This is a genomic window from Micromonospora sp. DT53, assembly GCF_049841535.1.
Classification (GTDB): domain Bacteria; phylum Actinomycetota; class Actinomycetes; order Mycobacteriales; family Micromonosporaceae; genus Micromonospora.
Genome location: NZ_JBNCKM010000006.1, coordinates 432,112 through 488,064 on the forward strand (window position 1 = coordinate 432,112; position 55,953 = coordinate 488,064).

The window sequence follows — 55,953 nt, forward strand, 5'->3', positions numbered from 1 at the left end:
CTCCGCCCCGAGGTATATCGTCAAGAGGGCATAATGGAGTCGTGCTCGAACTCGCCATCCTCGGTTTCCTGGCCGACCAGCCCCTGCACGGCTACGACCTGAAGCGGCGGATCGCCCACCTCACCGGGCACGTCCGACCGATCGCCGACGGGACCCTCTATCCCGCGATCAAGCGGTTGGAACGTGCTGGCCTGCTCAGCCGGCGGGTGGAACCCGGTGCCGGCGCGGCCCCCCGCCAGATGCTGGCGCTGACCGAGCCGGGTCGAGCCGAACTGGACCGCCGACTCCGCGAACCCGACGAGCTGGAGATCAGTGACGAGAACCGCTGGTTCGTCCTGCTGGCCTTTCTCCGGCACCTCGACGACCCGGCCGCCCGGGACCAGGTGCTCGGCCGGCGGTTGGCCTTCCTCCGTACACCGAGCAGCTTCTTCTACGAGGGCGATCGGCCGATACGCGCCGAGGAACTCGCCGACCCGTACCGCCAGGGGTTGCTGACCATCGCCCGAGCCACCAGCCAGGCCGAGCTGCGCTGGCTCGGGGAGATGCTGGGCGAGCCGGAGTGAGCTCGGATCGCGGTCGGCCGCCGACCGACGAGGAGAGCTTCGGCGCGCTCATCGGGGTGGTCGAGGCGTACGCCGAATTGGCTCGTCGGGTGCTCGCGGGCCCGGCGCGGTTGGGGCGGACCCGGCTGGTCGCGGTCGACGGCCCGAGCGGCGCGGGCAAGAGCCGGTTCGCCGCGCGGCTCGCGGATGCCCTGGCGGGGTCGCTCGGCGGCCGGCCACCGGTGGTGCACACCGACGACCTGCTCGACGGGTGGGACGACCAGCTCACCTTCTGGCCCCGGCTCGACGAGGGGGTGCTCGCCCCGCTGCGCGTCGGGGAGCCGGGCGCCTATCGGCGGTACAGCTGGGTCCGGCAGTGTTTTCTGCCCCGGCCGGTTCCGGTGCCGGTGGCTCCGGTGCTGGTGGTCGAGGGGGTCAGCGCCGCCCGTGCGGTCGTCCGGCCGGAGCTGACGCTTGCCGTGTTCGTCACCGCGCCCGCGTCGCTGCGGCTGGCTCGCGCGGTCGACCGGGACGGGCCGGAGATCCTGCCCGAGCTGCGCCGCTGGCATGAGGGGGAGCGGGCGCACTTCGCCGTCGACGAAACCGCGACCCGCGTCGACCTGTTGGTGGATGGCGCGCCGACGCTGCCACACGACGCGGACCGGTACTACGTGCGGCTGGGCTGAGCGGGGGCATGGACGTCGGCCAGCGACTGCGGCACGATGCGGGGAGCTACGGCGAACGGGGAGCCACCATGACGGCAGCGGACGCGCCAGCGCGGCGTCGGATCACTCTCACCGGCATCAGCTCGCGGGCCTGGGAGCATCCGGCCGACCGGGGGGCCCTTGTCGCGTTGCGGGAGCTGCGTGGTTTCGACGACGTGGTCCGCGCGTTCTTCGGCATGTGGAACGAGCGGGGTTTCCGGCTGTCCGTGCTGGCTTCCGGCATCCGGGTCGACCACCGGCAGTACCCGGCGGTGTGGCAGCGCTACACCGAGGCCGCGGCGGCGCTCGACGTGGCCGAGCTGCCCGAGTTGTTCGTGACCCAGTCGCCCTGGTTGGGCGCCGAGGCGGTCGGGTTGGAGCGGCCGTTCATCGTGCTGAACTCCGCGTGCGTGCAGCAACTCGACGAGGACGAGCTGCGCTGTCTGCTCGGCCACGAGTTGGGGCACGTGGGCAGCGGTCACGCGGTCTACAAGACGATGCTCATGATCCTCACCCGGTGGGCGGCCAACCTGAGCTGGTTGCCGGTGGGCGCGATCGCGCTGCGCGCCATCATCGCGGCGATGCTGGAGTGGTGGCGTAAGGCGGAGCTGTCCGCCGACCGGGCCGGCCTGCTCGCCGGGCAGGATCCGGCCGCCGCGCTGCGGCTGCTGATGAAGCTGGCCGGCGGCGGTGACCTGTCCCAGGTCGACACGACGGCCTTCCTGGAGCAGGCCGCCGAGTACGCCGGTGGGGGCGACCTGCGCGACAGCCTGCACAAGATCCGGATGACGGCGTGGAGCACCCACCCGGTGCCGGTGGCGCGGGCGGCGTCGCTGCGCCAGTGGATCGACTCCGGGGCGTACGGGCGGGTGCTGGCCGGGGACTATCCGCGCCGCGAGGACGACAGCTCGACAAGTGTCTCGGAGGAGATCAAGGCGGCTGCCGAGTCGTACCGGGAGGAGTTCGGCCGGTCCACCGACCCACTCGTCGGGTTGCTGCGCCGGCTCGGCGACGGCGCGAGCGACGTCGGCGAGTGGGTGGGCGGCACCGCCGGCCGGGCCCGTTCCTGGATGGACGCCGCCACCGAGGCGGCGGGCCGCGCACAGCGCGCCGGCCGGGCCGCCCCGGGCGCGCGGGCCGGTGCCGGCCCCACGGAAAGCGGTGACGGTACGGGCTCCGCCGACACGCCCCGGTAAGGCCAGCATACGATGCCGGTCATGACCTCACCGATCATGTCCGAGTCCGAGGTGCGGGCCGCCGTCGAGCGGGAGATGCCCGGCGTACGGGCCGACCTGGAGCGGCTCGTCCGCATCCCCGGCATCGCCTTCGAGGGTTTCGACCACTCACACGTGGAACGCTCCGCGGAGGCGGTCGCCGAACTGCTGCGCGGCTGTGGCCTGGACGTCGACATCGTGCGATCCGGTGGCCAGCCGGCGGTGATCGGCCGTCGGGCCGCCCCGCCCGGCGCGCCCACCGTGCTGCTCTACGCCCACCATGACGTCCAGCCGGTCGGCGACCTGTCGCTGTGGGAGTCCGACCCGTTCGAGCCGGTGGAACGGGACGGCCGGCTGTACGGCCGGGGCGCGGCCGACGACAAGGCCGGCATCATGGCGCACGTCGCGGCGCTGCGCGCGTACGGTGACGCGCTGCCGGTAGGCGTGGTCCTCTTCATCGAGGGCGAGGAGGAGTACGGCTCCGACTCGTTGGAGCGACTGCTGGCCGAGCACCGCGACGAGATCGCCTCGGATGTCATCGTGATCGCCGACTCCGGCAACTGGGACATTGGCGTACCGGCGTTGACCACCTCGCTGCGGGGCATCGTCAACTGCTTCGTCGAGGTGCGCACACTGGACCACGCGGTGCACAGCGGCATGTTCGGCGGCGCCGTGCCGGACGCGCTCACCGCGCTGGTCCGGTTGTTGGCGACGTTGCACGACGACGCCGGGAACGTGGCCGTGGACGGGCTGGTCGGCCGGGAGGGCGCCGCCGTCGACTACCCGGAGGACCGGGTCCGGGCCGAGGCGGGGCTCGCCGACGGCGTGCAGTTCATCGGCACCGGCCGGATCACCGACCGACTCTGGACCAAGCCGGCGCTGGCCATCCTCGGTGTCGACGCGCCGTCCACCGGCGAGGCGCCGAACGCCCTGGTCCCGGCCGCGAAGGCGAAGCTCAGCATCCGGCTGGCCCCGGGCGACGACCCCAAGCGGGCGTACGCGGCGGTGCGCGCGCACCTGGAGCGGCACGCGCCGTGGGGCGCGCGGGTGACTGTCAGCTTCGAGCACGACGGCGACCCGTGTGTGATCGACGCGTCCGGGCCGATGTTCGACGCCGCCCGTTCGGCCTTCCGGGCCGCCTGGGACGGCACCGACCCGGTGGACATCGGCGTGGGTGGCTCGATTCCGTTCATCGCCACCTTCCAGGAGATGTTCCCGAAGGCGGCGATCCTGGTGACCGGCGTGGAGGACCCGCACGCCCGGGCGCACGGCCCGAACGAGAGTTTGCACCTGGGGGAGTTCGCCCGGGTCTGCGTCGCCGAGGCGCTTCTCCTGCGTAACGTGGCGGCGGTGGGCGGTTAGGTTCCAGTCCGGCAAATTTGGGCCTGATCTGCTGGTTTACGGCGTGTCGGACGGTCGCCTGTTATAGCCTTTCGTACATGAGTACGAACGAGGTGATGGCCCGGTTGGGGGCCGCTGTCAGCGCGCTGGGAGATGTCGATGTCTCCGCGTGGTCCGAGGACACGCTCAACGAACAGCTCGGTGAGCTCTCCGCCGCACTGGTCGCCCTCGACTCGGTGCTCTCCCGGGTCGCCGGCGAGGTCCGCGCCCGAGGGTTGCGCATCGAGGAGCCCGTCTCCGCTTAAGGGCCTGAACCTGTCGTCCGCGTGAGCGGGCGGCACCCTGCCGACACCGCCCGGGCACGGCAATGCCCGGGCGGTGTCGGAGGTGACTGGCAGGATGAGCTGCGTGCGGTTCCTTGATCTGGCAGCCACCTCCGCCGCCGTCGGCGCCACAAGTAGCCGTCGGGCCAAGGTGCAGCTGCTCGCTGACGCGCTGCGCCGGCTCGACCCCGACGAGGTCGAGCCCGGCGCCGGTTATCTGGCCGGTGAGTTGCGCCAACGGCAGACCGGGGTCGGCTACGCGAGCCTGCGTGACCTGCCGCCACCGGCCGCCGAGGCGACGTTGACGGTGACCGCCGTGGATGCGGCCGTCGCGCAGATAGCCGCAGTGCACGGTTCGGGTTCGCAGGCTCGGCGTCGGGCGTTGCTCGGCGCCCTCTACGCGGCGGCGACGGCCGACGAGCAGCGCCTGCTCACCGGTCTGTTCAGTGGCGAGCTGCGCCAGGGCGCCCAGGCCGGGCTCCTCGCGGACGCGGTGGCCCGGGCCGCCGAGGTGCCGGTGGCGGCGGTCCGCCGGGCGCTGCTGCTCGCCGGTGATCTCCGGGCGGTGGCGGTGGCCGCGCTGGCCGGCGGGGCCGCCGAGTTGGCCGGGTTCGGTCTGCGGGTCGGCCGGCCGCTGGCGCCGATGCTCGCGCAGAGCGCCCCCTCGGTCGACGAGGCGCTCGCCGCGACCGGCACGCCGGCGGTGGTCGACGTGAAGCTCGACGGCATTCGCATCCAGGTGCACCGCTCCGGCGCCGACATCGCGGTGTTCACCCGCAGCCTCGACGAGATCACCAGCAGGGTGCCCGAGGTGGTCGCCGCGGTCCGGGCCCTGCCCGGCCGGGAGGTGGTCCTCGACGGCGAGGCGATCGGCCTGGACCAGACCGGCCGCCCGCTGCCGTTCCAGCAGACGTCGAGTCGGGCCGCCCGACGCACCACCCCCAGCACCACCGGCCGCACCCCTGTCGCCCCGGCGGTGCTCGCGGCGGCGGCCAGCACGGGCGCGACTGTCCTCACTCCGTACTTCTTCGACCTGCTGCACCTCGACGGCCAGGATCTGATCGACAGTCCCGGTCGGGAGCGGTGGGCCGCCCTCGCCGGTGCGGTGGATCCGTCGCTGCTGGTCGGGCGGATGGAGGTCGACGATCCGGAGCAGGCGGCCGCCGCGTTCGCCGCCGCGCTCGACGCCGGTCAGGAGGGCGTGGTGGTCAAGGCACCCGACGCCCCCTACGACGCCGGCCGGCGCGGTGCCGCCTGGGTCAAGGTGAAACCGCGGCACACCCTCGACCTGGTGGTGCTCGCCGTCGAGTGGGGCAGTGGCCGACGCAAGGGCTGGCTGTCCAACCTGCATCTGGGTGCCCGTGACGCGCGCACCGGCGACTTCGTGATGCTCGGCAAGACCTTCAAGGGGCTCACCGACGAGCTGCTGCGGTGGCAGACCGAGCGGTTCCTCGACCTCGCCGTGGAACGCGGCGACTGGGTGGTCCGGGTCCGGCCCGAGCAGGTGGTGGAGATCGCCTTCGACGGGGTGCAGACCAGCTCCCGCTATCCCGGTGGAATGGCGCTGCGGTTCGCCCGGGTGGTGCGCTACCGCGATGACAAGTCCGCCGCCGAGGCGGACACCATCGACGCGGTTCGCGCCATCCACGCCGGCCGCGTGAGTGGCTGACGGGTCGAGGTCAGGCGGACGCGGTGGGCGTCGGTTCGGCGGCCCGGTCCAGCGGCGCCGGGGTGGTGCCGATGCCTGCGGCCCGGCGGGCCTCTCGACGGGCCACCCAGCCGTAGCCGAAGAGGGCCATCACCGCGAAGAGCCACCACTGCACGACGTAGCCGAAGTTCTGCCAGTTGTTGGTGTGCCCGACCGGCACCGCCTTGAACACCGGATCGGCCGCCGGGGTCTGCTCGTCGAGCAGCAGGTACGCGCCGTAGACCGGGTAGGGAAGCTCCCGGGCCAGCCGCGACACCCCGATCCGCCTGATCTCCAGCAACCCGTCGCGTCGGGCCACCGCGCCGGCGCCGCTCTCGGTCTCGTGCACCCGACCGACCACCGTCACGTCGCCGGTCGGCGCGGTCGGCACCGACGGTTGGGCGGTCGCCCCACCGGGCGCCGGCGGGATCCAGCCCCGGTCCACCAGCAGCGCCGTGCCGTCGGCGAGCACCAGCGGGGTGAGCACCTCGAAGCCGACCCGGCTGTCCACCGTCCGGCCACGCGCCAGCACGGTGTTCGTGGGGTCGTACCGGCCGGTGACGGTGACCCGGGTCCAGACCTTGTCCTCGGCGGGGGCCGGACCCGTGGTGCCCGCGCCGCCGTTGGGAGCGCGCAGCGCGTCGGCGAGCGGCACGGGAGCCATCCGCAGGCCCGCGTCGATCCGCTCGTTGACCTCGGTGCGCCCACGGTAGCGGTCCAGCTGCCAGTTGCCGAGGAACACCATGACGGCGGCCGCGACCAGGGTCAGCGCGAGAGCGCCCAGCCAGCGTGGGCTCAGCAGGAACCGGTACACGGCACCGAGGCTACTCGTATGACCGGCGCCACTGACCTGGACCGGGCCGGACCGGGCCGGGACAGGTCGCCAGGGGTCCTGCCAGGGCCGGGTCGCCTGCCCCGGTTGGCGGTGCTCGCGCCTCCAGCCGGGCGGGTATCGTCACGCCGACGGATCGGCCTCGGTCGTCCCGTCGCGTACCCGCCGCCGCTCGCGAGGAGTCGATGATGACCGTCGTGCCGCGCCTGGTGCTCAGCGCGCCGTCCTCCGGGCACGGTAAGAACGCGCTGGCGATCGGGCTGCTCGCCGCCCTGGCCGAGCGAGGGGTCGACGTCGCCGGGTTCAAGCTCGGGCCGGACCACGTCGACGCCGCCTACCTCGGTCTCGCCTCCGGTCGGCCGGGTCGGGTGATCGACCCTCGGCTGGTCGGCGTCGACCGGCTCGCCCCGCTGGTGGCGCACGGCGCCGCCGGCGCCGGGCTCGCCGTGGTGCAGGGCAGCATGGGCCTGTACGACTCGGTCGGTGGCCGTCCCGAGCAGGAGTCCACGGCCGCGGCGGCCGCCGCGCTGCGCAGCCCGGTCGTGCTCGTCGTCGACGTGGCCGCGATGGGTCAGTCGGTGGCGGCCCTCGTGCACGGTTTCCGCTCGTACGACGAGCAGTTGTGGCTCGGTGGGGTGATCCTCAACCGGGTGGCGTCGTCGCGGCACGAGGGGATGCTGCGCGAGGCGTTGGACGACGTGGGAGTGCCGGTCTACGGCGCGTTGCGTCGCCAGGACCTGCCGGCGGTGCTGCCGTCGCGGCGGCACGGTGTGGCGCCGGTGGTCGACGACTCGGCCGACGCCGTCCGTGCGGTCCGCCGGTTGGGCGAGGCCGTCGCCGCCACTGTCGACCTGGAACGGCTGCTCGGGTTGGCCCGCTCCGCCCCGCCGCTGCCGACGCCGGCGTGGTCTCCGGAGGAGGCCCTCGGCGCGTTCACGGCCCCGGCGAACCGCCCGTTGGTGGCGGTGGCCGGTGGTCCCGGTGGCAGCTTCAGCCACCCGGAGACCGCCGAGTTGCTCCGGGCCGCCGGGGCCGAGGTCGTCGTCGTCGACCCGCTGCGCGACGAGGCGCTGCCGGTCGGCACCCGCGCGTTGGTCGTCGGCGGTGCAATGCCCGAGGCGTACGCCGAGCAGTTGTCGGCCAACCGGCGGCTCTGCATCGCGGTGGCCGAGTTGGCGCGGACCGGGCGTCCGGTGATCGCCGAGGGCGCCGGGTTGCTCTGGCTGGCCCGGGAGCTGGACGGGCTGCCGATGTGCGGTGTCCTGGACGCGGTGGGCGTCAGCCGGGACGGCGTGGTGGCCGGCTACCGGGAGGCGACCGCCCAGACCGACAGCGTGGTCGCCGCCACCGGCACGGTGCTGGTCGGGCACAAGGCGCACCGCGCGGTGCTCACCCCCCGCGCCGGTCAGCGGCCGGCCTGGAGTTGGGACGGCGGCGCGCCGGAGGGCTTCGTCTGGCGCAACGTGCACGCCTCGCAGCTCACCCTGCACTGGGCCAGCCATCCGGCGACGGCGTCTCGGTTGGTCGCCGCGGCGGCGGCCGACCCGACGAGCGAGGTGGTGGCGGCGGAGCCCGGCGGGGTGTCGGTGTGATCGGTCAGGTGGCGGTGCGCCGGTTCCCGCTGTTGACCGTCTCCACCCCGCGTACCGAGGTGCGTCAGCTCACGGCGGCCGACGCGGCGGCGGCCGGGGAGATCTTCGCCGACAAGCTGACCCGGCGGTGGCTGCCGCTGCCCGGCGACTCCGGCCCGATCGACGGGCTGGCCTGGTGCACCGACCTGGCCCGGCAGCGGCGCGACAGTGGGGAGGGCGACCACTACGCGGTGCTCCGGCGGGAGGACGACCAGGTGGTGGGTTCCCTGTGGACGAGGCGCACCGACTGGGGCGCCCGCCTCACCGAGATCTCCTACGCGATGGCGGCACCCGCACGGGGCTTCGGCCTCGCCGCCGAGGCGGTCGACGCGGTGGCCATCGCGCTGATCCTGGAGCACGGCTTCCAACGGGTCGAGTTGCGGGTGGCACCCGGCAACCTGGCCTCGCGCCGGGTCGCCGAGAAGGCCGGCTTCAGCTACGAGGGTCTGCTGCGTAACGCCGGGTTCGTCAGCGGCGGCCGGGTGGACCTGGAGCTGTGGTCGTTCGTCGCCGCCGACCTGCGCTGAGCCCCGCGCACCGACCGGCGGACCGTCAGCCGACGATGGCGTCCGACGGTGGGGTGAACTGGCGGGTCGGTGTGCCCTTCAGGCCGTCGCGCAGGGTCTCCGAGACCGCTTTGATCGGGATCTGGGACTGCCCGTCGCCGACGGCGTTGAACGGATTGTCCGGGTCGGAGATGAAGCTCGCCGCGGCCAATTCGGGGGTGTAGCCCACGAACCAGGCCGATCGGGTGCTGTCGGTGGTACCGGTCTTGCCGGCCACCGGGCGTCCGACGGTGCCCCGCACGCTGTCGGCGGTGGACCAGCCGCCGCAGCCGCCGCGCGCAGGCGTGTCTCCGGTCGGGCAGCGGGCCGCGTCGGTGGCCGCCCGCGCGGCGTCCGCGCTCACGACCTGCCGGCACCGCGGCTTGGCCACTTCGCGGTGCAGGCCGCCCGGGGTGGCGTACGTGGCGGGCGTGCCGTCCCGGTTCATGATCGCCTGCACGGGGATGGCCTCGCAGTAGCGGCCGTCGGCCGCGACGGCGGCGTACGCGTTCGCCATCTCCAGCGGGGTGGCGTCGGAGACGCCCAGGGTGAACGCGCCCCACTTCTTCACCTTGGCCGGGGACGCCTGTTCCCGGTCGACGTCGGTGCGCCACCGCAGCCCGAGTTGCTCGGCCAACCGGACGGCCCGGTCCGCGCCGACCTTCTCCTCCAGCCACACGAAGTACGTGTTGACGGACTTGCCGAAGCCGGACCACATGGTCTGTTGGCCGGTCATGGCCCCGCTGGCGTTGGAGGGCGCCCAGCCGTCGTACACGGCCGACTTGTAGCGGTAGGGCGCGTTGAACGAGGTGGACAGGGTCATCCCCGAGTCGAGGGCGGCCAGCATCGGGAACATCTTGAACGTCGATCCGGCCTGGTAGCCGGCCAGGTCACCGCCGCCGAGCAGCGGCGCCACCGTGTTCGGGTAGTTGGCCTTCACCTTCGGCCCGGCCTCCGGGTTGGAGCTCTGCGGGTTGTCGGCCAGGTCCAGCGAGTACGTCCGGTTCACCGCCATGGCCTTCACCCGCCCGGTGCCCGGCTCGGAGACCACGATGCCGTTGGCGAACGGGCTGCCGGTGGCTTCCTTGGCGCCGACGCTCTTCTCCGCCGCCGCCTGGACCTTCGGGTCGAGGCTGAGCACGATCCGGTAGCCGCCCCGGCGCAGGTTGTCCATCCGTTCCAGCCGGTTCGCCCCGAACGCGGGCTGCGCGCTCCACCAGTTCTTCAGGTAGTCGCAGGCGAAGCCCCAACTGTTGTACTTCTCCGCCACCGCGGCGCAGTCGTGCGGTGGGGTGGTCAGCCTGAGCCGGATCGGCTCGGACTTGGCGGCGGTGGCCGAGTCGGGGGAGAGGTAGCCGAGTTGGCTCATCCGGTCCAGTACGTAGTTGCGCCGCCCGGTGGCCTCCTTCTGGTCGGAGTCGGCCGGGTCGTACTCGGAGGGGGACTTGACCAGGCCGGCGAGGGTGGCGGCCTCGACCGGGGTGAGGTCCTTCGGGGTCTTGGAGAAGAAGATCTCGCTGGCCGCGTAGATGCCGTACGCCCGGTGCCCGAAGTACGCCGAGTTCAGGTAGCGCTCCATGATCTGTTCCTTGCTCATCTCCTTCTCCAGGTCCAGCGCCATCCGCATTTCCTTGACCTTGCGCAGGCTGGTCTGCTGGGTGGCTTCCTGGACCTCCTTGGGCGTGGTCGCGCTGTCCCGCAGGGCCATCCGGACGTACTGCATGGTCAGCGTCGAGGCGCCCTGGGAGCCGCCGGAGCGGGCGTTGGAGACGAAGGCCCGGGCCACGCCCTTCGGGTCGACGCCGTGGTGTTGGTAGAAGCGGGAATCCTCGGCGGCGACGATCGCCTGCTGGATGTTCGGCGACATGTCCGACAGCTTGGTGTACTGGCGGTACTCCTCGTAGAACATGGTCAGGACGGTCTTGCCGTCCGGGCCGTAGACGTACGAGGTCTCGGCGGGCAGGGCTGTCTTCAGCACCCGGGTCTTCTGGTCCACGGCGTGCGCGGTGGCCTTCGCGCCGAGCCCGGTGAGGGCGACAATTGGGTACGCGGCGGCGGCGATCACGATTCCGGCGATCAGTCCGGCGCGGAGGAGAGGGACGAGTCGACCAGCGGCAGCAAGGGGTCGGTTGCTCACCTGGCAAAGTTATGACATTTCCGATTCGTACATGAGAAGAACTCTTAAACCGGCGAGTGGTGACGCGGCTTACGCCGAGATCGACTGTCCCACCGGCCGCCTTCCCGGCAGGATCGCGGACATGTCTGATCAGCCGAGTACGGCCGTCCCACCCACCGGGGTCGAGCCGGACCTCGCGCACCACGGCGACGCGGAGGCCACCGCCGGCCTGGTCGACCTCGCCGTCAACGTCCGTCGGGCGCGGCCTCCCGCCTGGCTGGCCGACCCGATCGCCGCGACCCTGACCGATCTGGCCCGCTATCCCGACCCGGCCCCGGCCCGCGCGGCGGTCGCCGCCCGACACCGCCGTCACCCGAACGAGGTGCTGCTCACCGCCGGCGCCGCCGAGGGCTTCGTGCTGATCGCCCAGGCGTTGCGCGGCATTCGCCGCCCGGTGGTGGTGCACCCCCAGTTCACCGAGCCGGAGGCGGCGCTGCGGGCGGCCGGACACCCGGTCGAGCGGGTGCTGCTCGACGCCGCCGACGACTTCCGGCTCGACCCGTCCCGGGTGCCCGCCGACGCCGACCTCGTGATGATCGGCAACCCGACGAACCCGACCTCGGTGCTGCACCCCGCCCAGACGGTGGCCGCGCTGGCCCGCCCCGGCCGGGTGCTGGTGGTCGACGAGGCGTTCGCCGACACCACGATCGCCCCCGGGCACCCCGGCGAGCCGGAGTCGCTTGCCGAACGCCGGGACCTGCCCGGGCTGCTCGTGGTGCGCAGCCTCACCAAGACGTGGGGCCTGGCCGGCCTGCGGATCGGCTACCTGCTCGGCGCCGCGGAGCTGCTGTCCCGGCTGGCCGCCGTCCAACCGCTCTGGGCCGTCTCCACGCCCGCGTTGGCGGCCGCGTCGGCCTGCGCCGGCGCCGTCGCGGTCCAGGCCGAACGCGCGATCGCCGCCGACCTGGCCGCCGACCGCGACCACCTGGTCGCGCGCCTCGCCGACCTGCCCGGTGTACGCGTCGTCGGCCGTCCCACCAGCGCGTTCGTCCTGCTGCACCTGCCGGGCGCGACAGCGGTCCGGGCCGCCCTGCGCGAGCGCGGCTGGGCCGTGCGCCGAGGCGACACGTTCCCCGGCCTCGGCCCGGACTGGCTGCGGGTGGCGGTACGCGACCGAAACACCACCGACGCGTTCATCGACGTGCTGCGCGAGATCATGGAGGCATGATGCTGGAGACCACCATCGCGGCGATCCGCCCGGCGGACGAGACGGCCATGGCCGCCGCCCGGGAGCTGCACGGCCGGCTGACCAAGCCGGCGGGCTCGCTGGGCGCGCTGGAGGAGCTTTCGGTACGCCTCGCCGGCCTGGCCGGCGCCTGCCCGCCACCGCTGCCCGAGCCGGCCGCGGTGGCGATCTTCGCCGGCGACCACGGGGTGCACGCCCAGGGGGTGAGCCCCTGGCCGCAGGAGGTCACCGCGCAGATGATCGGCAATTTCCTGGCCGGCGGAGCGGTGGTCAACGCGTTCGCCCGGCAGGCCGGCGCCTCGGTCACCGTGGTCGACGTCGGCGTGGCCACCCCGCTGCCCACCGACCCGGCCGCCGCGCCAGCCGTCCCCGACCCGGCCCTGCTCGACCCGGCCGTGCCCCGGCTGGTCGTCGCGTCCGTCCGCCGAGGCACCCGCGACCTCATGGTGACCGCCGCGCTGACCCGGGACGAGGCACTGGCGGCGGTGCAGACCGGCATCCGGATCGCCGACGAGCTGATCGACGCCGGCGCCGGCATCCTGCTCACCGGTGACATGGGCATCGCCAACACCACCCCGGCCGCCGCGCTGATCGCCGCGTTCACCGGCGCCGACCCGCTCGACGCCACAGGTCGGGGCACCGGGATCGACGACCCGACGTACGCGCACAAGGTGGCCGTGGTGCGGGCCGCGCTGGCCCGGCACACCCCCGACCCGGCCGACCCGCTGGGCGTGCTGGCCGCCGTCGGCGGCCTGGAGCACGCCGCCCTGGCCGGGCTGATCCTGGGGGCCGCGGCCCGCCGCACGCCGGTGCTGCTGGACGGCGTGATCGCGGTCTCGGCCGCGCTCGCCGCCGCCGCGTTCGCCCCGGCGGCGGTCTGCGCCATGGTCGCCGGCCACCGCTCGGCCGAGCCCGGCGCCACAGTGGCGTTGCGCCACCTCGGCCTCGACCCGCTGATCGACCTGGGTCTGCGCCTCGGCGAGGGCACCGGCGCGCTGCTGGCATTGCCCGTGGTCACCGGCGCGGTCCGGGTGCTGCACGAGGTGGCCACCTTCGACTCCGCCGGGGTGGCCGAGAAGTGACCACGCGCAGCGAACGAGCCGTCCGCCTCGGTGGTGCGGCGTGATCTCCAATCCGTACCCCCTCGGTTTGCGGCTGCACGGGCGGCGGGTGGTCGTCGTGGGTGGTGGCGCGGTCGCCACCCGACGCGTACCCGCGCTGCTTGACGCCGGTGCGGACGTCCTGCTGGTGGCCCCGGAGCTGACCCCGGCGCTGCGCGCCCGGGCCGACGCGGGTCGGCTGCACTGGGTGCCGCGCCGGTTCGTGCCCGAGGATCTGGACGGCGCGTGGCTGGTCCACGTGGCGATCGACGACCCGCTGGCCGCGGCCTCGGTGAGCGCCGTCGCCGCCGAGCGGCGGATCTTCTGCGTCCGCGCCGACGACCGGACGGCCGCCACCGCCTGGACCCCGGCGGTGACCCGGCACGGCCCGGTCACCGTGGCGGTGCTCGGCGGCGGCGACCCCCGACGGGCGATGACCGTCCGCGACGCGATCCGCGACCTGCTCGCGGTCCGCCTGGCACCGGAGCGGATCGCCCCGACGCCGGGCCGGCCTGAGGCCGCGACGGCAGGGGGGCGGCAGTCCGGGCGGGTGGCGCTGGTCGGGGCGGGGCCGGGGGACCCGGAGCTGATCACCGTGAAGGGTTGGCGGCTGCTCACCGAGGCCGACGTGGTGGTCGCCGACCGCCTGGTGCCCGGGCTGCTCCTCGACGAGCTGCGCCCGGACGTCGAGCTGGTGGACGCCTCGAAGATCCCCTACGGCCCGTCCCGGGCCCAGGAGGAGATCAACCAGATCCTTGTCGACCGGGCGCTGGCCGGCGCCTTCGTGGTGCGGCTCAAGGGCGGCGACCCGTACGTCTTCGGGCGGGGTGGCGAGGAGCTGCTGGCCTGCGCGGCGGCCGGTGTGCCGGTGACCGTGGTGCCCGGGGTGACCAGCTCGATCGCCGCGCCGGCCGCGGCCGGCATCCCGGTCACGCATCGGGGGGTGGCGCACGAGTTCACAGTGGTCTCCGGCCACCTGGCACCCGACTCGCCAGCCTCGTTGGTGCGCTGGGACGCCCTCGCCGGTCTGCACGGCACCCTGGTGATCCTGATGGGGCTCAAGAACCTCGCCGCCATCACGGCCACCCTGATCGCCCACGGCCGGTCGCCGCAGACGCCGGCCGCCGTCGTCCAGGAGGCCACCACGGGCACCCAGCGGGTCCTGCGGTCCACGCTTGGCGAGGTGGCCGCCGACCTGCTCGCCGTCGACATCCGTCCGCCCGCAGTGGTCGTGGTGGGCGATGTGGTGAGTGCGCTGGACGGATGAGCAGGCGGGCGTGCGGGTTCCGGTGCCGACACGAGGATCGGATTATTGCCCGCACGCTTTGCTCTGCTTCACCCGACGCAACACCGTGAAGAAAGTTGTGTTGCGTGGAGTGTGGCGGGGGCAAGCACTGACAGCGGCCGTGTACGCTCCGCACCGGGAACATCGAGCCGTAATCGCCGATGCCCCCTCGGGTCAGCCTGCCTTTATAAAGCAGATTTGAAGCAGACGGCGTAAAGGTCGGCCACGAGAATATTTTGTGGCGCTCTGTGCTCCGGCGGCAGGGTTGCCCAGTTATAGCCGTACCTAGTTCGCAGTTGGCACCATCAGCAAGACCTGCGACGGGATTGCCGTCTCGGGACTGAGATCCACGATCGCCGGAACGCGGACTCAGCCAGACCAGTGTTGACGCACTGGCCGGGCTGGGTTGACGCACCCTGCCCGACGAGGGAGGGGGTATGACGTGGGGCTCGCGAATCTTGAGCTGGTTCTGTCTGCTGGACCCTGGGTGCTGATTGTGCTCGCCGTGGTCTACGCCGTGCCGCGACTGATTGTCGCTGTAATGGCGATCCGCAAGAGCCCGCCGGATCTCCTGCCTGACGTGCTCAGAGAACTTGGTGACCTGTTCCGGCCAGGGGCGTGGTTTCGCCGTAAGCCTTGATCAGCTACCGGACGTTTGGCCACCATCGTGGTCAGGGACAGCGGGTCTTCAGTAGCAGTGCCTACGATGGCCGGCATGACGGAATTGATCGATTACGCCATGGCAGGCCCGCTGACGACAATCGGCACGGTCCACAAGTCGGCGGTCGACGATCTTCCGACTGACCCCGTCGACATCTGCCACCTTGTTCACGACCTCGTCATTCAGCCCACAGATGCAAAAGCGCTCGGGATTTCCGAGCAGCGGTTCGCCGAGAACCAGCTGCGTCCTGTGGACGGCATCATTGGTGCCTTGCTCGCCCTCGACCCAGCCCCGCTGACTGCCGTACGCGCCTCTGACCGGCGGGTGATCGGCACCTGCCGCCATTTCGCCGTGCTCAGCTGTGCCCTGCTGCGCTATCGCGGGATCGCGGCCCGCGCACGCTGTGGCTTCGCCACATACTTTCAACCAGGGCAGGGCGTGGACCACTGGATCACCGAGTACCGGCAGGGCGGCCGCTGGGTGCGGATCGATTCCGAGATTTTGGGTCACTCCCTCGTGGCCAAGCCGGAAGACCTCGCCACCGGCGAGTTCCTCACCGGCGGCGAGGCGTGGACTGCCTTCCGCGACGGCCGTATCGACGCCGCGCAGTTCGGCGTGTACGGCACTGAGAACTGGGGACCTGCGGAGATTCGAGGGAACGCCGTCAAGGACCTCGCCGCGCTGAACAAGGTCGAGATGCTGCCATGGGATGAGTGGGGGCGCATGAACAGCTCCTACCAGGGCAAAACCGGTCCCGACTACGACGCGCTCATCGATACGATCGCCGCCGTAAGTGCCGATGGAGATCACGGTGCTATCGCCGAACTCTACGCCCGTGAGGACCTGGCAGTGCCGGCTGAGCTCCTGCCCTGAGCGCGCGTGCGCAGTCAGTCTCCCACCACGTGAGCAGCTACCCATGCCTGTGTCTGCCGCAGATGGTCAACGAGTGGAGGATGGATCTACGCCCAGCTCGCGGACTGCGCTGCTCCGAACGGGCCTATAGGACGTCGAACTCGTTGCCCTCTGGGTCGACCATCGTCACGTGGTCAGGCGTACCGTCCGGTTCGTCCACCCGGTGCACGGTCCCGCCCGCCGCCACCAGCTTGTCGACCACCACCTGGACTCGCGGCCAGCGCACTTCGAGCGGCTCTTGCCGGCCGCCGCCGACGTGGATGTCGAAGTGCATGCGGTTCTTGATTACCTTCGGCTCCGGCACTTTCAGGAACGAGACACCGGGCCGGACGCCGTCCGGGTCCTCGATGAAGGCACCGTCGTCCCACTCGTCCTCGGGGACCTTGCAGTGGATCTGCCAGGCCTCCCAGGTGGCGAACCCTTCCGGAGGAGCGGCCGGGACGTACCCCAGCGCGAGGCACCAGAACGCAGCCAGTTCGCGCGGGCGCGCACAGTCGACGGTCAACGACCACTGCTCGGACATCGGCCCACCGTAGCCCGCCAAACGTTACACCGAGGGCCGGGCGAGTTCGGTCCGGCTACGCACATTCGCCCGTACGCAGCTCCGCACTCCATGCCGTACTCGGACCCTCGCTCGCCGACATCGGCGGATGTGGTCGTGGATCCGGTGGCGCAACGTCCGTAGGTGCGGGAACGAGTTGCCGTGCAGTTCCAGACACCGGATCCCGATAGATCGGGCCCACTGGCCGGGTGGGTACTGATGACCACTCACGGACCGATCCTGGCACTGTGGTTGTGCGAGACATGCGACTGTCCTTGGCCCTGTGCCGTCCGCCGGGCCGAGCTGCTGGGGGAGTGCAACCGGACGGCGCTGGCCTGTTACATGGGCCTGTGCCTGATCTCTGCCCGACGGGACGTGAGCTGGGCACCCGCCGATGTGCTGCGCCACAGGTTCCTTGGGTGGCTGCCGTGGCGAGCTCTACGTCATCGAGGCCGGGCTTCACATCGCCCCGACACCCGTGGTGGTGGTCGGGACGCTGGGGCGTCAGAAGCGCCTCAGTCCGCGCGTACGTATCTGACGAAGTCCACCGGCCGGCTGACCGACAGGCGGCGGGGCCGGAGCGTAAACGCTCCGGCCCCGCCTCACGTACGGCGAACTACTGCTTGAGCATGTTGTCCAGCAGCAGGGCACAGCGGATCAACCCGAGGTGGCTGTACGCCTGCGGGTGGTTGCCCAGGCCGCGCTCGGCGAGCGGGTCGTACTGCTCGGGGAGCAGCCCGGTCGGGCCGGCGGTCAGCACCATCTGCGCGAACAGTTCCTCGGCGTCGGTGCGGCGGCCGGTGCGCAGGTACGCCTCGATCAGCCACGCCGTGCAGATGTGGAAGCCGCCCTCACGGCCGGGCAGGCCGTCGTCCCAGTGGTAGCGGTAGACGACCGGGCCGCTGCGCAGGTCCGCCTCGATCCGCAGGACTGTGGAGAGGAAGCGCGGGTCGTCGCCCGGGAGCAGGCCGGAGAGCCCGATCCAGAGTGACGACGCGTCCATGTCCTCGTCCCCGTACGCGACGCTGTACGCCTCGACGTCGGAGTGCCAGCCGTGCTCCAGCACGTTGGCGCCGATCCGGTCGCGCAGGTCCTTCCACTCGGGCCGGTCCTCGCCGCCGTGCTCGCGCATGACGTGCAGTGCCCGGTCGACGGTCATCCAGCACATCACCTTGGAGAACACGTGGTGCCGGGGTGGCAGCCGGGCTTCCCAGATGCCGTGGTCGGGCTCGTGCCAGCGGCGGCGGACCGCCTCGACCATGTTCTCCAGGACCCGCCACTCGTCGTCGCGGACCGAACCGCGGGCGTCGGCGACGGCCGCGATCAGGTCGGCGATCGGGCCGAAGACGTCCAGCTGCAACTGGTGGTTGGCCAGGTTGCCGACCCGGACCGGCCGGGAGCCGGCGTACCCGGGCAGCGTGTCGATGACCGCTTCGGCGCCCAGCTCGTAACCGTCGATGGTGTAGAGCGGGTGCAGGCGTTCCGGGTGCCCGCCGGTGCGCTCGATGCAGCCGTCCACCCAGCGCAGCAGCGCCTCGGCCTCCTCGACGGAGCCCAGGTCGACGAGCGCGCGGGCGGTCAGTGCCGCGTCGCGCAGCCAGCAGTAGCGGTAGTCCCAGTTGCGGACGCCGCCCAGCTCCTCGGGGAGCGAGGTGGTCGCCGCGGCCAGGATCGAGCCGGTGGCCTCGTGGCAGAGCCCACGGAGGGTGAGCGCGCTGCGGGCGACCAGCTCGCGACTGGTGGACGGCAGCCGCAGCGAGGCCACCCAGTCCTTCCACGGCTGCTCGGCGGCGGCCTGCCGCTCGTGGATCGGCACCCGGTGGTGCTCCAGGCTGTGCGTGCCGAAGCGCAACTCCAGCACGACCTGCCCGCCGGCGGCGGAGAGGTCGACGATCGCCTTGGCGGTCTCGTACCCTCCGTCGTTGCCGACCTCCCACTGCACGCCGGGGGCGTAGAGCGCGACCGGCTCGTTGGAGCCGAGCACCAGCAGGCCGTCGCCGATTGGCTGCAACTGGACGGCCACCTGGCCGAACTCCGGCCTCGGCGCGAACTCCACAGTGGCTTTGCCGCTGCCGGTGAGCACCCGGACCAGTGTCGAGTCGCCGGTGATGACCGCCGGGCTGTCGTCCGGAGTGGTCTCCCGGGCCGGCTTGTCCAGCCAGTCGGTGACGGTGAGCCCGGACCAGCGGGTTTCCACTGTCATCGTGCCGGAACGGTAGCGCTGACCCAGCGGGATGCCGCCGCGTTCCGGGGCGACGCTGAAGTGACCGGCCGGGCTGCCACCGACCAGGTCGGCGAAGATCGCCGCCGAATCCGGCTTGGGGTGGCAGAGCCAGCTGACCTTGGCCTCGGGGGTGAGCAGAGCGACGGTACGACCGTTGGCCAGCATCGAGTGTCGCTCGATCGGCACCGCCCGCTCACCGAAGAGCCAGTGCCGCCGGGTCTCCAGCAGCAGCGCCAGCGCGCGGGCGGCCTCCAGCGGGTCGCCGACCCGGTAGCCGGCCTGGGTGTCGCCGGGGCCGATCTTGATGCCGAGGTCGGGACCGTGCAGGTGGCCGAACGCGTTCTCGTCGGTGACGTCGTCGCCGATGAACAGCACCGCGCTGGAGGCGAGCTGGGTCCGCAACTGGTCGAGCGCGGTGCCCTTGTGGGTGGCCACCACGGAGAGTTCGATGACCTCCTTGCCCTGGGTCACCGTGACGCCGTCGAAGGCGGCCGGACCGGTGCGGACCGCCTCGATGGCGGCGGCGGCGATCTGCGGGTCGACGCCGCGGGTGTGCATCGCGACGCTCGCCGGCTTGCGTTCCAGCCGGATGCCCGGGTGCTGGGCGGCGATTTCGCGCAGGGCGTTTCGCACCTGCTGGCGCACCGCGACCAGCTCGGGGGAGAGCCGCTCGACGAAGCCGATGTCGAACTCGGAGCCGTGGCTGCCGACGAGGTGCACCTCGCTGGGCAGCCGCGAGAGTGCGGCCAGGTCGCGCAGCGCCCGACCGGAGACCACCGCCACGGTGGTCTGCGGCAGCGCGGCGAGCGCGCGGACCGCGGCCACCGACTCGGGCAGCGGGACGGCCGTGCTCGGGTCCTCCACGATCGGCGCCAGCGTGCCGTCATAGTCGCAGGCGACCAGGAGCTGGGGGACCCGGGCGATCCGGCCGATGGCGGAGCGCAACTCAGGGTCCATGACCCCGGTGGCGGCTGCCGCCCCATCGTTGACGGACGTGTTCACTCGGCCTCCGCCTCGGGAACTCCGAGCTCCGAGAGGAAAGACTTGGCCCAGTGGCCCACGTCGTGGGTACGCAGGTGACGTTGCATTGTCCGCATCCGGCGGCGTGCCTCGGTTTTCTCCACGTGCACTGCCCGGAGGAGGGCGTCCTTGACCGCGTCCGGGTCGTGCGGGTTACACAAAAATGCCTGGCGAAGCTCCGTGGCGGCGCCGGCGAACTCACTGAGTACGAGCGCGCCACCCTGGTCGGCACGTGATGCTACGTATTCCTTTGCCACGAGGTTCATTCCGTCTCGCAGCGGGGTCACCATCATCACGTCGGCAGCAACGTACATCGCCGCCAGCTCACTGCGACTGTACGACTGATGGAGATAATGGACCGCCGGCACGCCGACCCTGCCGAACTCGCCGTTGATCCGACCGACCTCGCGCTCCACCTTGACCCGTAGTGCCTGGTAGTGCTCCACGCGCTCGCGGCTGGGCGTGGCGACCTGAACCATGACCGCGTCGGGAACTGTCAACTTTCCGTCAGCCAGCAGCTCCCGGAAAGCCTTGAGTCGCAACTCGATGCCCTTGGTGTAATCCAGCCGGTCCACGCCCAGGATTATCGTCTTCGGGTCGCCCAGCTCGGCGCGAATCTGCTTGGCCCGGGCCTGGATCGCCGGGTCGGCGGCCATCCGTTCCATCTCCTGGGTGTCGATCGAGATGGGGAAGGCCCCCGCCTTCACCTGCCGACCGTCGACCTGGATCATCTGCCCCTCGTAGCGCAACCCGAGCAGGTGCCGGGCCAACCGGACGAAGTTCTGCGCGGCCAGCCGCTGCTGGAAACCGACCAGGTCGGCGCCGAGCAGACCGCGCAGGATCTCGGTGCGGAACGGCATCTGCATGAACAGCTCGATCGGCGGGAACGGGATGTGCAGGAAGAACCCGATCCGCAGGTCCGGGCGGAGCTCACGGAGCATCGCCGGCACCAACTGGAGCTGGTAGTCCTGCACCCAGACCGTCGCGCCCTCGGCCGCCACGTCGGCTGCGGCCTCCGCGAACCGGGCGTTGACCAGGCGGTACGCCTCCCGCCACCGGCGCTTGTACGCGGGTGTCTCCACCGCGTCGTGATAGAGCGGCCAGATCGTCGCGTTGGACTGGCCCTCGTAGTAGCGCTCCAGCTCCTCGGCGCTGAGCGGGACCGGGTGCAGCCGGATCCCCTCCAGGTCGAACGGCTCGGGGGCCGCGCCGGTGCCACCGGCCCAGCCGACCCAGGTGCCCTTGTGTTCGGCGAGTACGGGATGCAGGGCGGTGACCAGCCCGCCAGGGCTGCGCCGCCACTGCCGGCCCTCGGGTGTGCTCACCTCGTCGACCGGCAGACGGTTCGCCACTACGACAAAGGAGCTACGGACGGTCACGATCGGCCACCTCCGGGTACTGACGGGTCCACCGCGAATGAGCGTACTGAGCGTAGCTGCGGCGTCTTGTGCCCCGTGCCGGAGTCTCCTACCCGCCCCGGACGTGCCGAAATCCTGTCGGTGATCTTGTCAACAGGCCGGGTCTCAGAGGTCGATGATCGGCCACTCCTTGGGCAGCACCTCGCCGAGCAACTCCCGCCGATCCGTCATGATCGGCGTGATCGCCCGAGCCGCCTCCATCGCGGCCTGGGCCAGGTCCATGCCGCCGAGGGTCCGTGACCAGCCGCCGAGAATGGCGCACATGTCGTGCTCGACGGGCGTGACCGTGACCTGCTCCAGATCGCCGACGATGTCGAGCAGTGGCCAGCCGTCGCTGGTCACCTGGCGGTACGCAGCTGCCAGGCAGAGCGCCGGGACGATCACGCCCTGTCCCTTGTCCGCGACTTTCGCGATCTGCTCACCGACCGCTTCCATGCCTTCGGAGTAGGCGAGGAGGCAGCCTGTGTCGAGGACGAGGCCGGCATCAGTCACGAATGGCCATCCGTCCGCGAGAGGCCTCGCCCAGCAGGGCGGCTGCCTTGGACCGCAGTTCCGGGGTGATCTTCGCGTGAGCCTCGTCGAGCTTCCTGCCGGCCTCGGCGAGGCCCTCGTCGGTGAGTTGGAAGCCCACCTGTCGAAGTGCCCGCCGCGTGCGCTCGCCAGCCATCCGCTGACGGACGGAGTCGGTGATGAAGGCGGAGACGTTGGCTTCCTCGGCCAGCCGCTCCGCCACGTCGTCCGGCACGCTGATGGCGATCTTTTTGGTCATACCGAGGACGCTAGCGGGTGATACCAGGCTCGGCAACGCGGCGCGCCCGCGTACTCCTGGGGCGGGGTGATGTGGGCGAAGCGCGCCGTACCTGTCAGGATTGACGATGGCGTGCGCGTGGCCGGCTCCCGGCCGGCGGCGGCGGGCGGTCCTCGCAGCCCGCGCCGCGCAGCCGATCAGCGACAGCAACCGACGGAGGTAGCCCGCACCGTGGCCCAGTACATCTACGTCCTGGAAAAGGCGCGCAAGGCGCACGGCGACAAGGTCGTGCTCGACAACGTCACGTTGAGCTTCCTGCCGGGGGCCAAGATCGGTGTGCTCGGTCCGAACGGCGCCGGTAAGTCCAGCCTCCTCAAGATCATGGCAGGGCTGGACAAGCCGAGCAACGGCGAGGCCCGACTCATGCCCGGCTACACCGTCGGCATGCTCGCCCAGGAGCCCCCGCTCAACGAGGCCAAGACCGTGCTCGGCAACGTCGAGGAGGCGGTCGCCGAGACCAAGGCCAAGCTGGAGCGGTTCAACAAGATCGCCGAGCAGATGGCGACCGACTACTCCGACGAGCTGATGGAGGAGATGGGCAAGCTCCAGGAGGAGCTCGACCACCTCGACGCCTGGGACGTCGACTCCAAGCTCGAACTGGCCATGGACGCGCTGCGCTGCCCGCCGCCGGACGCCGACGTGACCCAGCTCTCCGGCGGTGAGCGTCGCCGGGTCGCGCTCTGCAAGCTGCTGCTGGAGGCGCCCGACCTGCTGCTGCTCGACGAGCCCACCAACCACCTGGACGCGGAGAGCGTCTCCTGGCTGGAGCAGCACCTGGCGAAGTACGCCGGCACCGTCATGGCGATCACCCACGATCGCTACTTCCTCGACAAGGTGGCCGGCTGGATCCTGGAGCTGGACCGCGGCCGGGCGATCGGGTACGAAGGCAACTACTCCACCTACCTGGAGAAGAAGGCCTCCCGGCTGGCCGTCGAGGGCCGCCGCGACGCCAAGATGAAGAAGCGCCTCACCGAGGAGCTGGAGTGGGTCCGCTCCAACGCCAAGGCCCGCCAGACCAAGTCCAAGGCCCGCCTGGACCGGTACGACGAGATGGCCAACGAGGCGGAGAAGACCCGCAAGCTCGACTTCGAGGAGATCCAGATTCCGCCGGGCCCGCGACTGGGCAGCACGGTCATCGAGGCGGCCCACCTCACCAAGGGCTTCGGCGACCGGATCCTCATCGACGACCTGTCGTTCTCGCTGCCGCGTAACGGCATCGTCGGCATCATCGGCCCCAACGGCGTCGGCAAGACCACCCTCTTCAAGACCATCGTCGGGCTGGAGCAGCCGACGGACGGCAAGGTGCGGGTCGGCGAGACGGTCTCGCTGTCGTACGTCGACCAGAACCGTGAGGGCCTCAACGGCGACAAGACCGTCTGGGAGGTCGTCTCCGACGGGCTTGACTACCTGATGGTGGGCAAGGTCGAGATGCCGTCCCGGGCGTACATCGCCGCGTTCGGCTTCAAGGGCCCGGACCAGCAGAAGCCGACGAAGGTGCTCTCCGGCGGTGAGCGCAACCGGCTCAACCTGGCGCTGACCCTGAAGATCGGCGGCAACGTCATCCTGCTCGACGAGCCGACGAACGACCTGGACGTGGAGACGCTGTCCAGCCTGGAGAACGCCCTGCTGGAGTTCCCCGGCTGCGCCGTGGTCATCTCGCACGACCGGATGTTCCTGGACCGCGTCGCCACGCACATCCTGGCCTGGGAGGGCGACGACCAGGACCCGGCCAAGTGGTTCTGGTTCGAGGGCAACTTCGAGGCGTACGAGAAGAACAAGATCGACCGCCTCGGCGCGGAGGCAGCCCGGCCGCACCGGGTGACGTACCGCAAGCTGACCCGCGACTGACCGGCCGACACGGTGTCTGACCGCTTCGTCTACCACTGCACCCTGCGCTGGTCCGACCTGGACGCGTACGGCCACGTCAACAACTCGCGCTTCCTCACCCTGTACGAGGAGGCGCGGGTCGCGTTGATGTTCGCCGGCGGCCGGGCCTGGGGGGTCGGCTCGTTCGCCGACGGGGTGGTGATCCGCCGTCACGAGGTCGACTACCTGCGCCCGGTCGACTACGCGCTCGGTCGGGCCACCGCGGAGGCGGCGCCGACCGTGCGGATCGAGCTGTGGGTGGAGGAGATCCGGGCCTCTCGGTTCACCGTCGCCTACGAGCTCTACGACGGCGAGGTGCTGGCCAGTCGGGCCCGCTCGGTGCTCGTGCCGTTCGACCTGACCCGCCAGGTGCCCCGGCGGATCACCACCGAGGAACGGGACTTCCTGCTCACGTACGCGCCGCAGGGCGGTGTGGCGTGACCCGGCCGGGCGCCGCTGGGCCTGGCGGGGTGGCGGCGTCCACGCATGGTGTCGCCGGGGTGGCGGACGCGGGGGTCTTCCTGGCCCGGCTGGTCCGGCTGGATCCGGTCGCCCCGGTCCGGCTGCGCCCGGCCGGCGCACCCGGCCGGGTCGCGCTGTGGGCCCGGCTGCCGTGGCAGGTTCTGGTGGTCCGCACGGTTGCCGGTGGGCCGGCCGACGGTGCCGCCGAGGACGTCACGGTGGCAGCCGCGGAGCTGCTCGCCGAGCTGGAGCGCGGCGGCGTGGCCCTGCCGACCCGCCGGGACGCCGAGTGGCGGTGGCCGCTGCCACCGACGCGGAGCCGCCAGGTGGAGGCGCTGCCCGCTGTCGAGTTACGACGGATCGCGGACGCGGCGGCGGGCACCCTGCGGACGGCGAGCGAGCAGGGTGTGGCCGGCCGTGCCGTGGGCCAGCGGGCCCTGCGTGACGCGTTGCTCGACCACGTGGCGGTGCTGATCACCCCGGACGGGCCGCCCGCCGCGCCGGTCGAGGTGTCGCAGCGGCTGGTGCAGGGGGTGGTCCGGATGGGCTTCCTCGGCGCCGCCGACGGCTCGGCGGCTGGCGAGGGCGGGAACGCGGTTCAGGTACGGGTGGCCGGTCGTTGGGTCGGCCTGGTGGGACCGCACGGAGCGGCTTGGTTGCAGAAGGCCACGGATCTTGCCGTGACACCCCTCAGTGCTCATCCGAACGGATGACCCCGATTCATTCTTCTGGTCAGGGGCGGTCGTTGGGGGGGTGCTTCAACCCGGCTGTCCGGGTACCGTCCATCCTCGGATCCAACGCACCGTAGGCGACTGGATCCGCTGGGGAGTGAGGTGCGCGAGCGATGCCGTGGTGGTCATGGCGCCCCGGTCCCGCCGACGGCGGCGATCCGGAAACCCGAAGCGGGATCACAGTCGATAGCGCGGTCCGGATCGGGCCGCCCAGCCCTCGCCAGCCGGGGGACGACTGCCCGTCCAACGAGCGGCCAGTGCTGACCGAGATGCCCGCCACCGTCGAGCCGGTGAGTCTGCGCCGGGTCTGTGACGCACTCGACCTGCTCGACGTGCGCTACCTGGCCGATGGCGACGGCAACCTGCTGGCGATGTGGGAGCGGCACGCGGTGCTGGTCACCCTCGAAGGTCCGGAGGACGAGATCCTGGTCATGCGGGCACGCCCGCACGCCACGGTCCCGCCGGACTGGGCCGACCGGGCATACCGGGTGGTCAACGAGTGGAACCACACCCGTCGGTTCTGCAAGGCGTACATCGGTGACCCGACCGAGCGCGGTCAGCTACCGATCTACGCCGAGCTTCAGGTGCCACTCGGCGCTGGCACCCACGACGCGCTCCTGGTCGAGATGCTCGACTGCGGGGCGGCGGTCGCCACCAGCTTCGTGGACTGGCTGCACGACGAGGGCGCGCTGCTCTGACGCCGCGTCGGGCCGGCCGGGTCAGCCGCCCTTGGTCGGGTCGTCCTCGACGTTGACCATGAAGTACGCGGCCCGCTCCAGGTAGTCCCAGAGGGTGCCGGCGATCTCCGGCTCAAGATCGAGCCGGTCCACGGCGCGGCGCATGTTCCGCAGCCAGGCGTCCCGTTCGGCCGCGCCGATCCGGAACGGCGCGTGCCGCATCCGCAGCCGCGGGTGCCCGCGCTGGGCGGAGTACGTGTTCGGCCCGCCCCAGTACTGCATCAGGAACAGGGTCATCCGGTCCGCGGCCGGGCCCAGGTCCTCCTCCGGGTACATGGGCCGCAGCAGGGGGTCGGTGGCGATGCCGGCGTAGAACTCGTCGACCAGCTTGCGGAAGGTGGGTTCCCCGCCGACCGCTTCGAAGAGGGTCATCGAGGCACCGGGACGCTCGGATTCACCTGCGGAAGTCACAGTTCCATCCTGCCAGGTGCGTCTGGCGCCGACCCGACCCGCACGGCGTGCGTCGGATCACGCCGGGTCGACGACCCCGAATGTCGTGCGCCCGCCCCGGCCGAGGTCGGCGCGACGGGTCAGGTGACCGCGTGCCGGCGGTGGCCGTCGCCGGCATGCGGGTCGGACGTGCCTCCCGCCGTGCCGTCGTCGGCCGGCCCGTCGGCCCCGGAGAGCGGCGGATCGGCGTTGGTCAGCGAGGCGGCGGTGATCGCGTCGTCCACCGTCTGCCGGTCCGGCCAGCGCAGCGTGGCCACCGTCATCAGCACCACCCCGGCCGCACTCCACACCCCCACCACGATCGGGATGGGGAACCGCTCGGCGAGCACCCCGGTGGCCAGCACCGCGAGACCCTGGATGACCTGGATGCCGGTAGCCATCACCCCGAAGGCGCGGGCCCGGAAGCCGTTGGGCAGCGCCTGGACGAACAACCCGTTGGCCATCGGGATCATGCCGGCGACCGCGAACCCGCAGAGCGCGGCGAGCAGCGCGACCACCAGCGGCGGAGGGTCGAGCAGCACCGGTACGAGCATCAACGGGGCGGCCACCGCGAGCGGGCGCATCAGCTTCAGTCGCTGAGCCGGCCCGAACAGGCGACTCACCAGCAACCCACCGAGGATGAAACCGACAGGGTTCGCCACCATGATCGCTGCTTGTGCGGTGCCCGCGCTCACCGCGCCGCGGCTCTCCTCGTTGGCCCAGGCGGCGGCCAGACCCTCGGGAACGATCGAGAAGAGCATCGCGCTGAACACCAACACCGCGATGGCCCGCAACACAGGTGTACGGAAGACGATGCCGAACCCCTGTCGGGTCTCCTGTAGCAGGTGACTGCGGTGCGCCGGGTTCACCACCGCCGGACGGCCGCGCACCCCGAAGCGGACCAGCAGCGCCGAGAGACCGAACGTGATCGCGTTGAACAGCAGCGCCATCTCCGGGTCGATCGCGGCGACAGCGGCGCCGAAGACGTACCCCACGACCTGGGCGGCCTGCCCGACGCTGCTGTTCAGCGACAGGCCCAGCACCAGTCGGTCCCCGGTGAGCAACTGCGGGATCAGCGCGGACTTCGCCGCCTGGCTCGGCGGGTTGGCCAACGTGGCGGCGAAGATGAGCACCAGCACCGCCTGGTACGGCAGGCCTGGAATGGCGATGAGCAGCATCAGCGCCATCCGGATGAGGTCGCACGCCACCATCACCCGTCGGTACGGGTGCCGCTCCGCGAGTGCGGCGAGCACGGGCCCGCCGAGCAGCCAGGGCAGGAAGCTGACCGCGAAGGCGGTCGCGGAGAGCGCGACGGACCGGGTCTGCTGATAGACGAGCAGGGTGACGGCGGCCTTCGCGACATAGTCGCCGACCCAGGAGAGAGCGCCGGCCACGAACACGGCCCGGAACTCGTGCTGGGCGAACACTTCGCGAAACGTGGCGGGGCCTTCCGCGGAAGGTCGCTCGTTAGGCACCGTCGCCTCCATCGGCCCCGGCTCGGCCGCTCGTGGCGGCATGGCTGGAAGCTCTCGTCAGATCTACGGATCAGCGAGGATGTGATCACGCTTGGGTGGGAACGCGTGCTCCGGATTCTGCCCGATCGTCTGACAACTAGCTAGGTCGAACGGGTCGTTCGTCGCCTCCCCGACTGAACGAACGGACGATACCCGAGGGGCCGGGCGGCTCGCGACCCCTGAATCACAGGACAGTGTCGCGGAATCAGGTGGCGCCGCCCTGCCCAGTCTCACCTTCGGGCAACGGTCGGGTCGACAGACCGGGATAGATGCGGTTGGCCGCGATCTGCGCGGTGATCCCCGAATTCTCCAGAGCCTCCGCGAGACGCCGGCGCAACTCCCGGCCCACCGCGAACTGCCCGTCCGCGCTCGTCTTCACCACGGTGCGGATGACCGCGCCGTCCACCGTCACCTGCTCGACGCCCAGCACCTCCGGCGCCTCCACGATCTCCGGCGACAGCTCCGGGTCCATGGCGACCGAGGCGGCCGCGGTCCGGAGCACCGCCGTGGCCTCCTCGGTGCTGTTGAAACCGATCGGCAGGTCCACCACCACGAGGGCCCAGCCCTGGCTCTTGTTGCCCACCCGGATGATCTCGCCGTTGCGGATGTACCAGAGCACGCCGCGGCCGTCGCGCACGGTGGTGACCCGGAGACCTACCGACTCGACCACGCCCATCGCCTCGCCCAGGTCGACGTTGTCACCCACGCCGTACTGGTCCTCGATCAGCATGAACAGGCCGGCAATCAGGTCCTTCACCAGGCTCTGCGCACCGAAGCCCAGCGCGACGCCGGCGATCCCCGCGCTGGCCAGCAGCGGCGCCAGGTCGAAGCTGAACTCGCGCAGGATCATCAGCAGCGCGATGCCGAAGACGAACGCGGTGGTCAGGCTCCGCAGCACCGACCCGATCGCCTCGGCCCGCTGCCGTCGCCGCTCGGGGACGAACTCGGCCGGGTCGACCGCGGCGGTGGGCACCCGCTCGCGCAGCGGCCGCAGCATCGTCGGCACGGCACCGTCGGTGGTCGTCCGCACCAGCCGGTTGATCGTCCGGTGCAGCGCCCAGCGGGCCACCATCGCCAGCGCCAGGATCAGCAGCACCCGAAGCGGTTTGAGCAGGATCCAGTAGCTTCCCTCGGCGAACCAGGAGGACCCGGTGATGCGGTAGATCCACTCGCAGGAGGTGCTGCCCTGACAGCTCACCGAAACGGCGTCGGACAGGGCAAGGGGCGTCACGCTGGCGGCACTCACCATGTCTTCGTACCGCAAGGGGCCCGAGCATCCGCCGCCGACCCACCGGCCGGCTGGCCCGCCGGCTCTGTATGTTCAGCCATTCCCGGCCAACGCGGCGCGAAGCCGTTCGTACTCGGCCTGCGTGCTTAGCGGTTTGTTGGGATGCTGGCGAGCAGTTCGGTGATCCTCGTTCTGATGTCGTCGCGGATCTGGCGGACGACGTCGAGGGGTTGGCCGGCTGGGTCGGTGAGCTTCCAGTCTTCGTAGCGCTTGCCGGGAAAGATGGGGCAAGCGTCGCCGCAGCCCATGGTGATGATGACGTCGCTGGCGTGGGCGGTGTCCCAGGTGAGCCGGGCCGGGGTCTGTTCGGTGATGTCGATGCCGACTTCGCGCATGGCTTCGACCGCGACGGAGTTGATCTGGTCGGCGGGTTCACTGCCGGCCGAGCGGACCTCGATCGTGTCGCTGGCGAGGTGGCGCAGCCAGCCGGCGGCCATCTGGGAGCGGCCGGCGTTGTGGACGCAGACGAAGAGAACGCTGGGCTTGTCGGTCATCGTGCTTCTGCCTCCTGGCTGGGGTGGGCTACGACCACGTCGTCGGCGGCGTTCCCCGCATTGGGGTACCAGACGACGATGGCGGCGATGGCGACCAGTCCGCCGACGAGTTGAGCGCAGACGAAGCCGGGCAGGGAGGTGGGGGTGATTCCGGCGAAGGTGTCGGTGAAGGCGCGGCCGATGCTGACGGCGGGGTTCGCGAATGATGTGGACGAGGTGAACCAGTAGGCGGCACCGATGTAGGCACCCACAGCGGCCGGAGCCGCATTGCTGCGGCCGGTGCGAGCGAGAGCGAAGACCAGGACGACCAAGCCGGCGGTGGCGACGACCTCGGCCAGCCACAGGTTCGCGCCGATGCGATCGGTGCGGGACCACGTAGCGGCTGGTAGATCGAACATCAGGTTGGCCAGAACAGTCCCGGAAATCGCGCCGCAGACCTGGGCAGCGACGTAGGCGGCGAGGTCACTGGCGCTCAGGCCGGTGCCAGCGCGACGGCCGAGCCACCAATCGACCGCGGAGACGATCGGGTTGAAGTGCGCGCCCGATACCGGCCCGAAGGTCAGGATCAGCGCGCCCAGCGCCAAGGCGGTGGCGATCGCATTCTCCAGGAGTTGGAGCCCAACGTCGGTTGGTGAGAGGCGGGCGGCGGCGATACCGGAACCGACGACAGCGGCGACGAGCAATGCCGTACCGGCGAACTCCGCCGACGCGCGACGGGCCAGCAGGCTCACGCGGTGGCTTCTGTAGAGTTGGCGGAGAGGTCCAGAAGCGCACGGAGTTGCCGGAACGCATCCGGGCGGGCTCGGTACCAGACCCAGGTGCCGCGCCGCTCGGAGTCGACCATGCCCGCTTCGCGTAAGACCTTCAGGTGGTGGGAGATGGTCGGCCCGGACAGGTCGAACGCCGGGGTCAGATCACAGACGCACATCTCCGGCACCGAAGCGATCATCGACATCAGCCGCAGCCGGACCGGGTCGCCCAGGGCCTTGAACATCGGTGCGACCGCTGCTGCCTGGTTGGTGTCCATCGGGCGGACCGCGATCGGAGCGCAGCAGGTAACCGCGTCCAGGTTCACCACCGGCAGAGCTTGTTTCGACATACTTCTAGGTTGACAGATTTCAAAACAGGGTGCAACGTGGGCCCTGCTTCGAAAAGCATCTAGACAAGGGGGCTATGAGGATCAAGCCGTTCCGTCGTCGCCGGGCCTGCCGCGCCGAAGTCCGCTACGAGCGCGACTCTGACCAACCACCACATCCGCTAGATCCCTAAGGAGAGTCATGTCCCGCGTTCAGCTCGCCCTGCGTGTGTCCGACCTCGAAGGCTCCGTCGCCTTCTACTCCAAGCTGTTCGGCGTCGAGCCCGCCAAGCGCCGCCCCGGCTACGCCAACTTCGCCGTTGAGAACCCGCAGCTGAAGCTCGTCCTGCTCGAAGGCGAGCCCGACCAGCCCACAGTGATGGACCACCTGGGCGTCGAGGTGTTCAGCACCGACGACGTCAACGCGGCCACCAAGCGCCTCACCGACTCCGGTCTGATCACCCTGGAGGAGAACAGCACCGAATGCTGCTACGCCCTCCAGGACAAGGTGTGGGTACGCGGTCCCGGTAACGAGCCCTGGGAGGTCTACACCGTCAAGGCAGACTCCGACCAGTTGGAGAAGGCCACCGAAAGCGCCTGTTGCACACCCGCCGCCGAGAATGAACCGGCCACCGCCGGGGCCACCGGTAGCTGCGCTGGGACGGCGATCCGCCCGGATGCGGATGATCCTCATACCCCATGAGGGATTAGTACGTGCAATCCGGGGTCCGATCAGGGACTATTGGCGCAACGGACGTCGGTGATCGGCCCGGCGTCGACCGTGTGGGCCGTTGTGCCCGGCCCCGGTCGGCGGCGGTCCCCAGCAGCCGCTGAACCGGGAGGGTGAGCGCGATGCCTGACATACGACCCATGGTGGGCTCCGGCGCGTTGGTCCTCAACGCCACCTACGAGCCGCTGTGTGTCGTGTCGGTGCGTCGCGCCGCGATCCTCGTCCTCTCCGCCAAGGCGGTCTGCGTCGCCGATGGCGACGGCATCCTGCACAGCGCCCGGGACGCGCTACCGGTGCCCTCCGTGGTCCGGCTGACGCGCTTCGTCCGGGTGCCGTACCGAACCCACGTCGGGCTGTCCCGGCGGGCGATCTTCGCCCGGGACGGGTGGCGGTGCGCCTACTGCCGGGGCCCGGCCGAGACCATCGACCACGTCTTTCCGCGCAGCCGGGGCGGCCGGCACGCCTGGGAGAACGTGGTCGCCGCGTGCGCCCGGTGCAACCACACCAAGGGCGACAAGACCCCGGCCGAGATGGGGTGGCGGTTACACGCGTTGCCGGCCGCCCCGAAGGGCACCGCCTGGCGGGTGCTCGGGCACCGCGCTCCCGACCCCCGCTGGGCCGACTGGCTTGACCTGCGGGAGCCCGAGGCGGCCGCCTGAGTCCGCAGGACGCGGTCAGGCTTTGGGTTCAGATTGGGTCGCCCGGCGCGTGGCGCGCTCCTGGCGGTCGACCGCTCGGCCGTGCGCGATCGCGAGTAGCCTGTCGATCTCGGGCAGCAGTTGCGGGCCGGGCATGACGACGCTGGCGAAGCCGTACAACGCGTAGCCCGGGTGCGGCACGAGGGTGTCCAGCCGGGCGAAGTCGAATTCGTGCCGGTGCTCCTCGAATGCCTTGGGCGGGAAGCCGAACAGCCGCTCGAACTCGGCCCGACCGAGGTCCAGGTTGAGGCGGAACACCCCGGGCCGGTCAAGCTGCGCGGCCTCGTCGAAGCCGGGCACATCGTGCTCGACGACCGTGGCGAACGGCTGGCGGCGGTCCGGGCCGACGAAGAAGAACCGGTCGCCCCAGGCCGCCTCGGGTGATCCGTCCTCCTCGCTCGCCACGACCTGCTCGACGCCGGGCAACGCGGTGATCCGATCGGCGAGCACTGCCGTGTCGACACCGGTCGGGACGTGCAGGACCGCGTCGGCGTGTTCGATGGTGGCGCGGTCCAGCGGGAAGTAGCGGTAGTCGTGCGTCCGCTGCTCGGCCGCTGCGATGTCGGACGCCGGCAGGTACCGGGGAAGGGTGCTCTCCTGTTGGAGTCTGCCCTCGTAGGTGTCGGGGGCGGGTGGCCCGATGCCGAGCGCCGGGCTCGCGCCGAGGCTGCCGGCGATCACCGCGTACCGGTCGCCCAGCAGCGACGCGACGATCGCGCCGGCGCCGGCCCAGGACACCTCCGTGTCGGCCAGCGTCATCGTGCTCAGGTGGCGCTGGAGGTGCGTGTTGTGCGCGAAGACGAGTGTGGGCCCGCGGTGCGCCTCGGCCGCTCGGATCGCGAGCAGGTTCTCCGCCATCAGCGCGTCCCGGACCGCGGCCAGGCGGGCGAAGCGTTCCTGCTGGGCCAGTGGTGCGGCGGCCGCGGCGTGGTAACGCAGCAACGCGACCGCCGCCGTGGCGTGCACGAACGCCGCCTGCCAGCCCGCTGACCTCCACGGCGCCCGCAGGTGCAACTCGGTCACCAGGTCGTCGGCGAGCACCCGCAGCCGCTGGGCGTCGGTCGAGCGCCCGACCGACCGGCCCGGTTCCCAGATCGCGGCCGTGTCACTCCATCGCGCCTCGTCCCCGATCAGCTCGTCGATCTCGGCCGACCGGTCCAGGTCGAGGAAGTGGCAGACCTGGTTGAGGTGGCGGCGCGGGCTCGGGGCGCTCTCCAACTCCATCGGGGCGTCGAAGCCGTGGAACGTCAGGCGCTGGGCGACAGGCCGTTCGGCGTTCCACTCCCGCATTAGAAGCAGGAGGTCGCGGTTCGCCGGGACCGCCCCGAATCCGTGGCTGAACCCTTCGGCGAGCGCACGGTCGAGCGTCACGGCGGCGGCGCCCCGCACGAACTCGTCGGCGATCAGTCCGGCCGCCCGGTCGCTCTCCACGGCGATCGAGCGGTAGCCATGCTCCGCCAGCGACAGGAAGGCCTCGTTGCGAAGCTGCAGGAAGGCGGACTCACCGTGCGTCGGTTCGCCGAGCGCGAGCAGGTCCGGGGATACCGCCAGCAGGTCGAGAAAAGATGCCATTCCGTGAACCGTATCGTTGAACCTGCGATTGAGACTTACGAGCAATGGAGCGCGGTGACGACCCAAAAACCTTCAAACCCAGGGGTACGCCGGCCGGTCGATCTCGCGCGCGCCCACGGTCTCTCCGCACAGGCCGTGCGTAACTACGAGCGAGACGGCGTCCTGCCTCCGGCCCAGCGCACGCCGAACGGCTACCGTCGCTTCACCGAGCTGCACGTCAAGGCGCTGAGCGCCTACCTGGCCCTGATCACGGGCCACGGCTATGCGGCCGGCGGCGAGATCATGCGGGCCGTCAACCGGGGCGACATCGACACGGCCCTGCGCGCCATCGACCAGAGCCATGCCCTGCTCCAGCGCGATCGGGAGACCCTGGACGCGGTCGAGGCGGCGGTGGCGACGCTCGCCGGAACGCAACCACAACCGCAGGGCCGGAAAGCCGTTTCGGTCAGCGTGCTGGCTCACCGGCTCGGTGTGCAGCCGGCCACGTTGCGCAAATGGGAGCGGGCCGGGGTGCTGCGGCCGACACGTGATCCGGTGACCCACTACCGGATCTACCTTCCCGACGACGTCCGGGACGCCGAACTCGCCCACCTGTTGCGCCGTGGCGGATATCGGCTCGACCACATCGCCGGCGTGCTGCGTCGAGTGCGCGACGCCGGCGGCGCCGAACCGCTCGCCGCGTCGCTGCGCCAGTGGCGACAACGGCTCACCGAGCGCGGCCTCGCCATGCTCACCGGGGCCGCCCAGCTCGCCGAGTACGTCGACGCTGCAAAGAGGCTCGCCGCGTAGAACATCCGGTTCTACACTATGGCCATGGAACGTATCGGGGTTCGGGAGCTGAACCAGAACACGAGTCAGGTCCTGGCTCGGGTGAGTGGCGGCGAGACGGTGGAGATCACCGATCGTGGGCATCCGGTCGCCCGACTGGTTCCGGTCAGTGACGACAGGTCGACGCTGGCCAAACTTGTAGCGGCGGGGCGGGCCGTCGCTCCAAGCGGCGGCGGCCCTGTCCCGCTTCCACCCAAGCTCGGGGCTGAGGATGTGGACGTGGCTGCCACGCTCGCCGAGATGCGGGACGAGGAGCGCTGGTGATCTATCTCGACTCCGCCGCCGTCATCAAGCTGGTTCGCCAGGAGGCGTGCACCGCCGACCTCGTCTCCTGGCTCAACAGCCACGGAGACGTCCCGCTGGCTTCCTCCGCCCTCGTCGAGGTCGAAGTGCCCAGAGTGTTGCGCCGATCAGCCCCGCAAGCGTTGATCGGAGTGCCGTCGGCCGTCGGACGGCTGTTCCGGCTGGAGATCGACGGCACCATCCGCGCCACCGCCGCCGCCTTCGCCTTCGCCGAGCCGACCCTGCGCAGTCTCGACGCCATCCACCTTGCCACCGCCCAGGTGCTGACCAACGAGTCTGGAACGGCACTCATCGCATTCGTCAGTTACGACCGGCGACTGCTCGACTGTGCCAAGGCCGCAGGGTTGCCCGTGGCAAGCCCAGGCCAGAGCTGACCCGTAGTTGCCGGTCTGCCCGCCCTCACCCGGACCGCGCCTTGACCAGCGAGGCGAAGACCACCACGTTGTCCGCGTAGCCGGTCTCGCCGCCGACCCACTGGCCACCACAGGTGATCAGTCGGAGGCTCGGGCGGCTGAAGTCGCCGTACACCTCGTCGACCGGCAGTCGACCCTTGTCGAACTTCTCCACCGAGTTCACCTCGAAGACCGCCACGCGCTGGTCGGTGCGCGTGACCTCGATCTCGTCACCGGAGCGCAGCTCGCGGATCTTGTGGAAGACGGCCGGCCCGCTCGTGGTGTCGACGTGCCCGACGATCACGGCTGGGCCGTACTGGCCCGGGGTGGGTCCCTGGTCGTACCAGCCGGCCTCCTGGGCGCGGGCCGCGTCCGGCACGGCGATCGTGCCGTCCGGGGCGATGCCCACGTCGTGTACGGGCGCCCGCAGGTCGATCTTCTCGATGGCGAGGCTTGTCGGATGGCTGGCCGGCAGCACCGGGAACTTCTTCGGTGGCGGTCGCAGGCCGGCGCTGAGCCGGTCCGGCAGCAGGCTCATTCCGGTCACCTGCTCGACGCCGAGCATCGCCACGATCAGCACCATCAGCGCGGCGATGGCCAGCACCGGCAACCCGGGGCTCGTACCGAATCGCTGTCGGGTCGACGGTGGCCCGGCCGGTCGCCGCGGTGGCAGCGGGCGGACGGCCGGATCGGTGGTGGTGACGCTTGCCGACACGGCCTGCCCGGCGACCCGGCGCAGTCGCCCGGAGACGCGGGCCACCAGCCGGCCGGACGCGCGCAGCGCCGGCCCGGCTCGGAAGCGGGCGCGGCGGTCCGGCCGCGCACGCGCGGATCTGCGGGTCATGGGTGATCCGGCTCAGGAGCCGGCTTCCGGTCGACGTCGGCCGCCGGCCATCCCGAGCACGATCGCGGTGGCCACCAAGGCCACGCCACCGAGCACCAGCAGCGAGCCGGTGCCGCGACCGCCGGCCATTCCGCCGCCACCGGTCGCCGGCCCCTTGCTGGGTGAGGCCATGTTCAGCACGGTCAGCGTGGTCGACGACGTCTGGCCGTTCTCACACTGCAGGTCGACCGGGTAGTCACCGGCCGGCTTGTCGCGGGCAATGGTGACCTGGCCGGTCAGGAAGCCCTTGTCCGGTTTGAGCATCACGTGCCCGAACGCGTCGGAGTGCACGCTGGACTGACGGTTGTTGTTGTCGTTGTCGCAGCTCGCCTTGATGCTGACCCGGCTACCGGCCTGGGCGCTGTTCGGTGCCACCTCGACGAAGACGTTCTCGCCAGCCCGCGCCGGTGCGACCGACAACAGGACGAACGCCCCAACCAGCCCGACGAGTGTCAGTACGGACGAGAGCGCGCGGTTGATCGTGCGGATTCCCTGCATGATTTCCCCCCAACCGGCGACGACCGCCGGAACCCTCCCCTGGGCACGGGCGCTGCTTTCCCGCTGGCGCAGGGGCAAACCCGCAGGGTGTGGGAGTCAGCGCGGGCGCGGGACCGGCCCAGTGCCGGAGAGGGGGGTGACGGGGTGCCAGTTCAGCGGGGAGGAGAGGACCATCGTGCTCGACGGTTGGCCGTACGGGGCGAGACGGTCGATGACCCCCTCGAACGCGCCGATCGAGCCGGCTGCCACCTTCAGCATGCTGCACGCGTCCCCGGTGATCCGGTGGATCTCCAGGATCTCCGGCCAGCCCGCCACCGCCGGGTCGTGCAGGATGCATCGCGCGCCGTAGCAGGACATTCGGATCAGCGCGACCACGCTACGGCCGGCGCGGCTCAGGTCGACATGGGCGTGGTAGCCGGTGATGACCCCGGTCTCCTCCAGTCGGCGGACCCGCTCCGCGACCGACGGTGGTGACAGGTGCACCCGCCGGGACAACTCGCTGAAGGAGAGCCGCGCGTCGGCCTGCAACTCGCGCAGCAGCGCCCAGTCCATGTCGTCCACGCTCAGACCTTACTTTCGTGAACCGACTTCGCCTAGTTGCCTTTGGTTTGCCAGGAGAAGGCGGTGAGAGCCGTTGATCCGGCATTCCGCAGGCCGATCCGACCGCGAGATCATGACGTCGGCTAGTCCGGGGGAGGGAGACGAGATGGTGGATCAGACGGAGCGGCGGGCGCCGAGCCGCCGTGCCACGGTGCGGCCGGTGACCCCCGGACAGCGTGCCGAGCAGGCGGCGCGCACCGGTGGCGAGCCGACCCTGGAGTTCGCCGACATGGTGCCGTACGACGCGTACGTGCAGGCCAGCGCCCTGCACAAGATGCAGCACCCGCTCAGCAGCGACCCGGGCGAGATGTCCTTCCTGATGGTCAGCCAGATCATGGAGCTGTACTTCGGGTTGACCTGCCACGAGCTGCGGGAGACCCAGCGGCTGATCCGCGCCGACCAGATCTGGGAGGCGTTGGCCCCGCTGGGCCGAGCGAAGCTGCACCTGGAGGGGCTCAACGCCGCCTGGCAGGGCCTGCGCTGGATGAGCCCGGCCGACTTCAACAGGTTCCGCAACCTGCTCGGCGAGGCCTCCGGCTTCCAGTCGGCGATGTACCGGCAGTTGGAGTTCCTGCTCGGACTGCGCGACCCGACGCTGATCCGCCCGTTCCGCCGGCAGGCCGAGGTGCACGCCGCGCTGAGCGCCGCGCTGGCCACCCCGAGTCTCTGGGACGACGTGCTCGCGCTGCTCGCCCGGCGCGGCTTCGACCTCCCCGCCGACCTGCTCGACCGGGACGTGGCCGTCGAACACGACCCGCAGCCGTCGGTCGAGGCGGCCTGGGTACGGATCTACGACGACGGCGGCCCAGACAACCACCTGCGACTGCTCGGTGAGGCGCTGAGCGCTGTCGCCGAGGAGTTCGGCGACTGGCGTTGGAACCATGTCAAGGCGGTGCAGCGGACGATGGGTGCCAAGGTCGGCAGCGGAGGCTCTGCCGGCCTGGCGTGGTTGCAGCGCAGCATGGCCCGGGTGGTCTTCCCGGAGCTGTGGTCGGCCCGCACCGCGATGTGACCGGAGAGCGAGAAGAAGCAATGACGACCCCAGAAGCTGAGCTGCTGGGCTTCGCCGCTGGCGAGGCCGAAGCGCACCGCCGCGACGAGGCCGACCCGGGCCACCGGCACCTGTTCCACGTGCCGCCGGCCGACGGTGGCGGCCACCCGGAGTCGGCGTACCTGGCCGGCAACTCGCTCGGCCTGCAACCTCGGGCCACCCGCGACGAACTCCTGGCCGACCTGGACGCGTGGGGGCGGCTCGGCGTGGAGGGGCACCTGGAGGCGGAGCGCGCCTGGCTGCCGTACCACGAGTTGTTGACCGGGCCGGCCGCCCGACTGGTCGGCGCCCGGCCCACCGAGGCCGTGGTGATGAACTCGCTCACTGTCAACCTGCACCTGCTGATGGTGAGTTTCTACCGACCGGCCGGCGCGCGCACCCGCATCGTCATCGAGGACGCCGCGTTCCCCTCGGACAGCTACGCGGTGCGCAGCCAGGCGCGGTTCCACGGCCTGGACCCGGACGACACGGTGGTCCGGCTGCGTCCGCGCGACGGTGAGGACGCCCTGCGCACCGAGGACGTGACCGACTACCTGGCCGCCGAGGGCGACCGGGTGGCTCTGCTGCTGCTCGGCGGGGTCAACTACCTCACCGGCGAACTGCTGGACATCCCGGCGATCACGGCCGCCGGCCGGGCCGCCGGCGCGGTGGTCGGTTGGGACCTGGCCCACGCGGTCGGCAACGTGCCGCTGGCCCTGCACGACTGGGACGTCGACTTCGCCGCGTGGTGCTCCTACAAGTACCTGAACTCCGGCCCGGGTGCCCTGGCCGGCGTCTTCGTGCACGAGCGGCACCTCGGCGACGGGGACCTGCCCCGTTTCGAGGGGTGGTGGAGCACTGCGGCGGCGACCCGGTTCGAGATGACGCCGGTGTCCCGGCCACCGGCCACTGTGGAGGCCTGGCAGATCTCCAACCCGCCGATCTTCGCGATGGGTCCGGTGCGTACCTCGCTGGAGTTGTTCGACGCGGTGGGGATGACCGCGCTGCGCGCCCGCAGCCAGCGCCTCACCGGCTGGCTGGAGTCGCTGCTCGACGAGGTGACAGTCGGCCGGCCGCTGCGGGTGGTCACCCCGCGCGACCCGGCCCGCCGGGGCTGCCAGCTCTCCGTGCGCATCGGTTCCGGCAGCGCCGCCGAGCTGACCAAACGCCTACGGTACGAACACGGGGTCATCGCCGACGCCCGCGAACCGGACGTCGTCCGGTTCGCCCCGGTGCCGCTGTACTCCACCTACCTCGACTGCTGGCGGGCCGCTGCGGCGCTGGCCGCGACCGTGGGGCAGGTGGCCGCATGACCGCTCGGCGCGACGAGGTCGCGATCATCGGCGCCGGGCTGGCCGGCTGTCTGGCGGCCTGCTTCCTGGCCCGGCGTGGTTACCCGGTGGCCCTCTACGAGCGTCGCTCCGACCCGCGCAGCGGTACCGCCGAGCGGGGTCGCTCGATCAACCTGGCGCTCTCCGAGCGCGGCCTGGACGCGTTGCGCCGGATCGGGCTGGCCGAGCAGGTGATGACCGACGCGCTGCCGATGCGCGGCCGGATGATCCACCCGGTCGAGGGCGAGCAGCAGTTCCAGTCGTACAGCGCGGCCGGTGACCGGGCGATCAACTCGATCAGCCGGGGTGCGCTGAACAACGCCCTGCTGGACGAGGCCGCCGCGTTGCCCGGGGTGCGGGTCGTCTTCGACCACCGGCTGGTCGGGCTCGACCCGACCGACGGCGCCCTGAGCTTCGAGACCCCGCAGGGCCCGGTCGCGGCGAAGGCGTCGGTAGTGCTCGGTGCCGACGGCGCCGGCTCCGCGGTGCGCGGGCAACTGCTGGCGTACGGGCTGCTCGACGAGAGCGTGGACTTCCTCGACTACGGCTACAAGGAGCTGACGATTCCGGCGCTGGGCGGGGACTTCGCCCTGGAGGAGGACGCGCTGCACATCTGGCCGCGCGGCACCTCGATGATGATCGCGCTGCCGAACCCGGACCGCTCCTTCACCTGCACGCTGTTCTGGCCCAACGACGGTGCCGGCAGCTTCGCCTCGCTGACCAGCCCGGCGGAGATCGAACGGCACTTCACCGAGCACTACCCGGACGTGGTCCCGCTGGCCCCGAACCTGGTCGACGACTACCAGCACAACCCGGTGGGCGTGCTCGGCACGGTGCGCTGCGCCCCCTGGCAGGTCTTCGGCAAGGTCGGCCTGCTCGGCGACGCGGCGCACGCCATCGTGCCGTTCTACGGCCAGGGCGCCAACTGCGCCTTCGAGGACGTGGTGGAGCTGGACCGCTGCCTGGACGAGTGCGCCGACGACTGGTTGGCGGCGCTGCCGCTGTTCCAGCGCCGTCGGCAGGAGAACGCCGAGGCCATCGCGACGATGGCGCTCACCAACTTCGTGGAGATGCGGGACAAGGTCGCCTCCCCGGTCTTCCAGACCCGACGGCGGGTGGAGCACGCACTGGAGCGGGCCCTGCCCGGCCGGTACGTTTCCCAGTACGAGCTGGTGTCGTTCTCCACCACCCCGTACGCGGAGGTGCGCCGCCGGGTGCGCCGACAGCACCGGGTGCTCGGGGCGGTCGTCGGTGGGGCCGCGCTGCTGCTGGCCGGCGCGATCGGCGCGGCACTGAGCCGAGGGAGGCAGGCATGACCGGCAACTGGGATCCGCGACTGATGGCCGGTCACGCCCCGGCCGGTCCGCACCGGTTGCGAAACTTCGTGGCCGGCGAGTTCGTCGACGGCGCCACGACGTTCGCCAAGGCCAGCCCGGTCACCGGGGAGCAGGTCTTCGAGGTGGCCAAGGCGTCGAGGTCCACTGTGGACGACGCGGTGGCCGCCGCCCGGGCGGCGCTGCGGGGGCCGTGGGGCCGGATGGGGGAGCGCGAGCGCGCCGAGGTGCTGCGCCGCGTCGCCGACGAGCTGGAGCGCCGCTTCGACGACCTGGTCACCGCCGAGGTCGCCGACACCGGCAAGTCCATCGCCCAGGCCCGCACGCTTGACATTCCGCGCGGCGCGGCGAACTTCCGGGCGTTCGCGGAGATCGTGGCGACCGCCCCCACCGAGTCGTTCACGACTGTCACCCCGACCGGCGGCCGGGCGCTCAACTACGCGCTGCGCAAGCCGGTCGGCGTGGTCGCGGTCATCGTGCCGTGGAACCTGCCGCTGTTGCTACTCACCTGGAAGGTGGCTCCGGCGCTTGCCTGCGGCAACGCCGTCGTGGTCAAGCCCAGTGAGGAGACTCCCGCGTCGGCGACGGTGCTCGCCGAGGTGATGGCCGCCGCCGGCGTACCGGCCGGGGTGTTCAACCTGGTGCACGGCTTCGGGCCGGACTCGGCGGGCGAGTTCCTCACCCGCCACCCGGGCGTCGACGCGATCACCTTCACCGGCGAGTCGGCCACCGGCGGCGCGATCATGCGGGCCGCCGCCGACGGGGTGAAGGCGGTGAGCTTCGAACTCGGCGGCAAGAACGCCGGCCTGGTCTTCGCCGACGCCGACCTGGACGCCGCGGTGGCCGGTTCGGTGCGGTCCAGCTTCACCAACGGTGGTCAGGTGTGCCTGTGCACCGAGCGCATCTACGTGCAGCGCCCGGTCTTCGAGGAGTTCACCGCCCGGCTGGCCAAGCGGGCCGGTGAGCTGGCGTACGGCTGGCCGACCGACGAGGCCACCGCCACCATGCCGCTGATCTCCCACCAGCACCGGGCGAAGGTGCTCGGTGCGTACGAGCTGGCCCGGTCCGAGGGCGCCGAGGTGCTCACCGGCGGCGGCACGCCCACCTTCGGCGACACCCGCGACGGCGGGTCGTACGTGCAGCCGACAGTGCTCACCGGGCTCGGCCCGGACGCCCGCACCAACCGGGAGGAGATCTTCGGCCCGGTGGTGCACGTGGCGCCGTTCGACACCGAGGACGAGGCGTACGCCCTCGCCAACGGCACCGAGTACGGCCTGGCGGCGACCGTGTGGACCCGGGACGTGGGCGTCGCGCACCGGGCCGGCGCCCGGCTCGACGCCGGCATCGTCTGGGTCAACACGTGGTTCCTGCGTGACCTGCGTACCCCGTTCGGCGGGGTGAAGGCGTCCGGGATCGGTCGCGAGGGCGGCGTGCACTCGCTGAACTTCTACTCAGAACTCACAAACGTCTGCGTGGACCTGTCGTGAGCCGTAGCGAGGGAGCGGGCATGGAAGCTGACATCGAGGCCGCCAACCGGGAGTTGGCCGACGCCCGCAGCACCGGCAAGCCGTGCGCGCCGCTTCGGGGCCGGCTGCTGCCGGAGGGCGACGTCGAGGCCGCGTACCGTGTGCAGCAGCTCCAGGCCCGGGCCTGGCAGGGCCGCGGCGAACGCCGGGTTGGCGCGAAGATCGGGTTGACCTCCCGGGCCGTGCAGGAGACCTTCGGGGTGTTCCAGCCGGACTTCGGCATGCTGACCGACGCCATGGCGGTCGGCGACGGGGTCGAGGTGCCCATCGACCGTCTGCTCCAGCCGCGCGTCGAGGCGGAGATCGCCTTCGTGCTCGACAAGGATCTCCCGAACCCGCAGCTCACCACTGTCGACCTGATCCGCGCGGTCGACCATGTGCTGCCGGCGATCGAGATCGTCGACTCCCGGATCGCCGCCTGGGACATCTCCATCGTGGACACCGTCGCCGACAACGCCTCCAGCGGCCTCTTCGTGCTCGGCACCACGCCGCGCCGGCTCGCCGACGTGGACCTGCGTCTGTGCGGAATGGTGCTGGAACATGCCGGCGAGCCGGTCTCGGTCGGCGCGGGCGCTGCCTGCCTGGGCAACCCGCTGCACGCCCTGCAGTGGCTGGCCGGCACTCTCGCCCGCGCCGGCGACCCGCTGCGCGCCGGCGACGTGGTGCTCTCCGGGGCGCTCGGCCCGATGGTGCCGGTCACCCCGGGCGCCGCGTACGAGGCCCGCATCTCCGGGCTCGGCTCGGTGCGGACATCCTTCAGCGAGGTGGACCAGTGAGCGCGAGGAGTGAGCCGGTTTTGCGAGCCCCGCAGTCGCGAACGGAAGATGGAACAGCCGCAGTGACCACAAACGTGGCGGTGCTCGGTTCCGGAAACATCGGCACCGACCTGATGATCAAGGTGTTGCGGCTCAGTGACAGCCTGCGCATGGTGGCGATGGCCGGCATCGACCCGGCCTCCGACGGCCTGGCGCGCGCCCGCCGGCTCGGCGTCGCCACCACCGCCGACGGCGTGGACGGGCTCGTGGCGATGCCCGAGTTCGCCGACGTCGAGCTGGTGTTCGACGCCACCTCGGCCGGCGCGCACCGCCGCCACGACGAGGTGCTACGCGCCCACGGCCGGACCGTGATCGACCTGACCCCGGCCGCGCTCGGCCCGTACGTGGTGCCGCCGGTCAACCTGGACGAGCACCTGCACGAGCCGAACGTCAACATGGTGACCTGCGGCGGGCAGGCGACCGTGCCGATCGTCGCCGCGGTACGCCGGGTCACCCCGGTGGCGTACGGGGAGATCGTCGCGTCGATCGCGTCGAAGTCCGCCGGGCCGGGCACCCGGGCCAACATCGACGAGTTCACCGAGACCACGGCCCGGGCCATCGAGGTGGTGGGCGGGGCCGAGCGGGGCAAGGCGATCATCGTGCTGAACCCGGCGGACCCGCCGCTGCTGATGCGGGACACCGTCTACTGCCTCTGCCCGGACGCCGACGCCGACACCGACGCCATCGCCGCCTCGGTCACGGACATGGTGGCGGCGGTGCAGGAGTACGTCCCCGGCTACCGACTCAAGCAGGACGTCCAGTTCGACCGGGTGCAGGCGTACCTGCCGACGCTCGGGCGGCGGCTCACCGCCCTGCAGGTGTCGGTCTTTCTGGAGGTCTCCGGCGCCGGGCACTACCTGCCCGCGTACGCCGGGAACCTGGACATCATGACCTCCGCCGCGCTGCGCACCGCGGAGCGGTTGGTCGCCAGGCGTTCCTCGGAGGTGGCCGCGCGATGACCGACCTGTACATCCAGGACGTGACGCTGCGCGACGGCATGCACGCCATCGCCCACCAGTACACAGTCGACCACGTACGCACCATCGCCGCCGCGCTGGACGCCGCCGGGGTGGCCGCGATCGAGGTGGCGCACGGCGACGGGCTCGCCGGTTCCAGCGTCAACTACGGCCACGGCGCCGCCAGCGACGCCGAGTGGATCTCCGCGGCGGCGGAGGTGCTGACCACGGCGAAGCTGACCACCCTGCTGCTGCCGGGCATCGGCACCATCGCCGACCTGAAGGCCGCGAAGGCGCTCGGGGTGACAAGCGTCCGGATCGCCACCCACTGCACGGAGGCGGACATCTCCGCCCAGCACATCTCCTGGGCCCGGGAGAACGGCATGGACGTGGCCGGGTTCCTGATGATGTCGCACATGAACGATCCGGCTGGGCTGGCCGGGCAGGCCAAGCTCATGGAGTCGTACGGGGCGCACTGCGTCTACGTCACCGACTCCGGCGGCCGGCTGCTGATGTCCGACGTGGCGCAGCGGGTCGACGCGTACCGGCAGGTCCTCGCCCCGGACACGCAGATCGGCATCCACGCCCACCACAACCTGTCGCTCGGGGTGGCCAACAGCGTGCTCGCCGTCGAGCACGGCCGGGTCACCGGCTCCGGCCCGGCCGGCCCCGACGCGGCGCACGGCCGGACCGTCCGCGTCGACGCCTCCCTCGCCGGCATGGGCGCGGGCGCCGGCAACGCCCCGCTGGAGGTCTTCGTCGCGGTCGCCGAGCTGCACGGCTGGAAGCACGGCTGCGACGTGTTCGCGCTGATGGACGCCGCCGACGACATCGTCCGCCCGCTCCAGGACCGGCCGGTCCAGGTGGACCGGGAGACGCTTTCCCTGGGCTACGCCGGGGTCTACTCCAGCTTCCTGCGGCACGCCGAACGGGCCTCCACGAAGTACGGCGTGGACGTCCGGTCGATCCTGGTCGAGCTGGGCCGTCGCCGGATGGTCGGCGGCCAGGAGGACATGATCGTGGACGTGGCACTCGACCTGGCCGACCAGGAGGCCGTCAGCGCGAGGAGCGAGCCGGGGTTGCGAGCCCCGCAGCCGGGAACGAAGGGTGGCGCAGCATGATCGGCGTGGACATCACGGGGATCGCCGACAAGCTGGGCGCGGCGGCCGACACGGCCACCGCGATCCCGCAGCTCGCCGCCGAGACCGGCCTCGACGTGGACACCGCGTACGCCGTGCAGGCCGCGCTGCTGCAACGCCGGCTGAACGCCGGTGAGCGGCTGATCGGGTTGAAGATGGGGCTGACCAGCAGGGCGAAGATGGCCCAGGTCGGCGTGGACGAGGTGATCTGGGGGCGGCTCACCAACGCGATGCGGGTGCCCGACGGCGGTGCCGTGGACGCGGCCTCGTACATCCATCCCCGGGTCGAGCCGGAGGTGGCGTTCCTGTTGGATCGGCTGCCCGAGCCGGGCGAGCCGGTCGGTGACTTCGCCACGGCGGTTCGCGCGGTCGCCCCGGCCATCGAGTTGATCGACTCCCGGTACGCGGACTTCCGCTTCTCGCTGCCGGACGTGATCGCGGACAACACCTCGGCCGCCGCCTTCGTGATCGGGCCGTGGTCGCCGGTGCCGGCCGGGCTGGACAACCTGGGCGTGCTGCTGGAGGTCGACGGGCGGGTGGCGCAGGTCGGCTCGACGGCGGCGATCCTCGGTGATCCGCGCCGGGCGCTCGACGAGGGCATCCGGCTGGCGGGACGGCACGGGGTGCGGTTGGAGTCCGGCTGGGTCTTCCTGGCCGGCGCGGCCACCGCGGCGGTGCCGCTGCGTCCCGGTGCCCATGTCCGTGCCGTCGTGGAGAAGCTCGGCACGGCGTCGCTGCGGGCTTCGTCGTGACCGCTCGGGTGGTGGCTGGCAAGGCCGTGCCGCGTGGGGCCTTTCCGCACGTCAAGGTTGCGGGTGGGTTCGTCTTCGTGTCGGGTACGTCGTCGCGGCGGCCGGACAACACGTTCGCCGGTGTGTCGGTCGACGAATTCGGGACGACGAACCTCGACGTCCGGGTGCAGACGCGGGCCGTCATCGAGAACGTGCGGGACCTGCTGCGGTCGGTCGGCGCGGACCTCGCCGACCTCGTGCAGGTGACGACGTACCTGGTCAACATGAACGACTTCGGTGGTTACAACGAGGTCTGGGCCGAGTTCTTCGACGCCTCCGGGCCGACCCGCACGACGGTGGCGGTGCACCAACTGCCGCACCCGCACCTGCTCATCGAAATCCAGGCCGTGGCCCTTCTTCCCTTGGGAGGTCAGTCGTGAGTGAGATCGCCGAGCCGTTCAGCTTTCCGGGCTGGATCGCCGACAACCAGCACCTGTTGAAGCCCCCGGTGGGCAACAAGGAGATGTTCCCCGGCGGGGACGACTTCATCGTGATGGTGGTGGGCGGGCCCAACCAGCGCACGGACTTCCACGTGGACCCGTACGAGGAGTTTTTCTACCAGGTCAAGGGCAACATGCACATCAACCTGGTGACGCCGGAGGGGCCGCGTACGGTGCACGTGCGCGAGGGGCAGATGTGGATGTTGCCGCGCAACACCCCGCACTCGCCGCAGCGGCCGGAGGCCGGCTCGATCGGCGTCGTCGTCGAGCGGGTCCGCGAGGAGGGGACGCTGGAGACGTTCCAGTGGTACTGCCCCGAGTGCGGCAGCAAGGTGCACGAGGTCGAGTTGCAGGTCCGCGACATCGCCGCCGACCTGCCCCCGGTGTTCCAGGCGTTCTACGCCGATGAGCGGGCGCGCACCTGCGCCGACTGCGGCACCCTGCACCCGGGCAAGGGCTGATGCCCGCAGGCGTGGTCGACGTGCACACGCACGTCGTACCCAAGGGGTGGCCGGACCTCGGCGCGGCGTGCGGCGGGTCCGGCTGGCCGTGGTTGCGGGTCGATTCCGAGCGCGCGGCCATGATCATGGTGGGGGAGACGGAGTTCCGCCCGGTCGGTGCCGAGTGCTGGGACGCGTCGCGCCGACTGGCCGACATGGACGCCGACGGTGTGGCCGTGCAGGTGGTCTCGCCCACCCCGGTCTTCTTCAGCTACGACCGACCGGCCGACCAGGCGGTGAAGGTCGCCCGGATCTTCAACGACCTGACCCTGGAGGTCACCGCGGCCGGAGGTGACCGACTGGTGCCGTTCTGCCAGGTGCCGCTCCAGGACCCGGACGCCGCCTGCGCCGAGTTGGACCGCAGCCTCGCCGCCGGGCACGTGGGCGTGGAGATCGGCAACCACGTCGGCGACCGCGACCTGGACGACGCCGGCGTGGTCACCTTCCTCCAGCACTGCGCCGAGGTGGGCGCACCGGTCTTCGTCCACCCGTGGGACATGCCGGGCGGGCCGCGCCTGGACCGCTGGATGGCCCGTTGGCTCACCGGGATGCCCGCCGAGACGCACCTGTCGGTGCTGGCGATGATCCTCGGCGGCGTCTTCGACCGGGTGCCGGAGACGCTGCGGATCTGCTTCGCACACGGCGGCGGCAGCTTCCCGTTCTGGCTCGGCCGCGCCGACAACGCCTGGCACCGACGTGGCGACCTGGTCCGGGGCGCGTCCGTCGGCCCACCCAGCAGCTACCTCGACCGGTTCAGCGTCGACTCGGTGGTCTTCGCGCCGCCCGCCCTGCGGCTGTTGGTCGACACGCTGGGGGAGGACCGGGTGCTTGTCGGCAGCGACTACCCGTACCCGCTGGGCGAACGGCCGGCCGGCGCGGTGGTGCACGCGGCTGACTTCCTCACCGACGACCAACGGGACAAGCTGCTGTCCACCAACGCCCTGCGCTTCCTGCGCGGGCCGCGCTGAGGGCGTACCCCTGTTCCGCTGCCTTTGCTCTGCTTCACCCCACGCAACGCCCTGTGTCCGGTAATCGGACGCCTGCTGTTGCGTCCGTTGAAGCAGAGCAAAGGGCACGGCAGGGAGGTGCGGTTGGCGGCGCGGCCGATACTGCGGGTCGGCGGATACCGGCGCCGCAGCAGAGGCCGACGCCGTGTCGGCCCGCCGACAGCCACTCCCAGCAGGCAGGATGAGGGCATGGCCGAGCCGCACGACCTGACCGCGTTGGAGCAGGCCGCCGCGATGACCCGCGGCGAACTGTCCAGCGTCGACCTGGTCGAGCATTCCCTGAACCGGGTGGCGGCGCTCGGCGACACCGTGGGCGCGTTCGTCACCGTCACACCGGACCTCGCCCGGCAGGCCGCACGTGCCGCCGACGCGGTGCCGATCGAGCAGCGTGGCCCGCTGCACGGCGTGCCGACCGCGATCAAGGACCTGACACTCACCGCCGGGGTCCGCACCACCTTCGGTTCGGCCGCCTTTCTCGACTTCGTCCCGCCGGTCGACGCCGACGTGGTCCGGTTCATCAAGGCCGCCGGCCTGGTCAGCCTGGGCAAGACGACCACCTCCGAGCTGGGCTGCTCGCTCTACTCGGAGGGCCTGGTCGCGCCGCCGGCCCGCAACCCGTGGCAGCTGGCGTACACCGCTGGCGGTTCCAGCGGCGGCGCGGCGGCGGCGGTCGCGGCCGGGCTCGTCCCGGTCGCCCAGGGGTCCGACGGCGGTGGGTCGCTGCGCATCCCGGCGTCGCTCTGCGGCCTGGTCGGCTACAAGCCCAGTCGGGGCCTCGTCTCCGGCGGGCCGATCGGCTCCGGCGCGTTCGGCCTGCCCACCAGTGGCCCGCTCGGGCGCACGGTCACCGACGTCGCCGCGCTGCTCGACGTCATGGCCGTCCCGGTCCCCGGTGAGCCGTACCTGCCGCCGGCCGCGCCGCCCGGCGGCTATCTGGCCGCCGCGCGCCGGGCCGAGCCCGGCCCGCTGCGGATCGGCCGATTCACCACGCCGATGCTCGCCGACGAACCGGTGCACCCCGACTGCGTGGCCGCCGTGGACCGGGCCGCCGCGCTGCTCACGGCGGCCGGCCACGACGTGGTCGAGGTGCCGCCGCCGCTCGGGCCGGCGGCGTGGCCGCTGTTCGAGATCCTCTGGTACGTGCTGGCGCTCGCCCCGGTGCCGCCGCAGCGGGAGGCCCAGCTGCTGCCGTTGACCCGGCTGCTTCGGGCCCGGGGCGCCGAGGTCTCCGCCGGCACCCTGGCCGCCACCCTCGGCGAGTTGCAGGCGCAGGTGCGCCTCGGCGCCCGCCGCACCGCCGGCTGCGATCTGCTCCTCTGTCCCACCCTGGCCACCCCGCAGGCGCCCGTCGGCTGGTTCACCGCCGACGCGGACCCGGCCGCCGACTTCGACAGGCAACGCCGGTTCTCGCCCTACTGCGCCATCTTCAACGTCACAGGCGATCCCTCCGTCTCCCTGCCGCTGGGCACCACGACCGACGGCCTGCCCGTCGGAGTGCTGCTCACCGGCCGGTACGGCGACGACGCGCGGCTAATCGCTACCGCTGCGCAACTGGAGAACTCCAGTGACGGATGGGATCGGCACCCCGCAATCTGGCGGGCCGTCGACTCCGCTAACGTGAATGGCGACGGAGTCGGGCGGTCGGCAGCGTGATCGTCCACCCGACCCGGTTGTTCAAGGTCGTCCTTCTTCCGCCTGGGGGCGTTGGGATTGTCTGTTACCGAGACGTTGCTGGTCTTCGTCGGCATCCCGTTGGCCGCGGTGCTGGTCATCGCCGGCCTGTCGTACGCCGGTAGCCGCGGGGGTGCCACCGGCGGTGGCGGTGGCGCCAAGCGCTACCGTCCGGGCCGGCCCTTCGACTTCACTCCGGTCTGGTTCCTGGGCCGCCCGGAGCAGCTGGCCGACTCGGCCGGCACCGCGCTGACGGCGGGGGCGCAGGCGCCCGCGCTGACCAGCCACAAGCTTGAGCAGGCCAGCGTCGAGGCGCCGGCCGGTGGAACCGGAGGCGCAAGTGACCGTTGGTGAGAAGCAGGCCGGGTCGGAAAATCCGCCCGAGGTGCTCGACGGGCCCTTCTCGACCCGCCAGCTGCTGCGCATCGACGAGGCCCTGCGCCTGGCCGACCAGGGCACCGGCCTGGTCTTCTCGATCTTCGTCGGCGGTCTCGACGAGCCGATCCGCGAGCACGCCCAGCGGCTGCACCGTCAGCTCGCCGAGCCCGACAAGTCGGTGCTGATCGCCGTGTCGCCCAACCAGCGCCAGCTGGAGATCATCACCGGGCGGTACGCCCGTAAGCGCATCCCCGACACGTACGCCAAGCTGGCCGCGCTCTCCATGGTCGGCGCGTTCAGCGGCGGTGACCTGGCCGGCGGCATCATCAACGGCCTCGACCAGCTCTCCAGCCACGCCGGCAAGGGCTGACCCACACACACGACGAAGCCCGGCCCGCTGCAAGCGGGCCGGGCTTCGGTCTGTCTGTGTGTCTCAGCGCGGCCAGGCGCTCGGATCCAACCTCATCGTCCACGGCTCGTCCACGGTCACCGCGTCGTCCGGACCGATGGTGCCGACCAGGTCGTAGTGCACGTCCTTGATGAGGCGGTAGCGGTAGATGATCGGGCCGAAGTCGCCCCGCTCCACCCGCCAGTAATGCGGAATCCCCGCTTCGGCGTAGAGACCGGGTTTGGTGAAGCGGTCATGCCGGCGGCTCGTCGGCGACTCCACTTCGACAACGAGACTGACGCCCTGCGGTTGATGCCAACGCACACCACGTGGGGTGTTTGGCTTCAGCACCGTCACATCCGGAATCAGGTTTCCCGACGGCAGCGCCAGCCCGATCTCACGAATGATCCGCCAACCAACTGGTGCCGCAGCCCCGATGGCCGTCCGAATGCTGTCGGCCAGTTCGTGGTGATCGTCGTCGGCCGGTGGGGTCACGTGCAGGCTCCCGTCGATGATCTCGTAGCGGTTCCCATTCTCGGGAAGGTCGAACAGGTCCTGCTCGCGCCACGCGCGCGCATGGGGCCGCCACTCGTCGGTTGGCTGTGCCATCACGTCCACCTCCTCTCGCCACGATAACGTCCAGGGCCGGCGTGGGCTCATACCCACGCCGGCCCCGAACAAGCTGCTCAGGCGCTCTGGGCGTCCTTCGCGCGGGCCTTCAGCGCCCGCACCACGCCGTCGCGGCCCTCGGCCACCAGCCGACGCAGCGGGGCGGGAAGCCCGTCACCGGCCAGCCACGCGTCGGTGGCCGCCACCGTGTCGTCCTCCACCAGGTAGGTCGGGTACGCCAGCTGGGCGAACTCCTGCGCCGGCTCGCTGTCCCGAGTGGCCCACACCTGCCCGACCGCCGCGAAGTACCGCTCCCGGTACGGGGCGACAAGCTCCACCTGCGCCGGGTGGGCGAAGCCCTGCAACAGCGCCCGGTGCCGCCAGTTGGGCAGCGCGTCCGGGCCGGTGAGCAGGGCCCACACGGCGGCCTTGTTCTCGGCCGTCGGCATCAACGCGTGCGCGTACGCGGCCTCCCGCTCACCGCTGGCCGTGCGGTCGCTGCTCAGCTCCGCCTCGATCTCGGCGGTGCCGGCGGCACCGTTGGCCACCAGCGCGGCGAGGACCGACCAGCGCAGCTCGGTGTCGACGGTCAGCCCGGCCGGGATCCCGGTGCCGTCCAGCCAACCGCGCAGCGTCGCCAGGTCTTCCTCGGAGCGCACCGCCGACGTGAACGCACGGGCCCAGGCCAACTGGAACCCACTGCCGGGCTCGGCGGCGGCGAGCGCGTCGCGGGCGGTACGGGCCAGGTCGGCCCAGCCGGTCGGCGCCCAGGCCGGGTCGGCGTACAGGGTGAGCGCGGTGGTCGCCTGCCGCAGGGTGGCGGTGACGAGGTTGATGTCGGTCTCCGCGGGCAGCCCGCTCAGCGTCAGCGCCACGTAGTCGCGGGCGGACAGCTCGGCGTCGCGGATCATGTCCCAGGCGGCGGTCCAGCAGAGGGCGCGGGCCAGCGACGAGTCGAAGCCACCGATGTGCTGCACCACGTTCGCCATCGAACGGTCGTCGAGGCGCAGCTTGGTGTAGCTGAGGTCGTCGTCGTTGAGCAGCAACACATCGGCCGCCCGGACGCCACGCAGCGGGGCGAGATCCGTGTGCTCGCCGGTCACGTCCACCTCGTACCGCTCACGACGGACCAGCCGCCCGTCGGTCAGGTCGTACAGGCCCACGCCGATCCGGTGCGTCCGCAGCGTCGGGTACGCCGCCGGCGCCTCCTGCCGCACCAGCACCTGCTCGTACGTGCCGTCCGCGCCGATGGTCACCTCCGGCCGCAGCGTGTTGACCTGCGCGGTCTCCAACCACTGCGCGGCGAACTTGCGCAGCTCCCGCCCGGATGCGGCCTCCAGCTCGGTGAGCAGGTCGTCGAAGGTGGCGTTGCCCCAGGCGTGCTTGCCGAAGTAGGCCCGCAGCCCGGCCACGAACGGCTCCTCACCCACGTACGCGACGAGCTGCTTGAGCACGCTCGCGCCCTTGGCGTAGGTGATGCCGTCGAAGTTGACCTCCACGGCCTCCATGTCCGGCATCTCGGTGTAGACCGGGTGGGTGGAGGAGAGCTGGTCCTGCCGGTAGCCCCAGTTCTTCCGGATGGACAGGAAGGTCGTCCACGCCTCGGTGAAGCGGGTCGCGTTGGTGTTGCACCAGTGGCTGGCCCACTCGGCGAACGACTCGTTCAGCCACAGGTCGTTCCACCAGCGCATGGTGACCAGGTCACCGAACCACATGTGGGCCAGTTCGTGCAGGATCGTGTTGGCCCGCTGCTCGTACTCGAAGTCGGTGACCTGCGAGCGGAACAGGTAGTGCGACTCGGCGTGCGTGACGCAGCCGAAGTTCTCCATCGCGCCGGCGTTGAAGTCGGGCACCCAGAGCTGGTCGTACTTCGGCAGCGGGTAACGCACGCCGAACTTCTCGTGGAAGAAGTCGAAACCCTGCTTGGTAATCAGGAACAGGTCGTCGGAGTCCAGGTACTGTGCCATCGACGCCCGGCAGAACACCCCCAGGTCGATGCCGTCGTGAGCGTCGCGCACCTCGTGGTACGGCCCGGCGCACATCGCCGTGATGTAGGTGCTCATCCGGGGCGACTCGGTGAAGTGCAGCGTCTTGAGCGCCTCACCCGCCGGCTCCTCGCGCTGCACGGGCATGTTGGACACCGCCCGCCAGTGCGCCGGCACCGTGACGTGCCAGGTGTAGACGCTCTTCAGGTCGGGTTGGTCGAAGCAGGCGAACACCCGCTGCGCGTCGGCCGTCTCGAACTGGCTGTAGAGGTACGTCTCGCCGTCCACCGGGTCGACCGTCCGGTGCAGACCCTGGCCGCTGTTGGAGTAACCGAAGTCGGCCTCGACCACCAGCACGTTGTCGCTGTCCAGCCCGGACAGGGTCAGGCCCTTCTCGGCCGACCAGTCGGAGAGGTCGACGGGCGTGCCGTTCAACGTCGCGGAGCGCACCGACTCGGCGGCCAACTCGATGAACGTGCTCGCGCCCGGTTCGGAGCAGCGGAACCGAACCGCGGTCGTCGACCTGAACGTGCGACCGTCGGCCGCCAGCACGGCGGTGGACAGGTCCAGACTGATGTCATACCCCGTCACGTTGAGCAGGCGTGCCCGCTCGGTCGCCTCGACCTGCGTCAGGTTGCGCACTCCCGGCACTGTTCGTCTCCATCCCACATGTCGCCGTACGCCCGGCGGCGCCCGTTCGCCTACCGCTCGTGACGGCTGGCCCGATTCGAGTCTTCCATGTACGGGCAGCCCGCGGTGGCCGAGGTCACGCTCTCATTCGCGTGCCGGTCGACGCGCTGCGGGGTGAAGATTCCCTGAGACGCCGAACGCCGGCGCCACTCGTCGCGAAGGGATCTCACCGTGACCGAACGTGTCACCGCCGACATGTGGTTCGACCCGGCCTGCCCGTGGGCGTGGATCACCTCCCGTTGGCTGCTCGAGGTCGAGCAGGTCCGGGACGTGGACATCCGCTTCCACGTGATGAGCCTGGCCGTGCTCAACGATGGCCGGGACGGGCTGACCGAGGACTACAAGGAGTTCCTGAAGACCGCGTGGGGCCCGGTGCGGGTCTGCATCGCCGCCGAGCAGCGCCACGGCAACGAGGTGCTGCGCCCGCTGTACACCGCGCTCGGCACCCGGATCCACCTGCACAAGCAGGAGCGGGGTCCGGAGCTGTACGTCGCCGCGCTCACCGAGGCCGGCCTCGACCCGGCGCTGGCCGCGGCCGCGGACAGCACCGACTACGACGAGGCGCTGCGGGCCAGCCACGAGGCGGGCATGCGCCCGGTCGGGCAGGACGTGGGCACTCCGGTCGTGCACGCGCCCGGCCCGGACGGCGCCCCTGTCGCGTTCTTCGGCCCGGTGATCACTCCGGCTCCGAAGGGGGAGGCCGCCGGCCGACTCTGGGACGGCGTGCTGCTGGTCGCCGGCACCCCGGGCTTCTACGAGCTCAAGCGCACCCGCGAGCAGGGCCCGATCTTCGACTGAGCGACGACCACCGCGCCCCCGTCCGTGCTTGTCAGCTGAGCGGACGGGGGCGTTTCGTGTCGGACGCCGGGTGCGGCGCCGAGGTCGGCGGACGATCGTGGCGTCACCGGGAGGCGGGCGGCGTCGTTTCCCTCGGTGTCCGCCGCAGCGACCCGCAGGGCCGCACGCCGCAGTTCGTGGAGGCAATACCAGATGGCCAAGCACCGCGCGTCCGGTGATGATCAGTTGACCCGGCAGGGGGTGATCGAGACTCCCGGCGCGGACTACTGGTCCGTTGACGACTCCCGCTGGCCGACGGTCCGCCCGGACCTACCCGCCCACCTGGTGGATCTGCTCGCGCCGCCCATCGTGGTGGGCGTGGCGCGGGTCCCGGTGACCTCCCGGCTCACCCCGCCCACGTCCGTCGGCGCGTCGCCGTCACCCGTCGACGCCGTGTCGACCGATGTGCCGGCGCTGCTGCCGTCGGGGGCGGCACCTGCCGAACCGGCGCCCCCGCCGCCGGCGCCGGCTCCTCCGCGCCCGGTGCCGACGCCGCCGCTGAGCCCGCGGCCCGTTCCGACGCCTCCCCCCGACCGCCCCGTGCCGGGGCCGCCCGTGTCGCCCCGCCGCGCCCTGAACGCCGGGCCGATCGGTACCGGCCGGCGTGGCAACGGTGGGCCGGTGAGCGCGGGTAAGCACCGCCGGGGCACCTCCGACCGCGCCGGCTGACCCACCCGGGCCCGACCCGGGGCTTTCATCTGGTGGACGCCCTGCGGGTCCCCGTCGGCGGCGACACCGTCGCCGGTAGCGTCAGTGGGCATGACGGTCGTGCATCCGATCACCCGGGCCTGGGTCACCACTGGCGGCACCGGCGCGCAAAACTACGACGAGTTCGCCGACGACGCGGAGATCACCGCGATCATCGAGTCGAACCCGCACAGTGCTCTCGGCATCGAGATGCCGCACCGCGCTCCGCAGAGCCTGGGCAAGTCGTTCCTCGACGCGCTGCCGGACGCGGTGGCCCGTTTCGCCGAGGCCAAGGCCGACGGCAGTTACACCCCCGCCGAGCAGGTGGTGGTCCTCTACCGGATCAGCGCACCCGGCGAGGAGCCGGCGTACGGGCTGTTCGCGATGGTGGACACCGACCAGATCTCCACCCGGGCGGACGAGCCGGGCCTCGTCATCCGCAACGAGGACGTCTTCATCGCCAAGGTGCGCGAGCGCGTGGCGTTGGCCGACGCGCTGGGTCACCTGCTCTCACCCGTACTCCTGCTGCAGACCGGGCGTGGCGACGAGCTGCACGCCGCGCTCGCGGCGGCGACCGACACGGCCGGCG

57 protein-coding genes (1 of these 57 only partly in view) are annotated in these 55,953 nt (G+C 71.4%); 38 read left to right on the forward strand and 19 right to left on the reverse strand.

What is annotated here, in order from left to right; genetic code table 11:
* Window positions 1-41: 41 nt before the first annotated feature.
* The 6 genes from ACLQ3B_RS21530 (at window position 42) to ACLQ3B_RS21555 (ending at window position 5,793) form a co-directional block, all read left to right on the forward strand.
* Window positions 42-563: a PadR family transcriptional regulator gene (locus tag ACLQ3B_RS21530; RefSeq protein ID WP_425782472.1), complete on the forward strand. Its 522-nt coding sequence runs from the start codon at window positions 42-44 to the stop codon at window positions 561-563.
* Window positions 560-1,228: a uridine kinase family protein gene (locus ACLQ3B_RS21535; RefSeq protein ID WP_425782473.1), complete on the forward strand. Its 669-nt coding sequence runs from the start codon at window positions 560-562 to the stop codon at window positions 1,226-1,228. Before ACLQ3B_RS21530 ends, ACLQ3B_RS21535 begins: the two co-directional genes overlap by 4 nt.
* Before the next feature lie 68 nt (window positions 1,229-1,296).
* Window positions 1,297-2,442 (forward strand): M48 family metallopeptidase, encoded by a 1,146-nt coding sequence (locus tag ACLQ3B_RS21540; protein ID WP_425782474.1) that lies wholly within the window; start codon window positions 1,297-1,299, stop codon window positions 2,440-2,442.
* Window positions 2,443-2,478: 36 nt separating this feature from the next.
* The gene (locus ACLQ3B_RS21545) at window positions 2,479-3,822 is read left to right on the forward strand and encodes a dipeptidase (protein ID WP_425782558.1); all 1,344 of its coding nucleotides are present in this window, start codon (window positions 2,479-2,481) and stop codon (window positions 3,820-3,822) included.
* 77 nt (window positions 3,823-3,899) lie between these two features.
* Complete coding sequence (locus tag ACLQ3B_RS21550; RefSeq protein WP_030333429.1) at window positions 3,900-4,106, forward strand: hypothetical protein; 207 nt, start codon at window positions 3,900-3,902, stop codon at window positions 4,104-4,106.
* 94 nt (window positions 4,107-4,200) lie between these two features.
* A complete protein-coding gene (locus ACLQ3B_RS21555) occupies window positions 4,201-5,793 on the forward strand; it encodes an ATP-dependent DNA ligase (protein ID WP_425782475.1) in 1,593 nt (530 codons plus the stop codon).
* A gap of 10 nt (window positions 5,794-5,803) precedes the next feature.
* On the opposite strand, the gene ACLQ3B_RS21560 is transcribed toward ACLQ3B_RS21555, so the two are convergent.
* Window positions 5,804-6,625: an SURF1 family protein gene (locus ACLQ3B_RS21560; RefSeq protein WP_425782476.1), complete on the reverse strand. Its 822-nt coding sequence runs from the start codon at window positions 6,623-6,625 to the stop codon at window positions 5,804-5,806.
* A 206-nt stretch (window positions 6,626-6,831) separates the two neighbouring features.
* Here ACLQ3B_RS21560 and ACLQ3B_RS21565 point away from each other — a divergent pair, with 206 nt between their 5' ends.
* On the forward strand, window positions 6,832-8,235 hold the full coding sequence (locus tag ACLQ3B_RS21565) for a cobyrinate a,c-diamide synthase (protein WP_425782477.1): 1,404 nt from the start codon (window positions 6,832-6,834) through the stop codon (window positions 8,233-8,235).
* Complete coding sequence (locus ACLQ3B_RS21570) at window positions 8,232-8,801, forward strand: GNAT family N-acetyltransferase (RefSeq protein ID WP_425782478.1); 570 nt, start codon at window positions 8,232-8,234, stop codon at window positions 8,799-8,801. Before ACLQ3B_RS21565 ends, ACLQ3B_RS21570 begins: the two co-directional genes overlap by 4 nt.
* A gap of 25 nt (window positions 8,802-8,826) precedes the next feature.
* On the opposite strand, the gene ACLQ3B_RS21575 is transcribed toward ACLQ3B_RS21570, so the two are convergent.
* Window positions 8,827-10,956, reverse strand: a complete 2,130-nt coding sequence (locus ACLQ3B_RS21575) for a transglycosylase domain-containing protein (RefSeq protein ID WP_425782479.1) — start codon at window positions 10,954-10,956, stop codon at window positions 8,827-8,829.
* A gap of 121 nt (window positions 10,957-11,077) precedes the next feature.
* Between ACLQ3B_RS21575 and cobC the strand changes: the two genes are divergently transcribed.
* The 4 genes from cobC to ACLQ3B_RS21595 all read left to right on the forward strand — a co-directional run bounded on the left by cobC (window position 11,078) and on the right by ACLQ3B_RS21595 (window position 16,100).
* The gene (cobC, locus tag ACLQ3B_RS21580) at window positions 11,078-12,163 is read left to right on the forward strand and encodes an Rv2231c family pyridoxal phosphate-dependent protein CobC (protein WP_425782480.1); all 1,086 of its coding nucleotides are present in this window, start codon (window positions 11,078-11,080) and stop codon (window positions 12,161-12,163) included.
* Window positions 12,163-13,263 (forward strand): nicotinate-nucleotide--dimethylbenzimidazole phosphoribosyltransferase, encoded by a 1,101-nt coding sequence (cobT, locus tag ACLQ3B_RS21585; protein WP_425782559.1) that lies wholly within the window; start codon window positions 12,163-12,165, stop codon window positions 13,261-13,263. Before cobC ends, cobT begins: the two co-directional genes overlap by 1 nt.
* Before the next feature lie 40 nt (window positions 13,264-13,303).
* On the forward strand, window positions 13,304-14,548 hold the full coding sequence (gene cobA, locus ACLQ3B_RS21590) for a uroporphyrinogen-III C-methyltransferase (protein WP_425782481.1): 1,245 nt from the start codon (window positions 13,304-13,306) through the stop codon (window positions 14,546-14,548).
* 733 nt (window positions 14,549-15,281) lie between these two features.
* Window positions 15,282-16,100, forward strand: coding sequence for a transglutaminase domain-containing protein (locus tag ACLQ3B_RS21595; protein ID WP_425782482.1), 819 nt, complete (start codon window positions 15,282-15,284; stop codon window positions 16,098-16,100).
* A gap of 124 nt (window positions 16,101-16,224) precedes the next feature.
* Here the strand turns inward: ACLQ3B_RS21595 and ACLQ3B_RS21600 are convergent, their stop codons facing one another.
* From ACLQ3B_RS21600 to ACLQ3B_RS21620, 5 genes are all read right to left on the reverse strand, one after another.
* Window positions 16,225-16,662: a VOC family protein gene (locus ACLQ3B_RS21600; RefSeq protein WP_425782483.1), complete on the reverse strand. Its 438-nt coding sequence runs from the start codon at window positions 16,660-16,662 to the stop codon at window positions 16,225-16,227.
* A gap of 634 nt (window positions 16,663-17,296) precedes the next feature.
* A complete protein-coding gene (otsB, locus tag ACLQ3B_RS21605) occupies window positions 17,297-19,861 on the reverse strand; it encodes a trehalose-phosphatase (RefSeq protein ID WP_425782560.1) in 2,565 nt (854 codons plus the stop codon).
* 41 nt (window positions 19,862-19,902) lie between these two features.
* Window positions 19,903-21,303, reverse strand: a complete 1,401-nt coding sequence (locus ACLQ3B_RS21610) for an alpha,alpha-trehalose-phosphate synthase (UDP-forming) (RefSeq protein ID WP_030333449.1) — start codon at window positions 21,301-21,303, stop codon at window positions 19,903-19,905.
* Between the two features lie 144 nt (window positions 21,304-21,447).
* A complete protein-coding gene (locus ACLQ3B_RS21615; RefSeq protein ID WP_425782484.1) occupies window positions 21,448-21,834 on the reverse strand; it encodes a hypothetical protein in 387 nt (128 codons plus the stop codon).
* Window positions 21,827-22,111, reverse strand: coding sequence for a hypothetical protein (locus ACLQ3B_RS21620; protein WP_425782485.1), 285 nt, complete (start codon window positions 22,109-22,111; stop codon window positions 21,827-21,829). The genes ACLQ3B_RS21615 and ACLQ3B_RS21620 overlap by 8 nt, the downstream gene beginning before the upstream one ends.
* A 210-nt stretch (window positions 22,112-22,321) precedes the next feature.
* Between ACLQ3B_RS21620 and ettA the strand changes: the two genes are divergently transcribed.
* The 4 genes from ettA (at window position 22,322) to ACLQ3B_RS21640 (ending at window position 25,907) form a co-directional block, all read left to right on the forward strand.
* On the forward strand, window positions 22,322-23,998 hold the full coding sequence (gene ettA, locus ACLQ3B_RS21625; protein ID WP_425782486.1) for an energy-dependent translational throttle protein EttA: 1,677 nt from the start codon (window positions 22,322-22,324) through the stop codon (window positions 23,996-23,998).
* Between the two features lie 12 nt (window positions 23,999-24,010).
* Complete coding sequence (locus tag ACLQ3B_RS21630; protein WP_112584127.1) at window positions 24,011-24,457, forward strand: acyl-CoA thioesterase; 447 nt, start codon at window positions 24,011-24,013, stop codon at window positions 24,455-24,457.
* On the forward strand, window positions 24,454-25,191 hold the full coding sequence (locus ACLQ3B_RS21635; RefSeq protein ID WP_425782487.1) for a hypothetical protein: 738 nt from the start codon (window positions 24,454-24,456) through the stop codon (window positions 25,189-25,191). Before ACLQ3B_RS21630 ends, ACLQ3B_RS21635 begins: the two co-directional genes overlap by 4 nt.
* Window positions 25,192-25,322: 131 nt before the next feature.
* On the forward strand, window positions 25,323-25,907 hold the full coding sequence (locus ACLQ3B_RS21640) for a YbjN domain-containing protein (protein ID WP_030333460.1): 585 nt from the start codon (window positions 25,323-25,325) through the stop codon (window positions 25,905-25,907).
* A 21-nt stretch (window positions 25,908-25,928) separates the two neighbouring features.
* Here ACLQ3B_RS21640 and ACLQ3B_RS21645 read toward each other — a convergent pair whose 3' ends face one another.
* From ACLQ3B_RS21645 to ACLQ3B_RS21670, 6 genes are all read right to left on the reverse strand, one after another.
* The gene (locus ACLQ3B_RS21645; RefSeq protein WP_425782488.1) at window positions 25,929-26,357 is read right to left on the reverse strand and encodes a globin; all 429 of its coding nucleotides are present in this window, start codon (window positions 26,355-26,357) and stop codon (window positions 25,929-25,931) included.
* 119 nt (window positions 26,358-26,476) lie between these two features.
* Entirely contained in the window at window positions 26,477-27,862 is a 1,386-nt protein-coding gene (locus ACLQ3B_RS21650; RefSeq protein WP_425782561.1) for an MFS transporter, read from the reverse strand.
* A 232-nt stretch (window positions 27,863-28,094) separates the two neighbouring features.
* Entirely contained in the window at window positions 28,095-29,153 is a 1,059-nt protein-coding gene (locus tag ACLQ3B_RS21655; RefSeq protein WP_425782489.1) for a mechanosensitive ion channel family protein, read from the reverse strand.
* Between the two features lie 110 nt (window positions 29,154-29,263).
* A complete protein-coding gene (locus ACLQ3B_RS21660) occupies window positions 29,264-29,671 on the reverse strand; it encodes an arsenate reductase ArsC (RefSeq protein WP_425782490.1) in 408 nt (135 codons plus the stop codon).
* Window positions 29,668-30,402: an aquaporin gene (locus tag ACLQ3B_RS21665; protein ID WP_425782491.1), complete on the reverse strand. Its 735-nt coding sequence runs from the start codon at window positions 30,400-30,402 to the stop codon at window positions 29,668-29,670. The genes ACLQ3B_RS21660 and ACLQ3B_RS21665 overlap by 4 nt, the downstream gene beginning before the upstream one ends.
* A complete protein-coding gene (locus tag ACLQ3B_RS21670) occupies window positions 30,399-30,770 on the reverse strand; it encodes an ArsR/SmtB family transcription factor (RefSeq protein ID WP_425782492.1) in 372 nt (123 codons plus the stop codon). The genes ACLQ3B_RS21665 and ACLQ3B_RS21670 overlap by 4 nt, the downstream gene beginning before the upstream one ends.
* A 178-nt stretch (window positions 30,771-30,948) precedes the next feature.
* Between ACLQ3B_RS21670 and ACLQ3B_RS21675 the strand changes: the two genes are divergently transcribed.
* Both ACLQ3B_RS21675 and ACLQ3B_RS21680 read left to right on the forward strand, forming a co-directional pair.
* Entirely contained in the window at window positions 30,949-31,449 is a 501-nt protein-coding gene (locus ACLQ3B_RS21675) for an ArsI/CadI family heavy metal resistance metalloenzyme (protein ID WP_425782493.1), read from the forward strand.
* A gap of 149 nt (window positions 31,450-31,598) precedes the next feature.
* The gene (locus tag ACLQ3B_RS21680; RefSeq protein WP_425782494.1) at window positions 31,599-32,135 is read left to right on the forward strand and encodes an HNH endonuclease; all 537 of its coding nucleotides are present in this window, start codon (window positions 31,599-31,601) and stop codon (window positions 32,133-32,135) included.
* A 15-nt stretch (window positions 32,136-32,150) separates the two neighbouring features.
* Here ACLQ3B_RS21680 and ACLQ3B_RS21685 read toward each other — a convergent pair whose 3' ends face one another.
* Window positions 32,151-33,746, reverse strand: coding sequence for a DUF6194 family protein (locus ACLQ3B_RS21685; RefSeq protein WP_425782495.1), 1,596 nt, complete (start codon window positions 33,744-33,746; stop codon window positions 32,151-32,153).
* A 3-nt stretch (window positions 33,747-33,749) separates the two neighbouring features.
* Here ACLQ3B_RS21685 and ACLQ3B_RS21690 point away from each other — a divergent pair, with 3 nt between their 5' ends.
* From ACLQ3B_RS21690 to ACLQ3B_RS21700, 3 genes are read left to right on the forward strand one after another with little or no spacing between them, the layout of a single operon-like run.
* A complete protein-coding gene (locus ACLQ3B_RS21690; RefSeq protein ID WP_425782496.1) occupies window positions 33,750-34,535 on the forward strand; it encodes a MerR family transcriptional regulator in 786 nt (261 codons plus the stop codon).
* Between the two features lie 24 nt (window positions 34,536-34,559).
* The gene (locus tag ACLQ3B_RS21695) at window positions 34,560-34,838 is read left to right on the forward strand and encodes a type II toxin-antitoxin system Phd/YefM family antitoxin (RefSeq protein WP_425782497.1); all 279 of its coding nucleotides are present in this window, start codon (window positions 34,560-34,562) and stop codon (window positions 34,836-34,838) included.
* Entirely contained in the window at window positions 34,835-35,251 is a 417-nt protein-coding gene (locus ACLQ3B_RS21700; protein WP_425782498.1) for a type II toxin-antitoxin system VapC family toxin, read from the forward strand. The genes ACLQ3B_RS21695 and ACLQ3B_RS21700 overlap by 4 nt, the downstream gene beginning before the upstream one ends.
* A 25-nt stretch (window positions 35,252-35,276) precedes the next feature.
* Here ACLQ3B_RS21700 and ACLQ3B_RS21705 read toward each other — a convergent pair whose 3' ends face one another.
* From ACLQ3B_RS21705 to ACLQ3B_RS21715, 3 genes are all read right to left on the reverse strand, one after another.
* Entirely contained in the window at window positions 35,277-36,050 is a 774-nt protein-coding gene (locus tag ACLQ3B_RS21705) for a class F sortase (RefSeq protein WP_425782562.1), read from the reverse strand.
* A gap of 75 nt (window positions 36,051-36,125) precedes the next feature.
* The gene (locus tag ACLQ3B_RS21710) at window positions 36,126-36,650 is read right to left on the reverse strand and encodes a hypothetical protein (RefSeq protein WP_425782499.1); all 525 of its coding nucleotides are present in this window, start codon (window positions 36,648-36,650) and stop codon (window positions 36,126-36,128) included.
* Window positions 36,651-36,746: 96 nt separating this feature from the next.
* A complete protein-coding gene (locus tag ACLQ3B_RS21715; RefSeq protein WP_425782500.1) occupies window positions 36,747-37,211 on the reverse strand; it encodes an Lrp/AsnC family transcriptional regulator in 465 nt (154 codons plus the stop codon).
* A 148-nt stretch (window positions 37,212-37,359) separates the two neighbouring features.
* On the opposite strand from ACLQ3B_RS21715, the gene ACLQ3B_RS21720 reads away from it, so the two are divergent.
* The 14 genes from ACLQ3B_RS21720 (at window position 37,360) to ACLQ3B_RS21785 (ending at window position 50,538) form a co-directional block, all read left to right on the forward strand.
* Window positions 37,360-38,262, forward strand: coding sequence for a tryptophan 2,3-dioxygenase (locus tag ACLQ3B_RS21720; protein ID WP_425782563.1), 903 nt, complete (start codon window positions 37,360-37,362; stop codon window positions 38,260-38,262).
* Window positions 38,263-38,282: 20 nt separating this feature from the next.
* Entirely contained in the window at window positions 38,283-39,593 is a 1,311-nt protein-coding gene (kynU, locus tag ACLQ3B_RS21725; RefSeq protein ID WP_425782501.1) for a kynureninase, read from the forward strand.
* Window positions 39,590-40,927, forward strand: a complete 1,338-nt coding sequence (locus tag ACLQ3B_RS21730; RefSeq protein ID WP_425782502.1) for an FAD-dependent oxidoreductase — start codon at window positions 39,590-39,592, stop codon at window positions 40,925-40,927. Before kynU ends, ACLQ3B_RS21730 begins: the two co-directional genes overlap by 4 nt.
* Before the next feature lie 23 nt (window positions 40,928-40,950).
* A complete protein-coding gene (locus ACLQ3B_RS21735) occupies window positions 40,951-42,432 on the forward strand; it encodes a 2-hydroxymuconic semialdehyde dehydrogenase (RefSeq protein ID WP_425782564.1) in 1,482 nt (493 codons plus the stop codon).
* A 20-nt stretch (window positions 42,433-42,452) separates the two neighbouring features.
* Entirely contained in the window at window positions 42,453-43,247 is a 795-nt protein-coding gene (locus ACLQ3B_RS21740) for a 2-keto-4-pentenoate hydratase (protein WP_425782503.1), read from the forward strand.
* 62 nt (window positions 43,248-43,309) lie between these two features.
* Window positions 43,310-44,245 carry an acetaldehyde dehydrogenase (acetylating) gene (locus ACLQ3B_RS21745; protein WP_425782504.1) on the forward strand — a complete coding sequence of 312 codons (936 nt, stop codon included), beginning with the start codon at window positions 43,310-43,312 and terminating at the stop codon, window positions 44,243-44,245.
* Window positions 44,242-45,363 carry a 4-hydroxy-2-oxovalerate aldolase gene (dmpG, locus tag ACLQ3B_RS21750; protein WP_425782505.1) on the forward strand — a complete coding sequence of 374 codons (1,122 nt, stop codon included), beginning with the start codon at window positions 44,242-44,244 and terminating at the stop codon, window positions 45,361-45,363. The genes ACLQ3B_RS21745 and dmpG overlap by 4 nt, the downstream gene beginning before the upstream one ends.
* Window positions 45,360-46,133: a 2-keto-4-pentenoate hydratase gene (locus ACLQ3B_RS21755; RefSeq protein WP_425782506.1), complete on the forward strand. Its 774-nt coding sequence runs from the start codon at window positions 45,360-45,362 to the stop codon at window positions 46,131-46,133. Before dmpG ends, ACLQ3B_RS21755 begins: the two co-directional genes overlap by 4 nt.
* Window positions 46,130-46,552: a RidA family protein gene (locus tag ACLQ3B_RS21760; protein ID WP_425782507.1), complete on the forward strand. Its 423-nt coding sequence runs from the start codon at window positions 46,130-46,132 to the stop codon at window positions 46,550-46,552. Before ACLQ3B_RS21755 ends, ACLQ3B_RS21760 begins: the two co-directional genes overlap by 4 nt.
* Window positions 46,549-47,073, forward strand: coding sequence for a 3-hydroxyanthranilate 3,4-dioxygenase (locus ACLQ3B_RS21765; protein WP_425782508.1), 525 nt, complete (start codon window positions 46,549-46,551; stop codon window positions 47,071-47,073). Before ACLQ3B_RS21760 ends, ACLQ3B_RS21765 begins: the two co-directional genes overlap by 4 nt.
* A complete protein-coding gene (locus ACLQ3B_RS21770; RefSeq protein ID WP_425782509.1) occupies window positions 47,073-48,080 on the forward strand; it encodes an amidohydrolase family protein in 1,008 nt (335 codons plus the stop codon). The genes ACLQ3B_RS21765 and ACLQ3B_RS21770 overlap by 1 nt, the downstream gene beginning before the upstream one ends.
* A 228-nt stretch (window positions 48,081-48,308) precedes the next feature.
* On the forward strand, window positions 48,309-49,772 hold the full coding sequence (locus tag ACLQ3B_RS21775) for an amidase (protein WP_425782510.1): 1,464 nt from the start codon (window positions 48,309-48,311) through the stop codon (window positions 49,770-49,772).
* A 75-nt stretch (window positions 49,773-49,847) separates the two neighbouring features.
* Window positions 49,848-50,144, forward strand: a complete 297-nt coding sequence (locus tag ACLQ3B_RS21780) for an aa3-type cytochrome oxidase subunit CtaJ (RefSeq protein ID WP_112584149.1) — start codon at window positions 49,848-49,850, stop codon at window positions 50,142-50,144.
* Complete coding sequence (locus ACLQ3B_RS21785) at window positions 50,131-50,538, forward strand: DUF5130 family protein (protein WP_425782511.1); 408 nt, start codon at window positions 50,131-50,133, stop codon at window positions 50,536-50,538. The genes ACLQ3B_RS21780 and ACLQ3B_RS21785 overlap by 14 nt, the downstream gene beginning before the upstream one ends.
* A 63-nt stretch (window positions 50,539-50,601) precedes the next feature.
* Here ACLQ3B_RS21785 and ACLQ3B_RS21790 read toward each other — a convergent pair whose 3' ends face one another.
* Both ACLQ3B_RS21790 and pepN read right to left on the reverse strand, forming a co-directional pair.
* The gene (locus ACLQ3B_RS21790) at window positions 50,602-51,165 is read right to left on the reverse strand and encodes a Uma2 family endonuclease (RefSeq protein ID WP_425782512.1); all 564 of its coding nucleotides are present in this window, start codon (window positions 51,163-51,165) and stop codon (window positions 50,602-50,604) included.
* A 77-nt stretch (window positions 51,166-51,242) separates the two neighbouring features.
* Window positions 51,243-53,792, reverse strand: coding sequence for an aminopeptidase N (gene pepN / locus ACLQ3B_RS21795; protein WP_425782513.1), 2,550 nt, complete (start codon window positions 53,790-53,792; stop codon window positions 51,243-51,245).
* Window positions 53,793-54,011: 219 nt separating this feature from the next.
* Here pepN and ACLQ3B_RS21800 point away from each other — a divergent pair, with 219 nt between their 5' ends.
* The 3 genes from ACLQ3B_RS21800 to ACLQ3B_RS21810 all read left to right on the forward strand — a co-directional run.
* Entirely contained in the window at window positions 54,012-54,638 is a 627-nt protein-coding gene (locus ACLQ3B_RS21800; protein ID WP_425782514.1) for a disulfide bond formation protein DsbA, read from the forward strand.
* Between the two features lie 192 nt (window positions 54,639-54,830).
* Complete coding sequence (locus ACLQ3B_RS21805) at window positions 54,831-55,346, forward strand: hypothetical protein (protein ID WP_425782515.1); 516 nt, start codon at window positions 54,831-54,833, stop codon at window positions 55,344-55,346.
* A 90-nt stretch (window positions 55,347-55,436) separates the two neighbouring features.
* Window positions 55,437-55,953, forward strand: the start of a protein-coding gene (locus tag ACLQ3B_RS21810) for a DUF1015 family protein (RefSeq protein WP_425782516.1). It continues 683 nt past the right edge of the window; the window shows 517 of its 1,200 coding nt (coding positions 1-517); it begins with the start codon at window positions 55,437-55,439; the stop codon falls past the right edge of the window.

Bases quoted from the DNA above. Each gene is read 5' to 3' on its own strand.
- ACLQ3B_RS21555 (WP_425782475.1), top strand. From the start codon at position 4,201: ATGAGCTGCGTGCGGTTCCTTGATCTGGCAGCCACCTCCGCCGCCGTC.
- cobT (WP_425782559.1), top strand. From the start codon at position 12,163: ATGCTGGAGACCACCATCGCGGCGATCCGCCCGGCGGACGAGACGGCC.
- ACLQ3B_RS21775 (WP_425782510.1), top strand. From the start codon at position 48,309: ATGGCCGAGCCGCACGACCTGACCGCGTTGGAGCAGGCCGCCGCGATG.
- ACLQ3B_RS21640 (WP_030333460.1), top strand. From the start codon at position 25,323: ATGCCGTGGTGGTCATGGCGCCCCGGTCCCGCCGACGGCGGCGATCCG.
- ACLQ3B_RS21670 (WP_425782492.1), bottom strand. From the start codon at position 30,770: ATGTCGAAACAAGCTCTGCCGGTGGTGAACCTGGACGCGGTTACCTGC.
- kynU (WP_425782501.1), top strand. From the start codon at position 38,283: ATGACGACCCCAGAAGCTGAGCTGCTGGGCTTCGCCGCTGGCGAGGCC.
- ACLQ3B_RS21685 (WP_425782495.1), bottom strand. From the start codon at position 33,746: ATGGCATCTTTTCTCGACCTGCTGGCGGTATCCCCGGACCTGCTCGCG.
- otsB (WP_425782560.1), bottom strand. From the start codon at position 19,861: ATGGACCCTGAGTTGCGCTCCGCCATCGGCCGGATCGCCCGGGTCCCC.
- ACLQ3B_RS21650 (WP_425782561.1), bottom strand. From the start codon at position 27,862: ATGGAGGCGACGGTGCCTAACGAGCGACCTTCCGCGGAAGGCCCCGCC.
- ACLQ3B_RS21790 (WP_425782512.1), bottom strand. From the start codon at position 51,165: ATGGCACAGCCAACCGACGAGTGGCGGCCCCATGCGCGCGCGTGGCGC.
- ACLQ3B_RS21660 (WP_425782490.1), bottom strand. From the start codon at position 29,671: ATGACCGACAAGCCCAGCGTTCTCTTCGTCTGCGTCCACAACGCCGGC.
- dmpG (WP_425782505.1), top strand. From the start codon at position 44,242: ATGACCGACCTGTACATCCAGGACGTGACGCTGCGCGACGGCATGCAC.
- ACLQ3B_RS21620 (WP_425782485.1), bottom strand. From the start codon at position 22,111: ATGACCAAAAAGATCGCCATCAGCGTGCCGGACGACGTGGCGGAGCGG.
- ACLQ3B_RS21730 (WP_425782502.1), top strand. From the start codon at position 39,590: ATGACCGCTCGGCGCGACGAGGTCGCGATCATCGGCGCCGGGCTGGCC.
- ACLQ3B_RS21600 (WP_425782483.1), bottom strand. From the start codon at position 16,662: ATGTCCGAGCAGTGGTCGTTGACCGTCGACTGTGCGCGCCCGCGCGAA.
- ACLQ3B_RS21755 (WP_425782506.1), top strand. From the start codon at position 45,360: ATGATCGGCGTGGACATCACGGGGATCGCCGACAAGCTGGGCGCGGCG.
- ACLQ3B_RS21805 (WP_425782515.1), top strand. From the start codon at position 54,831: ATGGCCAAGCACCGCGCGTCCGGTGATGATCAGTTGACCCGGCAGGGG.
- ACLQ3B_RS21770 (WP_425782509.1), top strand. From the start codon at position 47,073: ATGCCCGCAGGCGTGGTCGACGTGCACACGCACGTCGTACCCAAGGGG.
- ACLQ3B_RS21735 (WP_425782564.1), top strand. From the start codon at position 40,951: ATGGCCGGTCACGCCCCGGCCGGTCCGCACCGGTTGCGAAACTTCGTG.
- ACLQ3B_RS21740 (WP_425782503.1), top strand. From the start codon at position 42,453: ATGGAAGCTGACATCGAGGCCGCCAACCGGGAGTTGGCCGACGCCCGC.
- ACLQ3B_RS21565 (WP_425782477.1), top strand. From the start codon at position 6,832: ATGACCGTCGTGCCGCGCCTGGTGCTCAGCGCGCCGTCCTCCGGGCAC.
- ACLQ3B_RS21550 (WP_030333429.1), top strand. From the start codon at position 3,900: ATGAGTACGAACGAGGTGATGGCCCGGTTGGGGGCCGCTGTCAGCGCG.
- ACLQ3B_RS21680 (WP_425782494.1), top strand. From the start codon at position 31,599: ATGCCTGACATACGACCCATGGTGGGCTCCGGCGCGTTGGTCCTCAAC.
- ACLQ3B_RS21710 (WP_425782499.1), bottom strand. From the start codon at position 36,650: ATGCAGGGAATCCGCACGATCAACCGCGCGCTCTCGTCCGTACTGACA.
- ACLQ3B_RS21675 (WP_425782493.1), top strand. From the start codon at position 30,949: ATGTCCCGCGTTCAGCTCGCCCTGCGTGTGTCCGACCTCGAAGGCTCC.
- cobC (WP_425782480.1), top strand. From the start codon at position 11,078: ATGTCTGATCAGCCGAGTACGGCCGTCCCACCCACCGGGGTCGAGCCG.
- ACLQ3B_RS21695 (WP_425782497.1), top strand. From the start codon at position 34,560: ATGGAACGTATCGGGGTTCGGGAGCTGAACCAGAACACGAGTCAGGTC.
- ACLQ3B_RS21545 (WP_425782558.1), top strand. From the start codon at position 2,479: ATGTCCGAGTCCGAGGTGCGGGCCGCCGTCGAGCGGGAGATGCCCGGC.
- ACLQ3B_RS21595 (WP_425782482.1), top strand. From the start codon at position 15,282: ATGACGGAATTGATCGATTACGCCATGGCAGGCCCGCTGACGACAATC.
- ACLQ3B_RS21540 (WP_425782474.1), top strand. From the start codon at position 1,297: ATGACGGCAGCGGACGCGCCAGCGCGGCGTCGGATCACTCTCACCGGC.